This window comes from Paraburkholderia sp. UYCP14C (assembly GCF_004197395.1).
Lineage (GTDB): Bacteria > Pseudomonadota > Gammaproteobacteria > Burkholderiales > Burkholderiaceae > Paraburkholderia.
Genome location: NZ_SELS01000004.1, coordinates 227,301 through 284,205, shown reverse-complemented (window position 1 = coordinate 284,205; position 56,905 = coordinate 227,301). Strand labels below are relative to the sequence as shown.

Annotated in this window: 51 protein-coding genes (2 of these 51 only partly in view); 29 read left to right on the top strand and 22 right to left on the bottom strand. The window is 65.0% G+C overall.

Annotated features, from left to right (window positions below; translation table 11 throughout):
• The 14 genes from EVC45_RS05705 to EVC45_RS05640 form a co-directional block, all read left to right on the top strand.
• Window positions 1-204: the 3' portion of a Tim44 domain-containing protein gene (locus EVC45_RS05705; RefSeq protein ID WP_129957056.1), read on the top strand. The gene continues 795 nt to the left of window position 1, outside the view; only the last 204 of its 999 coding nucleotides appear in the window; the start codon falls outside the window, past its left edge; its stop codon occupies window positions 202-204.
• A gap of 173 nt (window positions 205-377) precedes the next feature.
• A complete protein-coding gene (locus tag EVC45_RS05700; RefSeq protein WP_129957055.1) occupies window positions 378-1,022 on the top strand; it encodes an SCP2 domain-containing protein in 645 nt (214 codons plus the stop codon).
• 15 nt (window positions 1,023-1,037) lie between these two features.
• Window positions 1,038-2,615, top strand: coding sequence for a ubiquinone biosynthesis regulatory protein kinase UbiB (ubiB, locus tag EVC45_RS05695; RefSeq protein WP_129957054.1), 1,578 nt, complete (start codon window positions 1,038-1,040; stop codon window positions 2,613-2,615).
• A 93-nt stretch (window positions 2,616-2,708) separates the two neighbouring features.
• On the top strand, window positions 2,709-3,332 hold the full coding sequence (locus EVC45_RS05690) for a methyltransferase domain-containing protein (protein ID WP_129957053.1): 624 nt from the start codon (window positions 2,709-2,711) through the stop codon (window positions 3,330-3,332).
• A 172-nt stretch (window positions 3,333-3,504) separates the two neighbouring features.
• Window positions 3,505-3,834: an FmdB family zinc ribbon protein gene (locus EVC45_RS05685; RefSeq protein WP_129957052.1), complete on the top strand. Its 330-nt coding sequence runs from the start codon at window positions 3,505-3,507 to the stop codon at window positions 3,832-3,834.
• A gap of 75 nt (window positions 3,835-3,909) precedes the next feature.
• Entirely contained in the window at window positions 3,910-4,566 is a 657-nt protein-coding gene (locus EVC45_RS05680; protein WP_129957051.1) for a DUF502 domain-containing protein, read from the top strand.
• A 75-nt stretch (window positions 4,567-4,641) separates the two neighbouring features.
• Complete coding sequence (aspS, locus tag EVC45_RS05675; protein ID WP_129957050.1) at window positions 4,642-6,441, top strand: aspartate--tRNA ligase; 1,800 nt, start codon at window positions 4,642-4,644, stop codon at window positions 6,439-6,441.
• 198 nt (window positions 6,442-6,639) lie between these two features.
• The gene (gene nudB, locus EVC45_RS05670) at window positions 6,640-7,167 is read left to right on the top strand and encodes a dihydroneopterin triphosphate diphosphatase (RefSeq protein ID WP_129957049.1); all 528 of its coding nucleotides are present in this window, start codon (window positions 6,640-6,642) and stop codon (window positions 7,165-7,167) included.
• Window positions 7,164-8,423 carry a cardiolipin synthase ClsB gene (gene clsB / locus EVC45_RS05665; RefSeq protein WP_129957048.1) on the top strand — a complete coding sequence of 420 codons (1,260 nt, stop codon included), beginning with the start codon at window positions 7,164-7,166 and terminating at the stop codon, window positions 8,421-8,423. Before nudB ends, clsB begins: the two co-directional genes overlap by 4 nt.
• 282 nt (window positions 8,424-8,705) lie before the next feature.
• Window positions 8,706-9,305 carry a TetR/AcrR family transcriptional regulator gene (locus tag EVC45_RS05660; RefSeq protein WP_129957047.1) on the top strand — a complete coding sequence of 200 codons (600 nt, stop codon included), beginning with the start codon at window positions 8,706-8,708 and terminating at the stop codon, window positions 9,303-9,305.
• Between the two features lie 97 nt (window positions 9,306-9,402).
• A complete protein-coding gene (locus EVC45_RS05655) occupies window positions 9,403-11,190 on the top strand; it encodes an acyl-CoA dehydrogenase C-terminal domain-containing protein (RefSeq protein ID WP_129957046.1) in 1,788 nt (595 codons plus the stop codon).
• 123 nt (window positions 11,191-11,313) lie between these two features.
• Window positions 11,314-13,749: a 3-hydroxyacyl-CoA dehydrogenase/enoyl-CoA hydratase family protein gene (locus tag EVC45_RS05650; RefSeq protein WP_129957045.1), complete on the top strand. Its 2,436-nt coding sequence runs from the start codon at window positions 11,314-11,316 to the stop codon at window positions 13,747-13,749.
• Window positions 13,750-13,976: 227 nt separating this feature from the next.
• Entirely contained in the window at window positions 13,977-15,176 is a 1,200-nt protein-coding gene (locus EVC45_RS05645) for an acetyl-CoA C-acyltransferase (RefSeq protein ID WP_129957044.1), read from the top strand.
• A gap of 117 nt (window positions 15,177-15,293) precedes the next feature.
• Window positions 15,294-16,064 carry an enoyl-CoA hydratase gene (locus tag EVC45_RS05640; RefSeq protein ID WP_129957043.1) on the top strand — a complete coding sequence of 257 codons (771 nt, stop codon included), beginning with the start codon at window positions 15,294-15,296 and terminating at the stop codon, window positions 16,062-16,064.
• 67 nt (window positions 16,065-16,131) lie between these two features.
• On the opposite strand, the gene fdhD is transcribed toward EVC45_RS05640, so the two are convergent.
• The gene (gene fdhD / locus EVC45_RS05635) at window positions 16,132-17,016 is read right to left on the bottom strand and encodes a formate dehydrogenase accessory sulfurtransferase FdhD (protein WP_129957042.1); all 885 of its coding nucleotides are present in this window, start codon (window positions 17,014-17,016) and stop codon (window positions 16,132-16,134) included.
• A 159-nt stretch (window positions 17,017-17,175) separates the two neighbouring features.
• On the opposite strand from fdhD, the gene EVC45_RS05630 reads away from it, so the two are divergent.
• Both EVC45_RS05630 and EVC45_RS05625 read left to right on the top strand, forming a co-directional pair.
• Window positions 17,176-17,652, top strand: a complete 477-nt coding sequence (locus tag EVC45_RS05630; RefSeq protein WP_129957041.1) for a nitrate reductase associated protein — start codon at window positions 17,176-17,178, stop codon at window positions 17,650-17,652.
• 363 nt (window positions 17,653-18,015) lie between these two features.
• A complete protein-coding gene (locus EVC45_RS05625) occupies window positions 18,016-21,204 on the top strand; it encodes an EAL domain-containing protein (protein ID WP_129957040.1) in 3,189 nt (1,062 codons plus the stop codon).
• A 72-nt stretch (window positions 21,205-21,276) separates the two neighbouring features.
• On the opposite strand, the gene EVC45_RS05620 is transcribed toward EVC45_RS05625, so the two are convergent.
• Both EVC45_RS05620 and EVC45_RS05615 read right to left on the bottom strand, forming a co-directional pair.
• Window positions 21,277-21,888 (bottom strand): glutathione S-transferase family protein, encoded by a 612-nt coding sequence (locus EVC45_RS05620; protein ID WP_129957039.1) that lies wholly within the window; start codon window positions 21,886-21,888, stop codon window positions 21,277-21,279.
• 122 nt (window positions 21,889-22,010) lie between these two features.
• Entirely contained in the window at window positions 22,011-22,406 is a 396-nt protein-coding gene (locus EVC45_RS05615; RefSeq protein ID WP_062123956.1) for an acyl-CoA thioesterase, read from the bottom strand.
• Window positions 22,407-22,680: 274 nt separating this feature from the next.
• Here EVC45_RS05615 and EVC45_RS05610 point away from each other — a divergent pair, with 274 nt between their 5' ends.
• Window positions 22,681-24,579: an ABC transporter ATP-binding protein/permease gene (locus EVC45_RS05610; RefSeq protein WP_129957038.1), complete on the top strand. Its 1,899-nt coding sequence runs from the start codon at window positions 22,681-22,683 to the stop codon at window positions 24,577-24,579.
• Between the two features lie 79 nt (window positions 24,580-24,658).
• On the opposite strand, the gene murU is transcribed toward EVC45_RS05610, so the two are convergent.
• Both murU and EVC45_RS05600 read right to left on the bottom strand, forming a co-directional pair.
• A complete protein-coding gene (gene murU / locus EVC45_RS05605) occupies window positions 24,659-25,372 on the bottom strand; it encodes an N-acetylmuramate alpha-1-phosphate uridylyltransferase MurU (protein WP_129957037.1) in 714 nt (237 codons plus the stop codon).
• A gap of 3 nt (window positions 25,373-25,375) precedes the next feature.
• Window positions 25,376-26,443, bottom strand: coding sequence for an aminoglycoside phosphotransferase family protein (locus EVC45_RS05600; RefSeq protein WP_129957036.1), 1,068 nt, complete (start codon window positions 26,441-26,443; stop codon window positions 25,376-25,378).
• 224 nt (window positions 26,444-26,667) lie between these two features.
• Here EVC45_RS05600 and EVC45_RS05595 point away from each other — a divergent pair, with 224 nt between their 5' ends.
• From EVC45_RS05595 to rsmA, 4 genes are all read left to right on the top strand, one after another.
• Window positions 26,668-29,040, top strand: coding sequence for an LPS-assembly protein LptD (locus tag EVC45_RS05595; protein WP_129957035.1), 2,373 nt, complete (start codon window positions 26,668-26,670; stop codon window positions 29,038-29,040).
• A gap of 65 nt (window positions 29,041-29,105) precedes the next feature.
• A complete protein-coding gene (locus tag EVC45_RS05590) occupies window positions 29,106-30,470 on the top strand; it encodes a peptidylprolyl isomerase (protein WP_211193369.1) in 1,365 nt (454 codons plus the stop codon).
• A 13-nt stretch (window positions 30,471-30,483) separates the two neighbouring features.
• On the top strand, window positions 30,484-31,494 hold the full coding sequence (gene pdxA, locus EVC45_RS05585) for a 4-hydroxythreonine-4-phosphate dehydrogenase PdxA (protein ID WP_129957033.1): 1,011 nt from the start codon (window positions 30,484-30,486) through the stop codon (window positions 31,492-31,494).
• Window positions 31,495-31,602: 108 nt separating this feature from the next.
• On the top strand, window positions 31,603-32,445 hold the full coding sequence (gene rsmA / locus EVC45_RS05580) for a 16S rRNA (adenine(1518)-N(6)/adenine(1519)-N(6))-dimethyltransferase RsmA (RefSeq protein ID WP_129957032.1): 843 nt from the start codon (window positions 31,603-31,605) through the stop codon (window positions 32,443-32,445).
• A gap of 48 nt (window positions 32,446-32,493) precedes the next feature.
• Here the strand turns inward: rsmA and EVC45_RS05575 are convergent, their stop codons facing one another.
• Together EVC45_RS05575 and gloA are read right to left on the bottom strand one after the other, a co-directional pair.
• Complete coding sequence (locus EVC45_RS05575) at window positions 32,494-33,441, bottom strand: DMT family transporter (RefSeq protein WP_129957031.1); 948 nt, start codon at window positions 33,439-33,441, stop codon at window positions 32,494-32,496.
• Window positions 33,442-33,607: 166 nt separating this feature from the next.
• Window positions 33,608-33,991: a lactoylglutathione lyase gene (gene gloA, locus EVC45_RS05570; RefSeq protein WP_129957030.1), complete on the bottom strand. Its 384-nt coding sequence runs from the start codon at window positions 33,989-33,991 to the stop codon at window positions 33,608-33,610.
• Between the two features lie 427 nt (window positions 33,992-34,418).
• Here gloA and EVC45_RS05565 point away from each other — a divergent pair, with 427 nt between their 5' ends.
• The 5 genes from EVC45_RS05565 to EVC45_RS05545 all read left to right on the top strand — a co-directional run bounded on the left by EVC45_RS05565 (window position 34,419) and on the right by EVC45_RS05545 (window position 38,288).
• Entirely contained in the window at window positions 34,419-35,255 is an 837-nt protein-coding gene (locus EVC45_RS05565) for a transporter substrate-binding domain-containing protein (protein ID WP_129957029.1), read from the top strand.
• A 51-nt stretch (window positions 35,256-35,306) separates the two neighbouring features.
• Window positions 35,307-36,023, top strand: a complete 717-nt coding sequence (locus EVC45_RS05560) for an amino acid ABC transporter permease (protein WP_129957028.1) — start codon at window positions 35,307-35,309, stop codon at window positions 36,021-36,023.
• Between the two features lie 21 nt (window positions 36,024-36,044).
• Entirely contained in the window at window positions 36,045-36,689 is a 645-nt protein-coding gene (locus EVC45_RS05555; protein WP_129957027.1) for an amino acid ABC transporter permease, read from the top strand.
• The gene (locus EVC45_RS05550) at window positions 36,686-37,438 is read left to right on the top strand and encodes an amino acid ABC transporter ATP-binding protein (RefSeq protein WP_129957026.1); all 753 of its coding nucleotides are present in this window, start codon (window positions 36,686-36,688) and stop codon (window positions 37,436-37,438) included. The genes EVC45_RS05555 and EVC45_RS05550 overlap by 4 nt, the downstream gene beginning before the upstream one ends.
• Before the next feature lie 100 nt (window positions 37,439-37,538).
• Complete coding sequence (locus tag EVC45_RS05545; RefSeq protein ID WP_129957025.1) at window positions 37,539-38,288, top strand: IclR family transcriptional regulator; 750 nt, start codon at window positions 37,539-37,541, stop codon at window positions 38,286-38,288.
• 9 nt (window positions 38,289-38,297) lie between these two features.
• Here EVC45_RS05545 and EVC45_RS05540 read toward each other — a convergent pair whose 3' ends face one another.
• The 8 genes from EVC45_RS05540 to EVC45_RS05505 form a co-directional block, all read right to left on the bottom strand.
• Window positions 38,298-39,191: a M48 family metallopeptidase gene (locus tag EVC45_RS05540; RefSeq protein WP_129957024.1), complete on the bottom strand. Its 894-nt coding sequence runs from the start codon at window positions 39,189-39,191 to the stop codon at window positions 38,298-38,300.
• 48 nt (window positions 39,192-39,239) lie between these two features.
• A complete protein-coding gene (locus EVC45_RS05535) occupies window positions 39,240-39,998 on the bottom strand; it encodes a 1-acyl-sn-glycerol-3-phosphate acyltransferase (RefSeq protein ID WP_129957023.1) in 759 nt (252 codons plus the stop codon).
• A 39-nt stretch (window positions 39,999-40,037) separates the two neighbouring features.
• The gene (gene gmhB, locus EVC45_RS05530; protein ID WP_129957022.1) at window positions 40,038-40,592 is read right to left on the bottom strand and encodes a D-glycero-beta-D-manno-heptose 1,7-bisphosphate 7-phosphatase; all 555 of its coding nucleotides are present in this window, start codon (window positions 40,590-40,592) and stop codon (window positions 40,038-40,040) included.
• Between the two features lie 10 nt (window positions 40,593-40,602).
• Window positions 40,603-42,702 carry a glycine--tRNA ligase subunit beta gene (glyS, locus tag EVC45_RS05525; RefSeq protein ID WP_129957021.1) on the bottom strand — a complete coding sequence of 700 codons (2,100 nt, stop codon included), beginning with the start codon at window positions 42,700-42,702 and terminating at the stop codon, window positions 40,603-40,605.
• Window positions 42,703-42,717: 15 nt separating this feature from the next.
• Window positions 42,718-43,725, bottom strand: a complete 1,008-nt coding sequence (gene glyQ, locus EVC45_RS05520; RefSeq protein ID WP_075643646.1) for a glycine--tRNA ligase subunit alpha — start codon at window positions 43,723-43,725, stop codon at window positions 42,718-42,720.
• A 256-nt stretch (window positions 43,726-43,981) separates the two neighbouring features.
• Window positions 43,982-45,592: an FMN-binding glutamate synthase family protein gene (locus EVC45_RS05515; RefSeq protein ID WP_129957020.1), complete on the bottom strand. Its 1,611-nt coding sequence runs from the start codon at window positions 45,590-45,592 to the stop codon at window positions 43,982-43,984.
• 275 nt (window positions 45,593-45,867) lie between these two features.
• Window positions 45,868-47,130 carry a tRNA 2-thiouridine(34) synthase MnmA gene (gene mnmA / locus EVC45_RS05510; protein WP_129957019.1) on the bottom strand — a complete coding sequence of 421 codons (1,263 nt, stop codon included), beginning with the start codon at window positions 47,128-47,130 and terminating at the stop codon, window positions 45,868-45,870.
• Between the two features lie 60 nt (window positions 47,131-47,190).
• Entirely contained in the window at window positions 47,191-47,670 is a 480-nt protein-coding gene (locus EVC45_RS05505; RefSeq protein ID WP_129957018.1) for an NUDIX hydrolase, read from the bottom strand.
• Window positions 47,671-47,936: 266 nt separating this feature from the next.
• On the opposite strand from EVC45_RS05505, the gene EVC45_RS05500 reads away from it, so the two are divergent.
• From EVC45_RS05500 to EVC45_RS05490, 3 genes are read left to right on the top strand one after another with little or no spacing between them, the layout of a single operon-like run.
• Window positions 47,937-49,079 carry a Re/Si-specific NAD(P)(+) transhydrogenase subunit alpha gene (locus tag EVC45_RS05500; protein ID WP_129957017.1) on the top strand — a complete coding sequence of 381 codons (1,143 nt, stop codon included), beginning with the start codon at window positions 47,937-47,939 and terminating at the stop codon, window positions 49,077-49,079.
• A gap of 10 nt (window positions 49,080-49,089) precedes the next feature.
• Complete coding sequence (locus EVC45_RS05495; protein WP_129957016.1) at window positions 49,090-49,416, top strand: NAD(P) transhydrogenase subunit alpha; 327 nt, start codon at window positions 49,090-49,092, stop codon at window positions 49,414-49,416.
• Window positions 49,417-50,868: an NAD(P)(+) transhydrogenase (Re/Si-specific) subunit beta gene (locus EVC45_RS05490; protein WP_129957015.1), complete on the top strand. Its 1,452-nt coding sequence runs from the start codon at window positions 49,417-49,419 to the stop codon at window positions 50,866-50,868.
• Between the two features lie 52 nt (window positions 50,869-50,920).
• On the opposite strand, the gene EVC45_RS05485 is transcribed toward EVC45_RS05490, so the two are convergent.
• The 7 genes from EVC45_RS05485 to EVC45_RS05455 all read right to left on the bottom strand — a co-directional run.
• Entirely contained in the window at window positions 50,921-51,664 is a 744-nt protein-coding gene (locus tag EVC45_RS05485) for a YafY family protein (protein ID WP_129957014.1), read from the bottom strand.
• 38 nt (window positions 51,665-51,702) lie between these two features.
• Window positions 51,703-52,086, bottom strand: a complete 384-nt coding sequence (locus tag EVC45_RS05480; RefSeq protein WP_129957013.1) for a VOC family protein — start codon at window positions 52,084-52,086, stop codon at window positions 51,703-51,705.
• Between the two features lie 121 nt (window positions 52,087-52,207).
• Window positions 52,208-53,512 carry an MFS transporter gene (locus EVC45_RS05475; RefSeq protein WP_129957012.1) on the bottom strand — a complete coding sequence of 435 codons (1,305 nt, stop codon included), beginning with the start codon at window positions 53,510-53,512 and terminating at the stop codon, window positions 52,208-52,210.
• 4 nt (window positions 53,513-53,516) lie between these two features.
• On the bottom strand, window positions 53,517-54,395 hold the full coding sequence (locus EVC45_RS05470) for an amidohydrolase (protein ID WP_129957011.1): 879 nt from the start codon (window positions 54,393-54,395) through the stop codon (window positions 53,517-53,519).
• A gap of 11 nt (window positions 54,396-54,406) precedes the next feature.
• Window positions 54,407-55,207 carry an SDR family NAD(P)-dependent oxidoreductase gene (locus tag EVC45_RS05465; RefSeq protein ID WP_129957010.1) on the bottom strand — a complete coding sequence of 267 codons (801 nt, stop codon included), beginning with the start codon at window positions 55,205-55,207 and terminating at the stop codon, window positions 54,407-54,409.
• A gap of 206 nt (window positions 55,208-55,413) precedes the next feature.
• Window positions 55,414-56,295, bottom strand: coding sequence for an alpha/beta fold hydrolase (locus tag EVC45_RS05460; protein ID WP_129957009.1), 882 nt, complete (start codon window positions 56,293-56,295; stop codon window positions 55,414-55,416).
• Between the two features lie 110 nt (window positions 56,296-56,405).
• Window positions 56,406-56,905 carry the 3' portion of a carboxymuconolactone decarboxylase family protein gene (locus tag EVC45_RS05455; protein WP_129957008.1) on the bottom strand. The gene runs 52 nt beyond the window's last position, so 500 of the gene's 552 nt are visible here — the last part of the coding sequence; the start codon falls outside the window, past its right edge; it ends in the stop codon at window positions 56,406-56,408.

The following is a 56,905-nucleotide window of genomic DNA, read 5'->3' as shown; positions in this document are numbered from 1 at the left end:
GACGTCGTGCAGTTGAACGCCGAGCTGCTCGGTGTCGAGGAGCGTGCGAACGAACACTTCGCGAGCGTGCGTTTCTCCGGATTGATCCGCGAGGAGCCGGGCGCGGCGGCCGAGCCATTCGTCGAGGTGTGGAACCTGTCGAAGGCGAACCGCGCCGGCGAAGGCTGGCTGCTTGCCGGCATCCAGCAGGTCGAACAACACTGACATGCACAAGCATCGAGTCGCGTCTGCCCCGAAAAAAACGGTGGCGGCGCAGCGATTCCTTGCCTCGCGCATGGCTTAGACCGTTCGGCATAGCAGGCTGCGAAGCGAACGGACGTTACAATGGGAACCCGCGCAAGCACCTCGCTCGCGCGGGTTTTTTCTTGCCACTTTCGATGACCCTTGCCGCCAAGCCCTTCGCTGCTGCTGTCAATCATCTGCTCGCCCGCGAATCGTGGGCCCGCGAGCGCCTCGCCCCGTACGCGGGCAAGACCGCAAGCCTGTCATGTCCGCCGGTTGTGCTCGCGCTGCTCGTGCAGCCCGACGGTTACCTCGGCACGCTCGACGAAGCCGATGCGCAGCAGTTCGACGTGACGATCTCGGTGCCGTCCGACGCACTGCCGGCGTTCCTGCAAGGCGGCCAGGCCGCGGTGATGAAGCACGTGAAGATCGAGGGCGACGCCGAATTCGCGACCGTGATCGCGAAGCTCGCCGAGCATCTGCGCTGGGAGCCTGAGGAAGATCTCGCGAAGCTGATCGGCGATGGGCCCGCGTGGCGCATCACGTCGCTCGTGCGCTCGGTCGGCGAGCATGTGCAGCGCACCGGTCGCAACCTGCTCGACACCGCCGCCGAGTATCTGCTCGACGAGAATCCGCAGCTGGTGCGCCGCACCGCGCTCGCTGACTTCAACGTCGAGCTGGCGCGTGCGCGTGATTCGCTCGCTCGCGTCGAAAAGCGCATCGAGCGTCTCGAACAGAAGGTCGAAGCCCGCGGCGCGCAAGCGCCGGGCGGCGCCGCCACGTCGCGCGGCACGCGCTAGTCACCGGGCCCAGCCATGCGTTTTCTGCGTTTTCTCAAGATATTTTTCACGGTTATCCGCTTCGGCCTCGACGAAATGATGTTGAGCCGCATCAACGACCGGCGCGTGCGTCTGCTGCTGCGGATCACGACGCTCGGCCGTAAGTTCGATCTGCCGCCGGGCGTGCGTCTGCGACTCGCGCTCGAAAGCCTCGGGCCGATCTTCGTCAAGTTCGGCCAGGTGCTGTCCACGCGTCGCGATCTGCTGCCGGTCGATATCGCCAACGAACTCGCGAAGCTGCAGGACCAGGTGCCGCCGTTCGATTCGGCGGTTGCGATCGGGCTCGTCGAGAATGCGCTCGGCGCGCCGGTCGACGTCCTGTTCGACGATTTCGAGCGGGTGCCGGTCGCGAGCGCGTCGATCGCGCAGGTGCACTTCGCGAAGGTGAAGGCTGGCCAGCATGCGGGCAAGGCGGTCGCGGTGAAGGTGCTGCGACCCAACATGCTGCCGGTGATCGATTCCGACCTCGCGCTGTTGCGTGACATCGCCGTGTGGGCCGAGCGGCTGTGGGCGGACGGCAAACGCCTGAAGCCGCGCGAGGTGGTCGCCGAATTCGACAAATATCTGCACGACGAGCTCGACCTGATGCGCGAGGCCGCTAACGGCAGCCAGTTGCGGCGCAACTTCCAGGGGCTCGACCTGCTGCTCGTGCCCGAGATGTACTGGGAGTTCTGCACCCCCACGGTGCTCGTGATGGAGCGGATGGTCGGCGTGCCGATCAGCCAGGTCGAGACGTTGCGCGCGGCGGGCGTCGACATTCCGAAGCTCGCGCGCGAGGGCGTCGAGATTTTCTTCACGCAGGTGTTCCGCGACGGCTTTTTCCACGCCGACATGCACCCCGGCAACATCCAGGTGAGCCTCGATCCCGCGCACTTCGGCCGCTATATCGCGCTCGACTTCGGCATCATCGGCGCACTGTCGGACTTCGACAAAAACTACCTCGCGCAAAACTTCCTCGCGTTCTTCAAGCGCGACTACCATCGCGTCGCGACGCTGCATCTGGAGTCGGGCTGGGTGCCGCCGACCACGCGTGTCGAGGAGCTCGAAAGCGCGATTCGCGCAGTCTGCGAACCGTACTTCGATCGCGCGTTGAAGGACATTTCTCTCGGCCAGGTGCTGATGCGGCTGTTCTCGACGTCGCGGCGCTTCAACGTCGAGATCCAGCCGCAGCTCGTATTGCTGCAAAAGACGATGCTGAACGTGGAAGGCCTCGGCCGTTCGCTCGATCCCGAACTGGATCTGTGGAAGACCGCGAAGCCTTACCTCGAGCGCTGGATGAACGAGCAGATCGGCTTGCGCGGCTGGTACGAGCGTCTGAAGATCGAGGCGCCGCAGTGGAGCAAGACGTTGCCGCAACTGCCGCGGCTCGTTCATAACATGCTGGCCGAACGTCACCATCCGGTGGGCGGCGCGAACGACGACGTGATCCGCCAGATCCTGCTCGAACAGAAGCGCACCAACCGTCTGCTGCAAGGGCTGCTGCTGTTCGGCGTGGCGGTCGGCGTTGGTGCGATGCTGGCGCGGGCGTTCCTGGTGCTAGCTTACGGCGGTTGAGCGCGGCGAATGCCGTTTGGCCGCGCCGTTTCGGCGCCGGTGTCGGCCGCTACCGGCGGTGACGACCGGGCGCAAACCTGAACGAGGCATCCGATGAGCGATCCGACCCAACCGTCCGCGCCCGATTTCGAGACCCGCGATCCCAACTCGCCCGAGTTCTGGGACGAACGCTTCGAGCGTCGTTTCACGCCGTGGGATCAGGCGGGCGTGCCGTCTGCATTTCGTGCGTTCGCCGAACGGCACCGCGACGCTGCCGTGCTGATTCCGGGCTGCGGCAGCGCCTACGAAGCGGTGTGGCTCGCGCGCCAGGGCAACCCGGTGCGCGCGATCGACTTCTCGCCGGCCGCCGTCGCGGCGGCGCGCGACCAACTCGGCGCGCAGTACGCATCGTTGGTCGAGCAGGCGGATTTTTTCACCTATGCGCCGCCGTTCGTGCCGGCGTGGATCTATGAGCGCGCGTTCTTCTGCGCGCTGCCGCCGGCGCGCCGCGCCGACTACGCGCAACGTATGGCCCAGCTGCTGCCGCCCGGCGGCTTGCTCGCGGGCTTCTTTTTTATCGGCGCGACGCCGAAGGGGCCGCCGTTCGGCGTCGAACGCGGCGAGCTCGACGCGTTGCTCGCGCCACACTTCGAGCTGATCGAAGACGACCCGGTCGACGACTCGATCGCCGTATTCGCCGGACGCGAGCGCTGGCTCAGCTGGCGGCGGCGCGGCTAACGCCACGCGCGCGCTCTTGAGAGGTCCGCGGGTCGTCCCCATCTGGCGCGCTGGCGGGCGCGTCGCGCGTCCGCTTCCCGAAATCCGGGGAACGGACATCGTTTGCGGCTATAATTCAAGGCTTTGCAAGCGTTTACAAGATTTCAGTAGGGATTTGGAGTAGGAAAGGATCATGCCGATCTACGCTTATCGTTGCGGGTCATGCGGCTTCGGGAAGGACGTGCTCCAGAAGATGAACGACCCCCAGTTGACGCAGTGTCCCGAGTGCGAAAAAGACACCTTTAGCAAACAGCTCACCGCCGCCGGCTTCCAGTTGAAGGGCTCCGGCTGGTACGTGACCGATTTCCGCGGCGGCACGAGCGCGTCGGCCACGTCGGAAACGAAGTCCGAACCGGCCGCAGCAGCTGCCTCGCCTGGCGAGTCCGCCCCGGCTGGACCGGCTGCCCCGGCCGCCCCCGCAGCGCCCGCCGCCACGAGCCCGAGCGGTTCCGGCAGCGCCTAGTGGGACTGCCGCCCCGCGCGGGCGGCGTATCTACCGCGCATGGGCTTCGGCCCGCGCAGCTTTCTGGCGGTACACATGACGACGAAGAAATTCACGCTCAAATCGGTGTTTCTGACTGGCCTGCTGGTGCTGGTGCCTCTGGCCATCACATTGTGGGTGCTCGGTCTGGTCATCGGTACGATGGACCAGACGCTGTTGCTGCTGCCTACCTCGTGGCAGCCGGAACGCGCGATCGGCTATCGCCTGCCGGGTCTCGGCGCGGTGCTCACGCTCGCGTTCATCTTCGTCGTCGGGCTGTTGACGCAGAACTTCGTTGGGCAGAAGCTCGTGACGTGGTGGGAACTGCTGGTCGCGCACATTCCGGTGGTCGGCCCGCTCTACACCAGCGTCAAGCAGGTGTCCGACACGCTGCTGTCGAGCAGCGGCAATGCTTTCCGCAAGGCGCTGCTGATCGAGTACCCACGCCGCGGTTCCTATACGATCGCGTTTCTGACCGGCATCCCGGGCGGCGACGTGGCCAACCATCTGAAGGAAGAGTACGTCAGCGTGTACGTGCCGACCACGCCGAACCCGACGTCCGGCTTCTTCCTGATGGTGCCGAAAAGCGAAGTGGTCGAGCTCGACATGACGGTCGACGCTGCGCTCAAGTACATCGTCTCGATGGGCGTCGTGGCGCCGTCCGCGCCGCCGCCGGCACCGGTACGCCGCACGACTGTCGAGCCTCCGCTGTAATGCCGGCGCGCAACGCTTCATGCAGCATCGTCTGCAGCGCGCCGTTCAACCAATGCAAAACGAAAGACAAACATCATGTCGATGAGATCTGAATACTGCGGTCTGGTGACCGAAGAACTGCTGGGCCAATCCGTCTCGCTGTGCGGCTGGGTAAGCCGCCGCCGCGACCATGGCGGCGTCATCTTCATCGACCTGCGCGATCGCGAAGGGCTCGTTCAGGTCGTCTGCGATCCGGATCGTGCGGAAATGTTCAAGATCGCCGAAGGCGTGCGCAACGAGTTCTGCGTGCAGATCAAGGGCGTCGTGCGCAGCCGTCCGGAAGGCACGACCAACGCGTCGCTGAAGAGCGGCAAGATCGAAGTGCTGTGCCACGAGCTGATCGTGCTGAACGCATCGGTCACGCCGCCGTTCCAGCTCGACGACGACAACCTGTCGGAAACCACCCGCCTCACGCACCGCGTGCTCGACCTGCGCCGTCCGCAGATGCAGCACAACCTGCGTCTGCGCTACCGCGTCGCGATCGAAGTGCGCAAGTACCTCGACGAGCAGGGCTTCATCGACATCGAAACGCCGATGCTCACGAAGAGCACGCCGGAAGGCGCGCGCGACTACCTGGTGCCGTCGCGTACGAACCCGGGTCAGTTCTTCGCGCTGCCGCAGTCGCCGCAGCTGTTCAAGCAGCTGCTGATGGTCGCGAACTTCGACCGTTACTACCAGATCACCAAGTGCTTCCGCGACGAAGACCTGCGCGCCGACCGTCAGCCGGAATTCACGCAGATCGACTGCGAAACCTCGTTCCTGTCGGAACAGGAAATCCGCGATCTGTTCGAGGCGATGATCCGTCACGTGTTCAAGACCACCATCGGCGTCCAGCTCGCCGACAAATTCCCGGTCATGGAATACGCGGAAGCGATGCGCCGCTTCGGTTCGGACAAGCCGGACCTGCGCGTGAAGCTCGAATTCACCGAGCTCACCGACGCGATGCGCGACGTCGATTTCAAGGTGTTCAGCACGCCGGCCAACACGAAGGACGGCCGCGTCGCGGCGCTGCGCGTGCCGAAGGGTGGCGAGCTGTCGCGTGGCGACATCGACAGCTACACGGAATTCGTGCGCATCTACGGCGCGAAGGGTCTCGCGTGGATCAAGGTCAACGAAGCGGCGAAGGGCCGTGACGGTCTGCAAAGCCCGATCGTCAAGAACCTGCACGACGAGGCGCTGAAGGCGATCATCGAGCGCACCGGCGCGCAAGACGGCGACATCATCTTCTTCGCGGCGGATCGCGCGAAGGTCGTGAACGACAGCCTCGGCGCGCTGCGCCTGAAGATCGGTCATTCGGAATTCGGCAAGGCCAACGGTCTGGTCGAGTCCGGCTGGAAGCCGCTGTGGGTCGTCGACTTCCCGATGTTCGAATACGACGAGGAAGACAACCGCTACGTCGCCGCGCATCACCCGTTCACGAGCCCGAAGGACGAGCACCTCGAGTACCTCGAAACGGACCCGGCGCGCTGCCTCGCGAAGGCCTACGACATGGTGCTGAACGGCTGGGAAATCGGCGGCGGCTCGGTGCGTATCTACCGTGAGGAAGTGCAGAGCAAGGTGTTCCGCGCGCTGAAGATCAACGCGGAAGAAGCGCAGGCCAAGTTCGGCTTCCTGCTCGACGCGCTGCAATACGGCGCGCCGCCGCACGGCGGTATCGCATTCGGCCTGGACCGCATCGTCACGATGATGGCCGGCGCCGACTCGATCCGCGACGTGATCGCGTTCCCGAAGACGCAACGCGCGCAGGATCTGCTCACGCAGGCGCCGAGCGAAGTCGACGAGCGTCAGCTGCGCGAGCTGCACATCCGTCTGCGTTCGCCGGAACCGAAGGTGTAAAGCCGCGGCTGCCTTGCCGGTCGCATGCGCGGCCGGCGGCAGCGAAAAAGCCACACAAGCCAGACGAAAAGGCGCTGAGGTGATCTTCACCTCAGCGCCTTTTTCATTTTTTGCGTTACAGTGAAGCCACCGCTTTCCAGACCCTTTCGACCGTCATCCGACATGTACCGCGCGCATCGTCGCGCCCAGTTTTGAGCCATGCCGAAACCGCCGAAAATTCCGCAGTCCGTCCTCGTCATCATTCATACCCCCGCGCTCGACGTGCTGTTGCTCGAGCGTGCCGATCACGCGGCGTTCTGGCAGTCGGTGACGGGTTCGAAAGACCGGTTCGACGAACCGCTCGCTGACACGGCGGTGCGCGAAGTCGGCGAGGAAACCGGCATCATGATCGGCGGCGCGCTGGTGCCGCGCAGCGCGTTGTTCGACTGGCAGTACTCGATCGACTACGAGATCTACCCGGAATTTCGTTACCGCTACGAAGCGGGCGTGCTCCACAACACCGAGCACTGGTTCAGCCTGCAGGTGCCCGAGCGCATCGACGTGACCCTCGCGCCGCGCGAACACACCGCGTATATGTGGCTGCCATATGAAGAGGCCGCTTCGCGGTGTTTTTCGTCGTCGAATGCCGATGCGATCCTGCAGTTGCCGCGCCGGCTCGCCGCGCGCCCGCTCGATCCTCAGGTCGACCCGCGATCCGGCCCGCTGGCCGGGGAGCGTGGCCAGTGAGTTCAGGCGGCCCGGGCCGTTTCGCGCGTCTGCGGCACACGTTGCTCGGCCGTCGCTACTGGCAGCGCTACCGCTTCACCAGTAACAACGAGGTCGGGCTGCTGCGCTCCGGCGACGCTTTCTTCGCCGCGCTGATCCAGCGCATCGACGCCGCCGAGCACAACGTCGCGCTCGAAACCTACATCTTCTGCGACGACGACGCCGGCCAGGCGGTCAGCGAAGCGTTGCTGCGTGCGGCCGCGCGCGGCGTCAGAGTGCGCGTGATCACCGACGGCATCGGCACCGCGCGCCTGAAAATGTTCGAGCAATGGCCGGCCGGCGGCATCGAGCATCGCATCTACAACCCGCATCTATTTGGCCGCTTCGGCTTCTCGCGCACACACCGCAAGCTCGCGGTGATCGACGATCAGTACGCGTATTGCGGCGGTATCAACATCGTCGACGATTACGAGAACAACGGCGAGAAGCTGCCGTACCGGCGCTGGGACTTCGCAGTCGAGCTGCGCGGGCCGGTGGTTTCCGACGTGCGCGAGGCCATCGAGGTGCAGTGGCGGCGGATTCGTCTCGGCCATCGGCCGCTCGATTCGATCAAGCCCGACCTGGCGTCGCAGGACGCCAACTCGCTCGGCAGTCTGCGCAGGCGCCGGCGGCGCCGCAACGAGGAACTGTGGGCCAACGGCGAGCCGTGCGTCGCATTCGTCGCGCGCGATAACCTGATCAACCGCCGGGCGATCGAAAAGGCCTATCTGGCCGCGATCGGTCAGGCACGCCACGAGATCCTGCTTGCCAATCCGTACTTCATGCCGGGGCGCAAGCTGCGTCGCGCGCTGGTGTTCGCGGCGCGGCGCGGCGTGGTCGTGAAGCTGATCATCGGGCGCAAGGAGTTCAAGGCGCTCGATTACGCGGTGCCGTTCCTCTACAACGCGTTGCTGCGCGCGGGCGTGCAGATCGCCGAATATGAGAAGACGCTGCTGCACGGCAAGGTCGCGGTGGTCGATTCGAACTGGGGCACGGTGGGTTCGTCGAATCTCGACGCGCTCAGCCTGATGCTCAACAACGAAGCGAACGTCGTGCTCGTCAACGATCCGTCGATCGCCAAACTGCGCGACGCGATTCTCGACGCGTTCACCGACGCGCGCCCGATCGATGAAGCGCACTACGAATCGCGACCGGCGCGCGTGCGCGCGCTGAGCTGGATCGCGTACACGAGCTACCGCGTCGCGATGAAACTGCTGACGGTGGGCGGCTACGACTAATGCCACTCGCACGAGAGCCCGCGCATGCTGCATCATGTCGGCCATCACTCGGCGCCGGCGAACCCGGGCAAAGAAATAGAACACGCGCGCGCTGATCGGCAACCATCGATTCAAGGCAAACGCCTCTAAAAATCTGATTGATCTGATGGTCGAAAGCCGCAAAATTAGGAACCGGTTAGAAACCGGTTTCTAATAAAGTCCTTGTTTCGCGGACGGCAAGCACTCAATAATAGTACGGCCGTTCGATTTTAAATTTGGTCACATTAGAACGGTAAAACAGCTATGCGAAAAGGCGAACAAACCCGAGCCGCGATTCTCGACGCAGCACTCGATCTGGCAAGCCGAGACGGACTGGAAGGTCTGACGATTGGCCTGCTGGCCGAGCGCATGCAGATGAGCAAGAGCGGTGTGTTCGCGCATTTCGGGTCGCGCGAGGATCTGCAGGTCGAGGTCGTGCGCGAATATCACCGCCGTTTCGAAGACGAGGTGTTTTTCCCGAGCCTGCGCGAGCCGCGTGGTTTGCCGCGCTTGCGCGCGATGATTTCCCGCTGGATCGAGAAGCGCATTCAGGAAGTCACGACCGGATGCATCTACATCAGCGGCGCCGTCGAATACGACGATCGCGCGGACAGCCAGGTGCGCGAGCAACTGGTGTCGAGCGTGACGACGTGGCGTGCGGCGCTCACGCGCGCGATTTCGCAGGCGATGGAAGAAGGGCATCTGCGCGCCGATACCGATCCGGAGCTGATGCTGTTCGAACTGTATAGCGTCACGCTCGGCCTGCATCACGATGCGCGCTTCCTGCATCTGCCGGATGCGGTGCGTCTCACGTGGGCCGCGCTGGAAAAACTGATCAATTCGTATCAAAGCGAAAGCCGTTAGCGGCGTCGCCGGAACTTACCGGAAACGCGCGGCGCAGAAGGTCCGACCACGGACCCGGCCAACGGTCTGGCTTTTGTCAATCTAGGGAGAGAGAGTCATGGGACAGTACGCCGCGCCGCTGCGCGACATGCAATTCGTGTTGCACGAACTGCTGAACGTCGAGGCTGAACTTCGGCACATGCCGAAGCACGCCGATCTCGACACCGACACGATCAACGCGGTGCTCGAGGAAGCCGGCAAGTTCTGCTCCGAAGTGCTGTTCCCGCTCAACCACAGCGGCGACCAGGAAGGTTGCACGTATGCCGGCGACGGCGTCGTGACCACGCCGAAGGGCTTCAGGGAAGCCTACCGGCAATACGTCGAAGCCGGCTGGCCGGCGCTCGGCTGCGACCCGGAATACGGCGGCCAGGGACTGCCCGCGTTCGTCAACAACGCGCTCTATGAAATGCTGAACTCGGCGAATCAGGCGTGGACGATGTATCCGGGCCTGTCGCACGGCGCGTATGAATGCCTGCACGCGCACGGCACGCCGGAGCTGCAGCAGCGCTATCTGCCGAAGCTCGTCGCGGGGGTCTGGACCGGCACGATGTGTCTGACCGAGCCGCACTGCGGCACCGACCTCGGCATTCTGCGCACCAAGGCCGAGCCGAACGGCGACGGCTCGTACTCGATCAGCGGCACGAAGATCTTCATCTCGAGCGGCGAACACGACATGGCGGAGAACATCGTTCACCTCGTGCTCGCGCGTTTGCCGGATGCGCCTAAGGGCACCAAGGGCATTTCGCTGTTCATCGTGCCGAAGTTCGTGCCGAACGAAGCGGGCGAGCCCGGCGAGCGCAATGGCGTCAAGTGCGGCTCGATCGAGCACAAGATGGGCATTCACGGCAACGCGACCTGCGTGATCAATCTCGACAACGCGAAGGGCTGGATGGTCGGCGAGCCGAACAAAGGCCTGAACGCGATGTTCGTGATGATGAACGCCGCGCGTCTCGGCGTCGGCATGCAGAGTCTCGGCCTCACCGAAGTCGCTTATCAGAACTCGCTCACGTACGCGAAAGAGCGTCTGCAGATGCGTTCGCTGACCGGACCGAAGGCGCCCGAGAAGGCCGCCGATCCGATCATCGTGCATCCGGACGTGCGCCGCATGCTGCTCACGCAGAAGGCCTATGCCGAAGCCGGCCGCGCGTTCTCGTACTGGTCCGCGCTGCAGATCGACAAGGAGCTGTCGCATGCCGACGAAGCCGAGCGCAAGGAAGCCGCCGACCTCGTCGCGCTGCTCACGCCGATCCTGAAGGCGTTCCTGTCGGACAACGCGTTCGAAGGTACCAATCACGCGATGCAGATCTACGGCGGCCACGGCTTCATCGCCGAGTGGGGCATGGAGCAGTACGTGCGCGACGCGCGCATCAACATGATCTACGAAGGCACCAACGGCATCCAGTCGCTCGACCTGCTCGGCCGCAAGGTGCTCGGCGACATGGGCGCGAAGATGAAGAAGTTCGGCAAGCTGGTCGCCGAATTCGTCGAAGCCGAAGGCATCAAGCCGGAAATGCAGGAGTTCGTGAACCCGCTCGCCGACATCGGCGAAAAGGTGCAGAAGCTGACGATGGAAATCGGCATGAAGGCGATGCAGAACCCGGACGAAGTCGGCGCCGCGGCCGTGCCGTATCTGCGCACGGTCGGCCACCTGGTGTTCTCGTACTTCTGGGCGCGCATGGCGCGCATCGCGCTCGACAAGGAAGCATCAGGCGATCCGCTCTACAAGGCGAAGCTTGCCACCGCGCGTTTCTACTTCGCCAAGCTGCTGCCCGAAACGGCGATGACGATCCGCCAGGCTCGCGCCGGTTCGAAACCGATGATGGACGTCGAAGAAGCGTTGTTCTGACGCTCACCGATCGGGCGAGGCACCTGCGCGTATTGAACCCGCGGTGCCTCGCGCGAGACCACACACCTCGCGCGAAGCATGACTGACGCTTCGCGCCACCGCACAACTCTCCGGAGAAACGACGTGAGCAATCTGATCATTCGCAAGGTAGCCGTGCTCGGCGCCGGCGTGATGGGCGCGCAGATCGCCGCGCACCTGATCAACGCCAAGGTGCCCGTGCTGCTGTTCGATCTGCCAGCCAAGGAAGGCCCGAAGAACGGCATCGCGCTGAAGGCGATCGAGAATCTGAAGAAACTGTCGCCCGCGCCGTTCGGCGTAAAGGACGACGCGCAATACCTGCAGCCCGCGAACTACGACGACGACATCGAGAAGCTCGCCGAGTGCGACGTCGTGATCGAGGCGATCGCCGAACGCATGGACTGGAAGCACGACCTGTACAAGAAGGTCGCGCCGCACATCGGGCCGAATGCGATCTTCGCGACCAATACGTCGGGGCTGTCGATCACCGCATTGTCCGAGGGTTTCGCGGACGAACTGAAGGCGCGCTTTTGCGGCGTGCACTTCTTCAATCCGCCGCGCTACATGCATCTGGTTGAACTGATCCCCACCGCGACCACGCGTCCGGAAATTCTCGATCAGCTCGAAACCTTCCTGACCAGCGTGGTCGGCAAGGGCGTCGTGCGCGCGAAAGATACGCCGAACTTCATCGCGAACCGCGTCGGCGTGTTCTCGATCCTCGCGGTTGTCGCCGAAGCCGCGAAGTTCGGCCTGCGTTTCGACGAAGTGGACGACCTGACCGGTGCGCGCCTCGGCCGCGCGAAGTCGGCGACGTTCCGCACCGCCGACGTGGTCGGTCTCGACACGATGGCGCACGTGATTAAGACGATGCAGGACACGCTGCCCGACGACCCGTTTCACCCGGTCTACGAAACGCCGGCCGTGCTCGCTGAACTGGTGAAGAAGGGCGCGCTCGGCCAGAAGACCGGCGGCGGCTTCTACCGCAAGGAAGGCAAGGCGATCAAGGTGCTCGATCCGAACACGGGTGCGTACGTCGACGGCGGCGGCAAGGCGGACGAAATCGTCGGCCGCATCCTGAAGCGTTCGGCTGCCGAGCGTCTGAAGCTGTTGCGCGAAACGCAGCATCCGCAGGCACAGTTCCTGTGGTCGATCTTCCGCGATGTCTATCACTACATCGCCGTGCATCTGGAGTCGATCGCCGACAACGCGCGCGACGTCGACCTCGCGATTCGCTGGGGCTTCGGCTGGAACGAAGGCCCGTTCGAAGGCTGGCAGACGGCCGGCTGGAAGCAGGTCGCCGAGTGGGTGCAGGAAGACATCGCGGCGGGCAAGGCGCTCGCCAACGTGCCGCTGCCGTCGTGGGTGCTCGAAGGGGCGGTCGCCGAGAAGGGCGGCGTGCACACCGCTGAAGGTTCGTGGTCGCCGGCCACGCAGAGCTTCGTGCCGCGCTCGTCGCTCGACGTGTATCGCAAGCAGGTGTTCCGCGCGCCGCTCGCCGGCGAAACCGGCGCCGATCCGAAGACCTACGGCAAGACGCTGTTCGAGACCGATGCGGTACGCGCATGGGTCGACGATCGTGCCGGCGAACACGACGTGTTGATCGTGTCGTTCAAGAGCAAGATGAACACGATCGGACCGGCGGTGATCGAGGGTCTCACGAAGGCGATCGAACTGGCCGAGAAGGACTACAAGGGCCTCGTCGTGTGGCAGCCGACCTCGCTGAAGCTCGGCACGCCGGGCGGTCCGTTCTCGGCGGGCGCGAACCTCGAAGAAGCGATGCCCGCGTTCATGATGGGCGGCGCGAAGGGCATCGAGCCGTTCGTGAAGAATTTCCAGCAGGGCATGCTGCGCGTCAAGTACGCGAACGTGCCGGTGATCTCGGCGATCTCGGGCATCGCGCTCGGCGGCGGCTGCGAGCTCGCGCTGCATAGCGCGAAGCGCGTCGCGCACATCGAGAGCTATCTGGGTCTCGTCGAAGTCGGCGTGGGTCTCGTGCCGGCGGGCGGCGGCCTGAAGGAAGCGGCGCTGCGCGCGGCCGAAGCGGCGAACCAGGTCGGCGCGACGAACGATCTGCTGAAGTTCGTGCAGAAGTCGTTCGAGAACGCGGCGATGGCGAAGGTCTCGGCCTCCGCGCTCGATGCCCGCGCGATGGGCTACCTGAAGCCGTCCGACACGATCGTCTTCAACGTGTTCGAACTGCTCGACGTCGCGAAGAAAGAAGCGCGCGCGCTCGCCGCGGCGGGCTACCGGGCGCCGCTGCGCGCGACCCAGGTGCCGGTCGCGGGCCGCTCGGCAATCTCGACGATCAAGGCATCGCTCGTCAACATGCGCGACGGCCGCTTCATCAGCGAGCACGACTTCCTGATCGCGAGCCGCATCGCGGAAGCGGTGTGCGGCGGCGACGTCGAAGCGGGCAGCCTCGTCGACGAAGAATGGCTGCTGCAACTCGAGCGTCGTGCGTTCGTCGAGCTGCTCGGCACGCAGAAGACGCAGGAACGGATCATGGGCATGCTGCAGACCGGCAAGCCGGTACGCAACTAAACGGCGACCCGCACAATGTGCATGGGACCGGAGTAAGAGCTTTGCATGGGACCGGAGTAAGAGCTTTGCATGGGACCGGAGTAAGAGCTTTGCATGGGACCGGAGTAAGCGCTAAAGCGCCAACTCCGGATCGACAGCTAAAGCGCCAACTCCGGATCGACAGCTAAAGCGCCAACTCCGGATCGACAACTAAAGCGCTAACTCTGGTCGACACAGGAGATTCACAAATGGCAAAGCAATTGCAAGACGCATACATCGTCGCCGCGAGCCGTACGCCGATCGGCAAGGCGCCGCGCGGCATGTTCAGGAACACACGTCCGGACGAACTGCTGGTTCACGCGATCAAATCGGCCGTCGCTCAGGTGCCCGGCCTCGACACCGGTGTGATCGAAGACGCGATCGTCGGCTGTGCGATTCCGGAAGCGGAGCAGGGCCTGAACGTCGCGCGGATCGGCGCGCTGCTCGCCGGTCTGCCGAACACGGTCGGTGGCGTCACGGTGAACCGCTTCTGCGCGTCCGGTCTGACCGCGCTCGCGATGGCCGCGGACCGCATCCGTGTGGGCGAAGCGGACGCGATGATCGCGGGCGGCTGCGAATCGATGAGCATGGTGCCGATGATGGGCAACAAGCCGTCGCTGTCGCCGCATATCTTCGATCGCAACGAAGACGTCGGCATCGCGTACGGCATGGGCCTGACCGCGGAGAAGGTCGCCGAGCGCTGGAAGATCAGCCGCGAAGCGCAGGACGCGTTCTCGGTCGAATCGCACCGCCGCGCGATCGCCGCGCAGCAAGCCGGCGAATTCAACGACGAAATCGCCGCGTACACGATCACCGAGCGGTTCCCCGATCTCGCAACCGGAGAGGTCAGCGTGAAGACGCGCGAGGTGAAGCTCGACGAAGGTCCACGCGCGGACACGTCGATGGAAGGCCTGGCGAAGCTGCGCGCGGTGTTCGCGAACAAAGGCTCGGTCACGGCCGGCAACAGCTCGCAGACCTCGGACGGCGCGGGCGCGCTGATCGTCGTGTCGGAAAAGATCCTCAAGCAGTTCAACCTGACGCCGCTCGCGCGCTTCGTCAGCTTCGCAGTGCGCGGCGTGCCGCCGGAAATCATGGGCATCGGCCCGAAGGAAGCGATTCCGGCCGCGCTGAAGGCCGCCGGCCTGAAGCAGGAAGATCTCGACTGGATCGAGCTGAACGAGGCGTTCGCCGCGCAGTCGCTGGCGGTGATCCAGGACCTCGGCCTCGATACGTCGAAGATCAACCCGCTCGGCGGTGCGATCGCACTGGGCCATCCGCTCGGCGCGACGGGCGCGATTCGTGCGGCGACCGTGGTGCACGGCCTGCGCCGCCGCAACTACAAGTACGGCACGGTGACGATGTGCGTCGGTACCGGCATGGGCGCGGCGGGCATTATCGAGCGTCTGTGAGCCGATGATCGAACGGGGGATCATTCGGTGATCCACTAAGGACCGCGCAACGGTTCGCAGGCCGCCCGGCTTGCGAACCGTTTTTACATTCAGCAGGAGCACAAGGAGATGAACGGGATGACGACGGATATTCTGGTCGAACGCGCCGACGCGGTGTTGACCATCAGCTTCAACCGGCCCGGCAGGAAAAACGCGATCACGGCCGCGATGTATCAGACGATGGCCGACACGCTCGTGGAAGCGCAGGGCGATGCGTCGGTGCGCGCGATCCTGATTCGCGGCAGCGCGGGCATTTTCAGCGCGGGCAACGACCTCGAAGACTTCATGAAGTCGCCGCAGGTCGGCGACAACCCGCCGGTGATCCAGTTCCTGCGCGCGATCAGCGCGGCGGAGAAGCCGCTCGTCGCGGCAGTGGCGGGGCCGGCGGTTGGCATCGGCACGACGCTCCTGCTGCATTGCGATCTGGTCTATGCGGCCGACACCGCGAGCTTTTCGCTGCCGTTCACGCAGCTCGGGCTGTGCCCGGAGGCGGCGTCGAGCCTGCTGCTGCCGCGCGTGGCCGGCTATCAGGCGGCGGCGGAAAAGCTGCTGCTCGGCGAGGCGTTCGATGCGGCGGAAGCGCACCGCATGGGCCTCGTGAATCGCGTGCTGCCGCCGGGCGAAGTCGACGCGTTCGCGGCGTCGCAGGCTGCGAAGCTGGCGACGCTGCCGGCTTCGTCGTTGCGCGTGACCAAGAGCCTGATGAAACGCGCGAGCCAACCGGAATTGCAGACGCAGATGACCGAGGAGTTCGTGCACTTCGGCAAGATGCTGCTCGCGCCCGAAGCGCGCGAGGCGTTCAAGGCGTTCTTCGAGAAGCGCAAGCCGGATTTCCGGCAGTTCGACTAAGGCACGTGCGGCGCCGGCGCGATTCGGGGCCGTTGGCCGTGAACCTTCGCTTCGCCGCTTCAGTCGCTCAGGGCTGCGATTGCCACGTGTCGTAGTCGACGTAGCCGCCTTCGCGACAGAAGCTCACGAGCCGCACGCCTGCCTCGCGCGCGATCGCAATCGCGAGCGACGACGGCGCCGAGATCGTCGCGACCATCGGCACGTCGACGCGCGCGGCCTTGCGAACCAGCTCATAGCTCGCGCGGCTCGACAGAAACACGAAGCCGTCGCGGGTATCCGCGCGATCGAGCACGAGCCGACCGATCAGTTTGTCCAGCGCGTTGTGGCGGCCGACGTCCTCGAACGCGTAGCGGATCGCGCCTTTTGCATCGCACCACGCGGCCGCGTGCAGGCCGCCCGTCAGACGCGTGAGCGCCTGGTGCTCGGGCAGCTCGCGCGCGGCGCGCGCGATCGCATCGGGTGCGAGCCGTTGCAGAAAGCCGGTGTCGGGTACACGCTGCGGTTTCAGATCGAGCAGATCGATGCTTTCGATGCCGCACACGCCGCAGCCGGTGCGTCCGGCGAGCGCGCGGCGCTTTTCCTTCAAACCGGCGAACGCCTGCTGCACGACCTGCAATTGCACCTCGGCATGCGGCAGCTCGCCGTGCTCGTGCAATTCGACCTCGATGTCCTGGATGTCGCTGCCGCGCTCGACGATGCCCTCCGAAATCGCAAAGCCGACCGCGAATGCTTCGAGATCGCGCGGCGTGCACATCATCACCGCGTGCGAGATGCCGTTGAACACCAGCGCGACCGGCCACTCCTGGCCGACGTGATCGATGGCGGTTTCTATCGCCGCGCCGCGATGGCGGCGCACTTCGAGTTGCACCGCGCCGGGCTGTTCGTCGCCGTCGAGGGCGTGGGGCTGGCCATTCGCCCGCTCGGTTGGGTGCCCGTTTTCCTGTCCGTTCAAGCTGCTTCACTCCTGTGCCATGCCGCGCGTTCAAGTGTCCGCAGGGCTTGCCGTATGCTTTGCGGCGGTCGCCCGCGCGGGGCGCCGCCGCGCGAATAAGGTTCTAAAATACCTCAAGCGACGCCCGCACGCTGTCCGCCACCGACAAGGAGCACTGACATGGGACTCAACGAAGCACCGCTTCTGTTCGACTTCGAAGTCGCGTCTTCGGAGAATTTCACTTATATCCCGATGTCGGTGCGCTTCAATCTCGACCGTTTCGGGCTGCGCATCTCGCTTGCGCAGTGGCAGCAACTGCCGCTCGAAGACCGCAAGCTGCTCGCGCGTTTCCCGGTCGAAGAAGACACGCAGATCGAACCGAATTTCGATCACGCGCTGTTCGAAATGCTGCGCACGCACGCGAACATCGAACCGGAGTGGTTCACGCCGGAGGAGTCGCCGGCCTGGCGTCAAACCGACAGCGTGCCCGACGATGTCGCCCACCAGGCGGGGTTGGCCGGTCTCGTCGCGCCGAGCGTTGCGCGCTGGGCCGAGCTCGATCCATTCAAGCGCTATGTGCTGGCGAAGCTGTCACGCAAGCCCGAGGCGAACCACGATTTCGTGCCGGCGATGAAGGAATTTGGTGCGGCCGGCTAGGTGCGGCCGGCTAGGTGCGGCCGGCTAGGTGCGGCCGGCTAGGTACGGCCGGCTAGGTACGGCCGGCCAAGCAAGTCCACCCAGACACCCTCGAGCAAGTCACCTTCAGGCAAGTCACCCCGCCAGGCGCCTGCACTCAGACGCCCCCACCCAGACGCCCCTACCCAGACGCCCCCACCCATACGTCCCACCAACCCGCAGCCTTCCCCCCAATCCTCAGATTTTTTTCACGCCGACCCTCAACCCGCTTCAGGTCGCTGCCGATATCCAAAGGTTGGCGCGTAAAAGTCTTGCATCGATGCGGCCGGAGCACCGACAGCGAGCGCGCTTTCCCGCCCTCGGAACGATTGACGTTCGGAACCCATGAATCCTTTTTTGTCGAAGCGACTGCTGATCAATATAGCGGTCGTGGTGGTCGCGGTCGGTGCAAACGCGTTCGTCGCGTACACGCAGATTTGCGGGCAGCGTGCCGTCGATGCGCGCCTGCTGCGCTCGACCAGCGTGCGCCAGAACCTCGATGCGTATCACGCCGCGCTCGATAACGGTCTCGCCGCGCTGCAGCGCCTGAAGGAATCGGGCAAGCCGGTGCCGCCCGACGCGGCCGCTTCGATGACGAACCCACTCGCGAGCCGCGAGCAAGCACTGCGCGACGAGCTCGCGAGCGAGCCGGACATGTTGGGGGCGCTCGCCAGCCTGAGCGCGGCGCGGCACGCGTTGCAGCACGATCTCGAGGACACGCTGCGCAATAGCGCGACCCACATGCCCGCCGTGGCCAGTGCGGCATCGAGTGTGGCCGGCGCGTCATCGACCGAAGCACCGGGCGCGGCTCCCCTCGACGCGCCAGTCGACGCCTCCCTCGACCCCGCCCGGTCAATCCCGCATCTCGCCCCCGCGCTAGAACGCGTCGAAGCCGCGCTCGCCAGCTTGCGCAGCGACGAAAGCCGCTCGTTGCAGACTTCGCTCGCGGCATCGTCGAGCGACAGCGAGCGCGCGATGTTCGTGCTGCTCGTGACGATACTCACCGGCAGCGCGCTGCTGATGCTCACGTTCGGCGTGCGCGAGAACAGCGCGCGCGAAAAGCTGCGCAGCGCCCGCGCGCTGGGGCGCAACGACGATCGTTTTCGCGGCCTGTTCGACGATCACACGGTGCCGATGTACATCTTCGATCGCGATACGCTGCGCTTTCTCGCCGTCAACGCGGCCGCGATCCAGCAATACGGCTACACGGAAGGCGAGTTTCTCGGCATGACGATCCGCGCGATCCGACCGAACTCCGAAGTCGAGCGCCTCGAGAGACATCTGCGGCGCAGCGCGGACCTGCGCCAGAGCCACACGATGGCGGGCATCTGGCGGCATCGGCGCAAGGACGGCTCGATCATCAGCGTCAATGTGTCGTATCACGCGCTGAGTTTCATGGGCCGCGACGCCGCGTTCGTGCTGGCGGACGACGTGACCGACCAGATCAACGCCGAAGCCGAAGCGCTGCGCTCGAATCAGATGCTCGAAGCAGTGATCGACAACATCCCGCAACGGATCTTCTGGAAGGATCTGAACTCGCGCTATCTGGGCTGCAACATGGCGTTCGCGCGCGACGCGGGGCTCGCGTATCCCGAACAGGTGGTCGGCAAGAGCGACGCCGATTTGCCGTGGCGCGCGTTCGCCGGTCTGCTGACCGACCACGATCGCGAAGTCGCGGGCACCGGCGTGCCGAAGATGAACTTCGAGGTCGACTTCGTGATCGACGGCGTGCATCGCACGACGGTCACGAGCAAGCTGCCGTTCACCGACGGCGACGGCCAGGTGATCGGCGTGCTCGGTTCGTACACCGACATCACCGAGCGCAAGCGCGCCGATCTCGCGCTGCGTCTGCAAAGCCGTGCGCTCGACGCGAGCGTCAACGCGATCCTGATCACCGCGCCGTCGCCGTCGGGCAATCTGATCGAATACGTGAATCCGGCGTTCATGCGCATCACAGGCTACGATCCGGCCGAGGTGATCGGCCACGACTGCCGCGTGCTGCAACGCGACGACCGTGACCAGGAGGGCGTCGCGTTGATCCGCGAGGCGCTCGCGGCGAATCGCGAGGTCAGCGCGGTGGTGCGCAACTATCGCAAGGACGGCGCGCTGTTCTGGAATCAGCTGTTCATCGCGCCGGTGCCGAACGCGGAAGGCGTGATCACCCATCATATCGGCGTCATCAACGACGTGACCGAGCTGATCCGCTATCAGGAGCAGCTCGAATACCAGGCCAACTACGACGGCCTCACGCGGCTGCCGAACCGCAATCTGCTGCGCGACCGGCTCGAACATGCGCTCGTCGTCGCGCAGCGGCATCACACGGGCGTCGCGGTCGTGTTCCTCGATCTCGACGGCTTCAAGAACGTCAACGACAGCCTCGGCCATAGCGTCGGCGACCGGCTGCTCGGCGTGGTCGCCGAACGGCTCGCGCGCTGCTCGCGCAACAGCGACACGGTCGCGCGTCACGGCGGCGACGAGTTCGTGATCGTGATGACCGACACCGTCGACGAGCAGTCGCTGATCACGTGGATGGAGCGCGTGCGCACGTCGATCGCCGAGCCGGTGTGGCTCGACGGCACCGAGCTGTACGTCGGCTGCAGCATGGGCGCGAGCCTGTTCCCGCAGGACGGCGACGATGCCGAAACGCTGATGAAGAAGGCCGACGTCGCGATGTACCGCGCCAAGGACATGGGCCGCAACACGTTCCAGTTCTATCAGCCGGAGATGAACGCGAGCGCGGGCGCGCGCCTGAATCTCGAACGACGCCTGCGCCGCGCGCTGCGCGACAACGAGTTCCTGCTGCACTATCAGCCGCAGGTCGATATCGGCAGCGGACAGATCGTCGGCATCGAGGCGCTGGTGCGCTGGCACGATCCCGAGGTCGGGCTGGTGCCGCCGTCGTCGTTCATTCCGCTCGCCGAGGAAAGCGGGCTGATCGGACCGCTGTCGGAGTGGGTGCTGCGCGAGGCGTGTCGCCAGAACAAGGCGTGGCAGGATCAGGGCTTGCCGCCCGCGCGCGTATCGGTGAATCTGTCGGCGCGCGTGTTCCAGCAGCGCAACATCGCGAAGCTCGTGATGCAGGTGCTCGACGAGACCGGGCTCGAACCGAAGTACCTCGAACTCGAGCTGACCGAAAGCACGATCATGCGCAACGCTGAAGAAGCGGTGTCGATGTTGAACGAGCTGCACTCGCTCGGCATCGGTCTCGCGATCGACGACTTCGGCACCGGCTATTCGAGCCTCAGCTATCTGAAGCGCTTCCCGGTGGACCGCCTGAAGATCGACCGCTCGTTCGTGTCGGATATCGGCGTGTCGGGCGACGACGAGACGATCACGTCGGCGATCATCGCACTCGCGCATTCGCTGAAGCTGCAGGTGATCGCCGAGGGAGTGGAAACGTCCGCGCAACTCGACTTCCTGAGGGAACGCGCTTGCGACGAAATGCAGGGCTTCTATTTCGCCAAGCCGCTATCGACGGAAGCGATTTCCGAGCTGCTGCACGGCGGCCTGGTGCGGGAGCTGGAGCCCGTGTGAGACCGCGATAGCGAAAAAAACAGGGCGCCGCGCGGCGCCCTGTTTCGTGTCAAGGATCGCAGAAAATGCCGCTCACTCCGCCGGCGTGTCCTTGAACACCGGCAGGCTTTCCGCGAATGCGGAAAATTTTTCGAGCCGCGGATGATCGGCCTTGCTGATCATCTCCGGCAGCATCATGTGCGTGAACTGCCACGCGACGGCGACGGCCACGTCCGCGGCGCTGAACTGCTGCTGCGTATCGGGCAACGGTCCTTCGCCCAGCTCGCGTTCGAGTTCGGCGTAGGCGGCGAGCAGTTGCGTACGTACGCGCTCGACCCACGGTTCGTGCTGCTTGTCCTGAGGCCGCAGATTGCGCTCATAGACGATCTGCACGCTCTTTTCGCACGCGGCGAGCGCGAGACCCGTCAGACGCGCGGCGCGCAACGCCGCGTCGGCTTGGGTTGGGAACAGCGGGGTGGGACCGGCGAGCGTCGCCAGATACTGCAGGATCACCGTCGAGTCCATCAGAACCGCGCCGTTGTCGGCGACGAGCGTCGGCGCCTTGACGACCGGATTGATCTTCGCGAACTGGTCGTAGGTGCGGAATACCGAAAGGGACTCGTGTTCGAACTCGAGCGCGAGCAGTTTCATGCAGATGGCGACGCGCCGCACGTAGGGCGAGTCGAGCATTCCGATCAGTTTCATCTCGTTTCCATTAGAAGAACGACTATCGGGCGCCCGGGCCTCGTGCGCTGATCGGCTGAATCGGCTAGCTGGCGGCGCGGCGCGTGACGCTTGGAACCGCTAGCTTAAGCATCCTCGCAGACTCAGTCCAGCACGGGCAGCGCGCGCGGACGGCGGTCGCTGTCGGTGGCGACGTAGGTGAGGATCGCTTCGGTGACTTTGACGACTTCCTGCGCGAGGCTCATCCGCTGCGCGTAGACCTCGACCGACACCGTCACCGACGTATTGCCGGTCTTCACGATATCCGCGTAAAAGCTCAGCAGATCGCCGACGAACACCGGCTGCTTGAACAGGAACGAATTGACCGCGATCGTCGCGACGCGGCCGTTCGCGCGACGGCTTGCCGGAATCGAGCCGGCGATGTCGACCTGCGCCATGATCCAGCCGCCGAACACGTCGCCGTGAATGTTCGCGTCCGAGGGCTGCGGCATCACGCGCAGCGCGCAAGGCTTGGACGGCAGTTGAAGAAGATCGGTCATCGGGACATCCTTGGGAAACGTGTTCGCGCACGCTGGCGCGCATTGACGTATTGGCTCGACCGGCTCGAGCGCGGGCGCGGGTGGGCGATAAAGGCACCGCGATGGTGCCGCGAACGCGTCACGCGGGCGGCGGTCCGCAAAGCCCATGCAAAGCGCCGCCAGCCGGCTTCTGCGACAATACAAAGATCAGGAATTGTACGGGAAAGCGCCCAGCGAAGCGCGCGAACCACGCGCCGCTGCGAACTCCGGCAGTTCCATACTCTCCCCACGATTTATGCGCCGCGCCCCTTCGTCCGAACCCTCGCCGATTTCCACCGCACCCCGCAACGACTGGCAGACGATCCTGTCGCTGCTGCCGTACCTTGCCACCTACAAATGGCGAGTCGGCTTCGCGCTCAGTTGCCTGATCGGCGCGAAGGTCGCCAACCTCGGCGTGCCGATCGTGATGAAGCGCATCGTCGACAGTCTCGCGTCGGTCCAGCATCTGACCGCGCTCGGCCGCGCCCATGACGCGCCCGGCATCGTGCTGCTCGGCGGCGTCGGCTTGCTGGTGGTCGCGTATGCGGTGGTGAGGCTGTCCACGTCGTTCTTCACCGAGCTGCGCGAGATCCTGTTCTCGAAGGTGACCGAAAGCGCGGTGCGTCAGCTCGCGCTGAAGGTGTTCCGCCATCTGCACGGGCTGTCGCTGCGCTTTCATCTGGAGCGGCAGACGGGCGGCATGTCGCGCGATATCGAACGCGGCACGCGCGGCATCACGCAGCTGATTTCCTATTCGCTGTACAGCATCCTGCCGACACTCGTCGAAGTCGGTCTCGTGCTCGGCTTTTTCGTCGTCAAGTACGAGGCCTATTACGCGATCGTCACGTTCATCGCGCTCGCGGTGTACATCGCGTTCACGGTGAAGGTCACCGAGTGGCGCACGCACTTTCGCCGCACGATGAACGAGCTCGATTCGAAGGCGAATTCGCGCGCGATCGACTCGCTGCTCAACTACGAGACCGTCAAGTACTTCGGCAACGAGGAGTGGGAAGCGAGCCGTTACGACGAGAACCTGAAGCGCTATCGCGCGGCGGCGATCAAGTCGCAGCGCTCGCTGTCGGCGCTGAACTTCGGGCAGCAGGCGATCATCGGCACGGGGCTCGTGTTCATCCTGTGGCGCGCGACCCAGGGCGTGATGGCGGGGCGCCTGACGCTCGGCGACCTGGTGCTGATCAACACGTTCATGCTGCAGCTGTATATCCCGCTGAATTTTCTCGGGGTGGTGTATCGCGAGCTGAAGCAGAGCCTGACCGACATGGACCGCATGTTCTCGCTGCTCGGCGCGCCGCAGGAAGTGCCCGACGCGCCGAATGCGACCGCCTTGCAGGTCACCGGCGCACAGGTGCGCTTCGACGACGTGAGCTTTGCTTACGAGGCTTCACGCCAGATTCTGCACGACGTGAGCTTCACGATCGCGGCCGGCACCACGACGGCGGTGGTCGGCCACAGCGGCTCGGGCAAGTCGACGCTCGCGCGGCTGCTGTTCCGCTTCTACGATCTCGACCGCGCGACGGGCGGCGCGATCCGTATCGACGGACAGGATATTCGCGACGTCACGCAGGATTCGCTGCGCGCGTCGATCGGCATCGTGCCGCAGGACACCGTGCTGTTCAACGACTCGATCTATTACAACATCGCGTACGGCCGGCCGTCGGCGACGCGCGACGAAGTGATCGCGGCGGCGCGCGCCGCGCATATCCACGAGTTCATCGAGAGTCTGCCGAAGGGCTACGACACGCCGGTCGGCGAGCGCGGGCTCAAGCTCTCGGGCGGCGAAAAGCAGCGCGTCGCGATCGCGCGGACCATCCTGAAGAATCCGCCGATCCTGCTGTTCGACGAAGCGACGTCCGCGCTCGATTCCCGCTCCGAGCGCGCGATCCAGCACGAGCTCGATCAGATCGCGCGCGAACGCACGACGCTGATCATCGCGCACCGGCTATCGACGGTCGTGCACGCACAGCAGATCATCGTGATGGACAAGGGGCGCATCGTCGAACGCGGTACGCACGCCGAGCTGTTGCGCGCGAACGGCCTGTTCGCGCAGATGTGGGCGTTGCAGCAGCGCGCCGCGCAGACCACCGATGCGGTGGAAAGGGCGGAAGCAGTGGGTGCCGGCGAGAGCGCGGCGAAGTAGCGGGCCAGCCGCCGGGTGAAGCTGCGCGCGGCGCAAGACGGCTCCCGCCGCTTCAGTCCCGCCGCGGCGCGCGATCGACTCAGCGCGCCCGCAACAGCCGATCGAGCGCTTCCAGCTGCGCCCGCGTGCCGACGTTCTCCCACAAGCCTTCATACACCTCGCCGCTCGCGAGCCCGCGCGCGATCGTCTCGCGGTAGTACGGGCTCAGCGCGCGCCGCGTGCCGCGCGGCAGATCGCGGAACATCCTCGTGTCGTACAGCCCGAAACTGCCGAACGTGAGGCGCGGCTGCGTGTCGAGCGACAGCACGCCGTCGACGAGGCCAAAGTCGCCGTTCGGGTGAAACGGCGGGTTCGGCACCATCACCAGATGCATGCCGGGCTCGGGCAGCGCTTGCAGCGTGCCGGCATGCGCGTGCAGCGCGGCGTAGTCGTAGTCGGTGTAGACGTCGCCGGCCACCGCGACGAACACGTGATCCGCGCCGTCGTCGCTCAGTAGCGGCAGCGCCTGCGCGATCCCGCCCGCAGTCTCCAGCGCCTCGTGCTCGGGCGAGTAGCGCAGCTCGACCTGCCAGCGCGAACCGTCGCCGAGCGCGGCTTCGAGCTGCGCGCCGAGCCACGCATGATTGATCACGATGCTACGGATGCCGGCCCGCGCGAGCCGTTCGATCTGCCACACGATCAGCGGCTTGCCGCCCACTTCGAGCAAGGGCTTCGGGCAGGCGTCGGTCAACGGACGCATGCGCTCGCCGCGGCCCGCGGCGAAAATCATCGCTTTCTTCACGGACATCGTCATCGGTCAGAAGGTGTAGCCGATTTCCTGCGCGCGGCCTTCGAGGTCGTCGAGCAGTTTCGCGAATGCGCGCAGCGGCGCGTAACGCTCGGCCACCTTGCGTGCATAGCCGATGAAGCGCGGCAGGTCGTTCATGTAGTGGGTCTTGCCGTCGCGGTAGTTGATGCGGCAGAACAGGCCGAGCACCTTGATGTGCCGCTGCAGCCCCATCCATTCGAGCTGGCGGTAGAACTCGCCGAAATCGGCATCGACCGGCAGGCCGGCTTTTTTCGCGCGCTCCCAGTAGTACACGAAGCAGTCGAGCTCGAACTCCTCGTCCCAGCTGAGGAACGCGTCGCGCAGCAGCGACACCACGTCGTACGTGATCGGCCCGTACACCGCGTCCTGGAAGTCGAGCACGCCGGGGTTCGGCTCGGCGATCATCAGATTGCGCGGCATGAAATCGCGCAGCATGAAGCTTTGCGGCTGCGCTCGCGCGCTCGCGATCAGCAGCGCGAACGTGCGATCGAGCAGGGCGCGCGTAGCGGCATCGACCTCGCGGCCCAGATGGCGGCCGATGAACCACTCGGGCATCAGCTCCATTTCGCGATGCAGGAAGGCTTCGTCGAACGGCGGCAGCACGTCTTCGCGCGAGCTGAGTTGCCAGCGGATCAGCGCGTCGAGCGCGTCGCGCATCAGCGTGCGAGCCGCGCGGGTGTCGCCCGCGGCCTGCGCGTCGGTCAGCGCGCCGAGGTACGACGCGGTGCCGAGATCGGTGACGAGCATGAAGCCCGCGTCGAAGTCGACCTCGAGCACGCGCGGCACGTGCACGCCGGCGGCTTCGAGCAATTGCGCGATCTGCGCGAATTCGCGGCATTTTTCGGGCGGCGGCGCGTCGACGGCGATCAGCGTGGCCGCGCCGTCGCCTTGCGGCGCCTTACCGGCGAGCCGGAAATAGCGGCGGAAACTGGCGTCGGACGAGGCCGCAACGAGGGTGTCGGGCTCAAGCGCATGGCGCGCCGCGTGGCCTTGTAGCCAAGCTTTGAGCAGGGAGAGACGGGTGTCGGTGAAATCTTGGGTGGAAGGCAGCGTCATGAAAAGCGGCGGCAAATTCTTGGGGGCAACGTCTTGCCATATAATACCCCACGACTTTTTTGACGCGACTCACACGCCAGCTTTCGCGTGCTCCGTTTTACCGCCCGCCTTATCATTCGGCAAATTGGGAATCCAGACGTGCAGCCGACTCTCACGGTCGCGGTGTGCAGGCGGTGGATCGTGACGACGAAAGCGTGCGCACGGGTCGACTCGCCAAACGATACATGCCGCCCAGACAGCTTTCCGATACCACTCCTTCCTGTGCTGTAGTGCCGCGCAAAAGGCGGCTCGTCGCGGCGTTGATCGCCGCTCCGGGCCTGATGCCCGCGCTTGCGCACGCCCAGTTGGTGGGGGAAGCTGCGCAACCGCAACCGATCGATCCGCCGTGGGGCATGCAGCTTGCGCCGCAGCTCCAGGATCATCCGTTGCAAACGGGCCAGCGGCCGGCCACCTTCGTGCTCGGCGACCACGCGAGCGGCACGATCGACCAGGATCTCGCCGCCAAGGGCTCCGCGGAAGTGCGCCACAACACGGCCGTGATCAAGGCCGATGCGCTGCACTACGACCAGGACACGGACATGGCCGATGCGTACGGCAATGTCCACGTGATCAATACCGGCAATACCTTCATCGGACCCGAAGCGCACCTGCGTGTCGATTCGACCGAAGGCTTCATGACCGCGCCGAAGTACCACTTCACGCTCACGGGCGGCTCGGGCAGCGCGCAGCGCGTCGACCTGCTCGACGCCGAGCGCTCGGTGTTCACGAAGGGCACCTACACGGCGTGCGCATGCACGGACAACCCGGCCTGGTACATCAAGGGTAGCGAGTTCGATTTCGACACCGGCGCCGACGAAGGCGTCGCCTACAACAGCGTGCTGTTCTTCCAGGGCGTGCCGGTGTTCGCGTCGCCATGGCTGTCGTTCCCGCTGTCGGGCGACCGGCGCAGCGGCCTGTTGCCGCCCACGTTCTCGCTGAGCTCGACGAACGGTCTCGAGCTGTCGGTGCCGTATTACTTCAACATCGCGCCGAATCGCGATCTGACGCTCACGCCGCGTCTGATCTCGAAGCGCGGTGTGCAGCTGCAGAGCACGTTCCGCTATCTGTCGCCGACGTATTCCGGTTCGATCACCGGCGAATTCCTGCCGGACGATCATCTGACGCATACGAATCGCTACGCGATTTATATGCAGCACAACCAGAACTTCGGCGACGGCTTCGGCGGCTACATTTATTACAACCGGGTGTCGGACAACACGTACCCGGAAGACCTGTCGTCGTCGGTCAACCAGTTCATGAACGGCACCCAGCTCCTGTATCAGCAGGAAGCCGGGTTGACCTACAACAACGGACCGTGGTCCGTGCTCGCGCGCGAGCAGCACTGGCAGACGCTGCAGCCGTCGGTCGCGCCGTACGGCCGCGAGCCGCAGTTGAACGTGAAGTACGCGAAGTACAACATCGGCGGCTTCGACTTCGGCGCCGAAGCCGACTATACGGATTTCCGCATCACCACCGCGGACCTGACCGAAGGCCAGCGGGTGCTGTTCAACCCGTACCTGTCGTATTCGGTGGTGGGGCCGGGCTACTTCGTCACGCCGAAGGTGCAGTGGCACTTCGCGTCGTACAACCTGAACAACATCGGCACCGACCTGAACGGCGTGCCGAACCCGCAGAAGAATTTCACCGAGTCGATCCCGACCTTCACGTTCGACACGGGGCTGATATTCGAGCGCTCGGTGCGCGTGTTCGGCGAGGATTACATCCAGACGCTGGAGCCGAGGCTGTACTACGTGTACACGCCGTACCGCAACCAGAACAACGCGCCGCTGTTCGATACCGCGGATTCCGACTTCGGGCTCGCGGAAATCTACACGCCGAACACGTTCGTCGGCAACGACCGGATCGCCGACGCGAACCGCATAACCGCGGGCCTCACCACGCGCTTCATCAACCCGGCCACCGGCGACGAACGCGCGCGCTTCGTGATCGCGCAGCAGTACTTTTTCCAGGATCAGCGTGTCACGCTGCAGCCCACGCAAACGAGCGCGCAGGCCACGCACTCGGACCTGATCGTGGGGGCGGCGGTCAAGCTGGGCGCTGGTTTCGCCTCGGAAACCGCGTTCCAATATAATGCGGACAATAACCAGCTCACGAAGACGAGTGTCGGCTTCGGGTTCAGTCCGGAGAGCGGCAAGGTCGTCAACGTCGCGTACCGCTATACGCGCGCCAACACCACGCTCGACAACCAGCCGATCAATCAGGTAGTGATTTCGGGCCAATGGCCGCTGTCGCACCGGATGTTCGGTGTCGGCCGGTTCAACTACGACCTGGATGGCCACCGCATCGTCGACGGCCTGGTCGGCCTGCAATACGACGCGGATTGCTGGACGCTCGGCGCCGGCATCCAGCGCTATGCGAACGGCGTGAACTCGTCGGGGCAGAATCAGTCGAGCACGCGGTTTCTGGCGCAGTTGACGTTCAAGGGGCTGTCGAGCGTCGACAACGGACTGATGGCCGCGTTCCGCAGCAGTGTGCCCGGCTACACGCCGTTGCCGCCGCCGCCGCCGCCGGAGTCGCGGTTCACCAACTACGAATGACGGTCGCCCGGTCATTCATGGCTTGCGAAAAGACGGGCGAAGCGCCCGACATCATTGGAGTATCTGTGGCAATCATGAAACAGCTTCGCTTGGCAATACTCGCGGCGGGTCTCGTCGCCGCGGCGTCCTTTGTTCCAGTCGCTTCGGTGCAGGCGCAGGCATTGGGCGGCAATAACGGCCAGACGGTCGACACGATCGCCGCGGTGGTCAACAACGGTGTCATCACGCAGCGCGAACTCGACCAGCGGGCCGCCCTGATCGCGCACCGCCTGAACCAGCAGAACGCCCCGGTGCCGCCGATGGAGCAGCTGCGCCAGCAGGTGCTCACGCAGATGGTGCTCGAACGCATCCAGCTGCAGAAGGCCAAGGAAGACGGCATCACCATCGACGACGCAGCCGTGCAGCGCACGCTCGAGCGTCTCGCGCAGGCGAACAACATGTCGCTCGAAATGTATCGCGCGCGCATCGAGGCACAAGGCGTGCCCTGGACCACCTTCATGAACGACGCGCGCACGGAGCTGACGCTGTCGCGTCTGCGCGAGAAGGAAGTGGACAGCAAGATCACGGTGACGGACGCCGAGGTCGCAAACTACATCGCCAGCCAGCGCGGGCCGGGCGTCGGCCAGACGAACGATCTGCACCTTCAGCACATTTTCGTGAAGGCGCCGCTGAACGCGCCGGAGACCGACATCGAGGCGGCGCAGAAGAAGGCCGAGGGGCTGCTTGCCGAAGCGAAGGGCGGCGCGAATTTCGAAAAGCTCGCGAAAGCCAATTCGCAGGCGCCGGACGCGTCGAAGAACGGCGGCGATCTCGGCTTCCTCCCACCGTCGAAGCTGCCGCCCGAGTTCGTGAAGGCCGCGTCGACACTGCGTCCGGGTGAAGTCAGTCCGGATCTGATCCGCACCAACGACGGCTTCGAAATCGTGCTTCTGGTCGAGCGCCGCGCCGGTCAGGGCACCAGCGCGGACGCGCCGAAGCTCGTGCAGACGCACGTGCGCCATATTCTGCTGCGTGTCGGCGACGGTCTGTCCGAACCGCAGGCACGCCAGAAGCTGCTCGACATTCGCAGCCAGATCGCCGCGGGCGGCGACTTCGCGAAGTTCGCTCGCACCTACTCGCAGGACGGCTCGTCGTCGCAAGGCGGCGACCTCGGCTGGATCAGCCCGGGCGAGACGGTTCCCGAGTTCGAGCGCGCGATGAACTCGCTGCAGGACGGCCAGATCAGCGATCCGGTGCGCAGCGAATACGGCTACCACCTGATCCAGGTGCTCGGCCGCCGCGACGCGGAGGGCTCGATTGCCCAGCAGATGGATCTCGCGCGTCAGGCCATCGGCCAGCGCAAGGCGGAACAGGCTTACGCCGACTGGCTGCGCGAGCTGCGCGACACCGCGTACGTCGACGTGAAGCCGACCACGGCGAGCCTGCAGTAACGGAGCCCATGCCATGACGAGCGCTGCCCAGCCCACTCACCGCCCGCTGCAGATCGCGATCACGACCGGCGAGCCCGCCGGCGTCGGTCCCGAGCTGACCGCGCAGGCGCTGGCTGGCGCCGCGGCGCACTGGCCCCACGCGCAGTTCAGCGTGCTCGGCGATGGGCAGCTGCTCGCTGAGCGGGCCCGCGCGGTCGGCGTCGATTGGGCCGCGTTGCTCGCGCAGGGTCCGCGCGTGCGGCTCGAGCATCACTCGCTTGGCGCACCCGTGCGGGCAGGCAAGCTCGACGCCGCGAACGGCCGCTATGTGCTCGATCTGCTCGATGCGGCGATCGACGGTGCGGTGGCCGGCAGGTTCGACGCGATCGTCACCGCGCCGCTGCAAAAAAGCACGATCAACGACGCCGGTGTGCCGTTCACCGGCCACACCGAATATCTGGCCGAGCGCACCCATACGCCGCGGGTCGTGATGATGCTCGCGGGCACCGGCAAGCGGCCGCTGCGCGTGGCGCTGGCGACCACGCATCTGCCGTTGAAGGACGTGCCGGCGGCCTTGACGATCGAAAGCCTCGTCGCGACGCTGCGCATCATCGATCACGACCTGCGCCATCACTTCGGTTTGCCCGCGCCGCGCATCCTCGTGACGGGGCTCAATCCGCACGCGGGCGAAAACGGCTATCTGGGCCACGAGGAAATCGACGTGATCACGCCGGCGTTGCAGCGGGTGAACGGCGAGGGCATCGACGCGCGCGGTCCGTATCCGGCCGACACGCTGTTCCAGCCGCGTTATCTCGACGAAGCCGACTGCGTGCTCGCGATGTTCCACGACCAGGGCCTGCCGGTGCTGAAATTCGCGACGTTCGGCGAAGGGATCAACGTCACGCTCGGCCTGCCGATCATCCGCACCTCGGTCGATCACGGCACCGCGCTCGATCTGGCCGGTACCGGCCGCGCCGACGCGGGCAGCCTGATGGCCGCGATCGACACGGCGGTGTCGATGGCGCAACATCGTCACGCGGGCTGAAGCGCGGGCGACGTGAGCGGTTGCGGTGCGCGTGACGCACCGTGTGGCGTCGTATTTCCATCGTGACGTCTTTCATTCTCAAGCAGTTTTCTTTCTAGCGTTTCTCCGATGTCCACCAGCAGACAGCAAGGCCGGCACCAGGGCCATCTCGCGCGCAAGCGTTTCGGTCAGAACTTTCTGGTCGACATGGGCGTGATCGATTCGATCGTCGACGTGATCCGGCCGCAGCGCGGCGAGCGCATGGTCGAGATCGGTCCGGGCCTCGGCGCGCTGACCGAACCGCTGATCGAGCGGCTCGCGACGCCCGAGGTGCCGCTGCACGCGGTCGAACTCGACCGCGATCTGATCGGCCGTCTGAAGACGAAGTTCGGCGACCTGCTCGAACTGCACGCGGGCGACGCCCTCGAGTTCGACTTCGGCTCGCTCGCGGCACCTGGCGAGAAGGCGTCGCTGCGCATCGTCGGCAATCTGCCGTACAACATTTCGAGCCCGCTGCTGTTTCATCTGGCGACCTTCGCGGATCGCGTGATCGATCAGCACTTCATGCTGCAGAACGAGGTGGTCGAGCGGATGGTCGCGGAACCGGGCACGAAGGCGTTCAGTCGCCTGTCGGTGATGCTGCAATACCGCTACGTGATCGACAAGCAGCTCGACGTGCCGCCCGAGTCATTCCAGCCGCCGCCGAAGGTCGATTCGGCGATCGTGCGGATGATCCCGTACGAGCTGCACGAACTGCCGGTGGTCGACGAAAAGGTGCTTGGCGAGGTGGTGACGGCCGCGTTTTCGCAGCGTCGCAAGATGTTGCGCAATACGCTTTCGGCGTTTCGCGATACGGTCGATTTCGACGCGCTCGGCTTCGATCTGCAACGCCGCGCGGAAGACGTGCCGGTTGCCGAATACGTGAGCGTGGCGCAGGCGGTCGCGGCACGCTCGTCCGCCGCGCCGGAATAATCGCGACGCTCGATGCTCGACTTCGGCCGGGCGCCGCCGTCTAGCCGCTTATCGTTTCGCCGGCGCGTTGACGAGCGCGATGCCGGTCAGCACCAGCAGCGCGGCGATCAGAAAGCGCGCGCTGAACGACTCGCCGAGCAGCAACACGCCGAAGGTGACGCCGAATAGCGGCGTCAGAAACGAAAACACCGACAGCCGCGAAGCGACGTAACGCGTCAACAGCCAGAACCACAACAGATAGCTGACAAACGCGACGATCACGGCCTGATAGGCGAGGCTCGCGAGCGCGAGCGGCGTCACGCTTTCCACCCGCACCTCGCCGAGCCCGAGCGCCAGCGCGAGCAGCACCACCGCCGACACCGTCAGCTGATAGAACAGCGTCTTGCTCGCGCTCGTCTGCGCGAGCCGCGACCCGCGCACGACCACCGTGGTCGCAGCCCATGCAATGCCGGCGAGCACGCCGAGCGCATCGCCGGCGGCGCCCGCGAGCGTCGAGCCGTGGGCTGCGCCGGCAGCCGCGACGACGCCCGTGTGCAGGAAGCCGTCAGCAAACGCGAGCGCCATCCCCGCGAACGCGACGCCGATGCCGAGCCACTGGATGCGCCGCATGCGTTCGCCATCGACGAACCAGTGCAGACCGAGCGCCGTGAAACACGGCGCCGTGTACAGAAACACCGCCATGCGCGATGCGCTCGTCAACGTCAGGCCGAAAAAGATGCAGACGAACTCGGCCGCGAACAGCACGCCGGCGAGCAGGCCCGCGCCGAGCGTGCCGTCGTCGCGAAAGAGCGGCGTGCCGCGCGAGCGCGCCCATGCCCATACGAGCACCGCCGCGATCGTCGAGCGCAGCCCCGCCTGAAAGACCGGCGGCACCGTCGCATTGGTGGTCTTGATCGCGACCTGCTGCAGTCCCCAGATTGCGCACAGGCCGATCATCAACAGAATCGCGAAGCTATCGGGGGCGCGGCGCGCGTGCAGGGCGGTGGTCGTGCTCATGGGTGATGTTGTGGGGAGGTGGAGCGCACGGCGAGTAGCCGGCGCTGATTGATAGCGTCGGCGCAAGGCAGACACGAGTCAGGTGCACATGCAATCGACCGCAATCCCGGCGGTCACGATCGATAACGGCGTGACTCGTGCCCGTCACCGGACGTCAGTCGACGCGTCACTTCTTCTGTATCAGCTCGATCTTGTACCCGTCAGGATCGGCGACGAAGGCGATGACAGTCGTGCCGTGTTTCATGGGTCCCGCTTCGCGCGTGACGATACCGCCGCGTTTCTTCACTTCTTCGCACGCCGCATAGGCGTCGTCGACCTCGAGGGCAATGTGGCCGTATCCGGTTCCGAGGTCGTACTTGATCGTGTCCCAGTTGTAAGTCAGTTCGATCGCCGCGCCTTCGGATTCGTCCTCGTAACCGACGAATGCGAGAGTGAACTTCCCGTCCGGGAAGTCGCTCTTTCGAAGCAGGCGCATGCCGAGAACCTCGGTATAGAAACGGATCGAGGCGTCCAGGTCACCGACTCGAAGCATGGTATGCAAGATTCGCATGAGTAATCCTTTGATAGTTGTCGATCAATGCATCGACCTGCGGCAATTGTAAATGATTGCCTTATAGCTTGAGCGCCAAGCCGCGCGGGCCAGCGGGCCCGCCACGGACGCGATGCGCCTCGTGGAGATGGCGCGTTCGCGCGACATCGCGGAAAGCCGACACGCACGAGATGCCGGCGCCACGCCGGCATCAGCACTGTCATTCGAGCGCATCTATTTGAACAAAAAAGCGTGGGCAATCAGGGTTTGTGTCCAGTTGCCGGTTTGATATTAGTGCCCAACACTCAGCATCAATCCGGTTTGCCAGATAGCAGTCTGATATACCGGACATTCGATGCGTGACCCGGCGAATTTTCGAGCGTGCCGAAAGGCGCTGAAGCCGATTCGTCCGCTCCGGAACACACTTCTCCGCTTAGGACTCTGCCCCATGAAGCTTGCCAAACGAGGCGCCAAAGCCGCCCTTCTGTTCGCTGTCGCTGGATTGCTCGCCATCACTGGCTGCACCAAGGTTCCCACGCCGGGGCAGGGCGCAGCGGCATCGCCGTCGACGCTTCAGGCCGTGATGCAGCGAGGCACGCTGCGCGTCGGCGACTGCCTCACGTTCGCGCCGTTCGGGTTCTATAACAAGGACGGCCAACCGGACGGCTACGACGTGGACCTCGCGAAGGAGCTCGCGAAGCAGATGGGCGTGAAGCTCGAGGTCGTGAATACGACGAGCGCGAACCGGATTCCGAATCTGCAGACCAGCAAAGTGGACGTCGTGTTCTGCAACTTCACGCGCAATCTGGAGCGCGCGAAGGTGATCGAATTCACGAGCCCCTACGTGGTTGCCAGCGAAGCACTGCTGGTCAGAAAAAACAGCGGCATTCAGTCGATCAAGGACATGGGCGGTCGCACGATTGCTACGGTGAAGGGCTCGACCAATGGCGACGAGGTTCGCTCGCTGAATATCCCGATCAAGATCCAGGAATACGACAGCTCGCAGGCCGCGATTCTTGCCGTCAAGCAGGGACAGGCCGACGCGATGATCGAGGACAACAACTTTCTCGCGTATCAGGCCAAGCTCGATCCTGAACTTGCGGTCACGAACGAAGCACTGGTCCCGCTCGAATACAACGCGTTCGGCGTCAAGGCCGGTGATCAGGAATGGCTCAACTATCTGAATCTGTTCCTCTTCAACATCAACGCGTCGAAGCTCAACGCGCAGCTCTACAACAAGTGGTTCGGCACCGATCCGCACTTCCCGCTCAATCCGCAGTTTTGAGGGGCAGGATATGCCGATCTCTGACGAAACCCGAACGGTGGGGAGTATGCGATGAGTTACGAGTGGCTGACTTTGTGGGGCTATGTGCCCGAGTTTTTAAGCGCGAGCTGGCTGACGTTGCAGGTGACCGTGCTGGCGTTCGTGTTGGCGGTGCTCCTTGGTCTGTTGACCGCGCTCGCCAGCGCTTCTCCGCTCGCGCCGCTTCGGTGGATCGCCCGTGGCTACGTTGAAATCGTCCGCAACACGCCGGTTCTCTTGCAGATTTTCATCGTGTTCTTCGGCCTGCCGTCGGCGGGTATCTCGCTCGACGCCTACTGGGCGGGCGTCATCGCGCTCGGCCTCAACGTCGGTGCTTATCTGTCGGAGGTGTTCCGCGCCGGCATCCAGTCGGTGCCGCGCGGTCAACTCGAGGCGGCCGGCATTCTCGGTCTCGAACGCGCGCAGGTCTTCGTCGAGGTCGTGCTGCCGCAGGCGACGCGCGCGGTCTATCCGGCCATCGTCAACTATCTGATCCAGTTGCTGCTCGGTACGTCGTTGCTGTCCGCGATTGCATTGCCGGAGTTGACCGGCACGGCAACCGTGATCAACTCGCGGACGCTTCTCTACTTGCAGACTTTCAGCGTGACGCTCGTCGCTTATCTCGTGCTCAGTAACGTACTGTCCTGGCTCGCGGGCCAGCTTGGAGCGCGACTCTTTCATCCTCCCCTCGTCATGCCGGCGCGCAACGGTCTCGGCAGAGGCTTTATGCGCCGGACGAAGCGGGCCTGAGTCCCGGATTGGAGTTGGATCATGTCAGTCGAATTGCTGAAAACCAGTCTCTCGATCCTGCTGCAGGGTCTGGTGACGACGCTGTTGCTGTCCGTTGCGGCCATCGTGGGCAGCACGCTGATCGGCCTTTTCGCCGCGGTGCTGCGCTCGTTCGGACCATGGGGCACGCCCCGTGTTGCCAAGCTCTATACGGAGCTGTTTCGCGGCACACCCGTGCTGATCACGCTGATGTTCATCTATTTCGGGGTCTCGTACTTCGGTTATGCGATCGATGTATTCGCAGCCGGCGTCATCGGCTTGAGCGTGTACCAGGGCGCCTACATCGCCGAAATCTTCCGCTCGGGGATCGAGTCGGTACCCAAGGGTCAGTGGGAGGTATCGCAGATCCTCGGCCTCACGCGGGCTCAGGCGTTCTCGTTCGTCGTGCTGCCTCAGACGGGAAAGATCGTGCTGCCGCCTCTCGTCGGTCAGTATCTGTCGCTCATCAAGGACACGTCGATCGTCAGCATGATAGGGATGTCCGAGTTGATGCACGGTGGCCAGGCCATCGTCGACCGGATCGGAAAGCCCGTGGAAATCTACGGACTCGTCGCACTCATTTACTTCGCCGTGTGCTTCCCGCTCTCGCAATGGGTACGCCACCATGACCGCAGGAGATTGTCGTGAGTAATCACAGCCAACCCAGACCCATCATTTCACTGGCGGGCGTCAGTAAGGCATTCGGTACGACCCGGGTGTTGAACGAAATCAATCTCGAGGTCCGCTCGGGTGAAGTGCTCGTGCTCATCGGGGCGTCCGGCTCGGGCAAGAGCACCGTGTTGCGAATTATGGCGGGACTGGAGACGACGGATTCCGGCGAGGTGTGGGTCAACGAGGTGCCCTTGCATGACCCGCGTCGAGCGCGAGAGATTCGCGGCCACGTCGGCATGGTTTTCCAGCAGTTCAATCTGTTTCCGCACAAGACCGCGCTTGGCAATGTCACGCTCGCGCTGATCAAGGCGCGGCGCATGAGTCCTGCCGACGCGCGCAAGCGCGCCATGGAAACGCTCGATCGCGTCGGGCTCGCGGACCGCGCTGAACATTATCCAAGCCAGCTGTCGGGTGGTCAGCAGCAGCGTGTGGCGATTGCGCGAGCGCTCGCGGTCGAGCCCGGCATCATGTTCTTCGACGAGGCGACCTCCGCACTGGATCCGGAACTGGTCGGCGAGGTCACCGAGGTGATGCGCGGACTCGCGCGCGACGGCATGACGATGGTCGTCGTCACGCATGAAATGGGCTTTGCCCGGAAGACCGCCGACCGCGTCGTGTTCATGGACAAGGGTGTCATCGCCGAGCAGGGCGATCCTGAACAGATCTTCGTCAATCCCGCGAACGAACGTACCCGGCAGTTTCTGCATCGAGTTCTCGACCATTGACGCATCGCGGCCTGAAAGTCGCTTGCGCCGGTCTGCCGCGCGATAAACTCAGGCCGCTTGAAAACCAACCGATCGGATCAACGCTTTACGGAGTGAACGCATGGCTGTTACAGAATCGTCACGGGCGAGAGGCGTGGACCGCGTCGTCGCAATTTTGCGGCAATTGCATGTCGCCCAACGCCCGCTGACGATGCGCGAGTTGATCGAGGCAACCGGCGCACCGCGTTCGAGCATTTACGAGCTGGTCGCGATTCTCGCGGAGGTGGGCTGGCTCGAGATGGCCGCGGATGGGAGCGTGTTCTTCGGGCGCGAGATGCACTACTACGGGTCGGACTATGCAACGCACAACGATCTGATTAGCCGCGCGCATCAGTCCATTCTGGCATTGGTGAGGAAGTACGACGAGACCACGCAGCTGTGTATGCTGGAAGGCAACAAGTACACGGTTGTGTTGTCGGAGAACAGCGCGCGGCCATTCAACATCAGTTCGGACATCGGCGTGAGAGTGCCGATTCCGTGGACCGCCACGGGACGTCTGCTGTTGGGTCACCTGAACGCCGACGAGATTCGCGCGCTCATTCCGGCCGAAGATTTCATCCTCGACAACGGGGTGAGCATCGAATTCGATGAATTCCTGAAGGACGTGCAGGCCGCAAAAGAACGGGGCTACTGCTGCACCGAGGGCCTCTCGAATGCGTTCAGACTTTGCATGGCGGCGCCGATTCGCGATCGTGCGGGTCTGCCGATTGCAGCGCTGTGTTTCATGACCGGCCGCGATACGAGCCCGGACAGGCGCGGCGTGATGCTCGACGATCTGTTGCAGTCCGCGAAGGCGCTTTCGCATAGATAGCGCCCGGCCTCAAAGCGTCGGCAACAACTCCGGCGGATGCGACTTCAGTGTCTGCCGCGCCTCGCGGAACTCCGGAAAAATCGATTCGACCGTTTGCCAGAAGCGCGGACTGTGATTCATCTCGCGCAGATGCGACAGCTCGTGCGCGACGACGTAATCGATGATCGACAGCGGAAAATGAATCAGCCGCCAGTTCAGGCGGATCTTGCCGTCGCTCGAACAACTGCCCCAACGCGTCGCCGCCGACGACAACGCATACGCGCGATAGTTGACGCCCAGCTTTTCTGCGTAAATCGCCAGACGCTCGCCGAACAGCCGCTTCGCCTCGCCTTGCAGCCAGCCCTGCACGCGATCCTTGATCTGCTGCGGATCGGCCTGCGCCGGTAGCGGCAATTGCAGCACCGCATGCTCGGCGCTGAACGCGAGCATGCCGCGCGGCGCGCCGAGCGTCACCCGCACCGGCTGACCGAGGTAGGGCACTTCGGCGCCGTCTTTCCAGTCGATCTTCGGCAATGCGCGCTGCTCGACGCGCGTTTGCCATTCGATCAGCTTCGTAAAAATCCAGCGTTGTTTTTCGGTGATCGCGGTCTCAATATCGGCAAGCGTGACCCAGCGCGGCGCGGTGATCGTGAGACCGGTGCTGTCGATCGCAAAGCCGATCGAGCGGCGCGCGGAACGCTTGAGCGCGTAGTGCAGCGTACGCGATCCGATCGCGAGGCTGCGCAGCTTGCTGCCGTCCGGCGCGAGCGGCACGGCCGGCGACATGACTGGCGCCGAGTCGGACGCGCCGGGCGCGGAAGGTGAAGGAGACGACGACGTCGACCCCGGCTCGGCGAAGAGCGGGAGATCGAGCTGCCGGTTTTCGAGCGCCGCGGCGGGTTGCGGCGTGGGAGACTTCTGCATCGGCTTCGCTTCGCGCAATACGCCTTCGGACTTCGAGGGCGTGGCGCGTCAGATGGGAGCGGCGGCGGAACCGTTAGCCGCCGCGCTATAGGCAGTCGGATCGATGCGGCGCATTTCGGCTTCGATCCACTGTTCGACGCGCGTGTTCACTTCGTCGGGCGTGAGCCCCGTCGTTTCGATCGGCTTGCCGATCGACACCGTGACTATACCCGGATATTTCGTAAACGAGTTGCGCGGCCACACGCGGCCCGCGTTGTGCGCGATCGGCACGACGGGCGCGCCGGTCGCGATCGCGAAGCGCGCGCCGCCGGTCTTGTACTTGCCCTGCTTGCCGGTCGGCGTGCGCGTGCCTTCCGGAAACATGATGACCCATGCGCCTTCGGCCATGCGCGCCTTGCCCTGATTGATGACCGACTCGAACGCGTATTTGCCTTCCTTGCGGTTGATGTGAACCATCTTCAGCATGCCGAGCGCCCAGCCGAAGAACGGCACGTACAAAAGCTCACGCTTGAACACGTAGCACAGCGGGCGCGGCATGAGCGCCGGAAACGCGAGCGTCTCCCACGCCGACTGATGCTTCGACAGCAGCACGGCCGGCCCGTTGGGCAGATTCTCGAAACCTTCGATGCGATAGCGGATGCCGTTCAGGTAGCGCACCGTCCACAGCGTCAGACGACACCAGCCGGCCGCCATCCAGTAGCGGTTTTCCGCCCGCATGAACGGAAACGCGATGAAGCACGCGGTTGCGTACGGCACCGTGACCACAACGAAATAAATCAGCAGCAGCAGGGAACGGATAAAGCGCATCGGTGTGGTCGGTGAGGGTTGGGAGCGCGCGGTGTGCGCTTACTCCTGAGCGTCGGCGAGAAAGTCGAGCGCGAACGCGCGCAGGTCGTCGTGCACGATCGTGCCTTCGGGCAGGCCGCCCGCGGCGAGGGTCTTGCGGCCCTTGCCGGTCAGCACGAGGTGGGTCGGATGCCCGAGCGCCGCGCCCGCTTGCAGATCGCGCAGCGAATCGCCGACCGTCGGCGTATGCGCCGGATCGATCTCGAACCGCTCGGCGATCATTTTCAGCATGCCGGGCTTCGGCTTGCGGCATTCGCAGTGATCTTCCGCCGTGTGCGGGCAGAAAAACACCGCTTCGATGCGCGCGCCGACCGCTGCCGCCATCCGGTGCATCTTCAGATGCATCGCGTTCAACGCGTCCATGTCGAACAGACCGCGGCCGATGCCCGACTGGTTCGTCGCGATCGCGACGCGATAGCCCGCCTGGTTCAGGCGCGCGATCGCTTCCAGCGCGCCGGGCAGCGCAACCCATTCGTCCGGCGACTTGATGAACGCGTCGGAGTCGACGTTGATCACGCCGTCGCGGTCGAGGATCACCACTTTCTTCATCGGCATGGCGGGGTGCTCAGGCGGCGAGTCGGGAAATATCGGCGACGCAGTTCATCTGCTGATGCAGCGCGCCGAGCAGAGCCAGACGATTGGCGCGCAACGCCGGGTCTTCCGCGTTGACCATCACGTCGTTGAAGAACATGTCGACCGGCTCGCGCAGCGCGGCCAGTGCAGTGAGCGCACCGGTGTAGTCGCGCACGGCCAGTTGCGATTGCACGCGCGGGGTCACCTGTTCGAGCTGCGCGTTGAGCGCCTTCTCCGCTGCTTCGGTGAGCAGCGCGGGCTGCACGCCGCCGTTCGTCACCCCTTCCGACTTCTTCAGGATGTTCGAAATACGCTTGTTGGCCGCCGCGAGCGACGCCGCTTCGGCGAGCGACGCGAATTCGCGCACCGCGTCGAGGCGCGCGACGATGTCGTCGAGCCGCGTCGGGTTCAGCGCGAGCACCGCATCGATTTCGCCGGCCGCATAGCCACGTTCGCGCAGCAGGCCGCGCAGGCGGTCCATGCTGAACTCGTAGATCGCGGCGGTCGAATCGGCGACGTTCGGCATGCCGGCGAATTGCGCATAAGCGACGCGCAGCAGCTCGACGAAGTCGACGTTCAGCTGCTTCTCGATCAGGATGCGCAGCACCCCGAGCGCATGACGGCGCAACGCGAACGGGTCTTTCTCGCCGGTGGGTTGCAGGCCAATGCCCCAGATGCCGACCAGCGTTTCGAGCTTGTCCGCGAGCGCGACGACGGTGCCGGTCGCGGTGGTGGGCAACGCGTCGCCCGAGAAGCGCGGCTGGTAGTGCTCGGAGCACGCGAGCGCGACTTCTTCCTGCTCGCCGTCGTGGCGCGCGTAGTACGTGCCCATCGTGCCTTGCAGCTCGGGGAATTCGCCGACCATGTCGGTGATCAGGTCGGCCTTCGCGAGACGCGCGGCGCGCGTCGCGCGCGCGACGTCGGCGCCGGTCAGTGCGGCGATCGCGCCGGCCAGTCCTTCGAGCCGCTCGACGCGTTGCAGCGCCGAGCCGAGCTTGTTGTGATAGACGACGTTCGCGAGCAGCGGCACGCGATCCGCGAGCGGCTTCTTCTTGTCCTGCGTGAAGAAGAACTTCGCGTCGGCGAGACGCGGACGCACCACGCGCTCATTGCCTTCGACGATCTCGACCGGCGTTGCCGTCTCGATGTTCGACACGATCAGGAAGCGCGAGCGCAGCTTGCCGTTCGCATCGGTCAGCGCGAAGTACTTCTGGTTGGTCTGCATCGTCAGGATCAGACATTCCTGCGGCACCTGCAGGAACTCGTCCTCGAAGCGGCACTCATAGACGACCGGCCATTCGACCAGCGACGTCACTTCGTCGAGCAGCGCTTCGGGCATCACGACCTTGTCTTCACCGGCGTGCGCAAGCAGTTGCGAGCGGATCGCTTCCTTGCGTTTCGCGAAGCTCGCGATCACGCGGCCCCGGTGTTCGAGCGTTTCGGCGTACGACTGCGCGTGCTGGATCTGCACGAAGCCTTCGGACAGGAAGCGGTGGCCGAGCGTGGTGTCGTCGGCGTCGATGCCGAGCGTGCTGACCGGCACGATCTCTTCGCCGTGCAGCGCGGTCAGACGATGCACCGGGCGCACGAACTGCACGGTCGAGCCGTCGGGGCGCTGATAGGTCATCGGCTTCGCGACCGGCAGCTTGGCGAGCGTTTCGTCGAGCGCGCCCTGCAGGCCGTCGGCGAGCGTCGCGCCCGGCGCCGCGTAGCGCAGGAAGAACGCTTCGGCTTTACCGTCCTGCGCGCGTTCGAGGTCGTTCACCGTGAAGTCGGGGAAGCCGAGCGCGGCGAGCTTTTTCGCGAGCGGTGCGGTGGGCTGGCCGTCTTTATCGAGCGCGACGGAAACCGGCAGCACTTTTTCGCGCACGTGTTTTTCCGGCGCGACCGCGCGCACGTTGTGAATCGTCACCGCGAGGCGGCGCGGCGTGGCGAAGCGTTCGAACGACGGCTCGCCATCGATCAGGTCGCGCGCGGCGAGGCGCTGCGCAATGCCTTCGGCGAAGGCGTCGCCGAGACGGGCGAGCGTCTTGGGCGGCAGTTCTTCGGTCAGCAGCTCGACGAGCAGGGTAGCGTGTTGAGATTGAGTCATTGGTTGAAGTTCTCGTCAGTCCTGGTCGATCTTGCGTTCGACTTTCAGCGGCGGCGCCCACGCGGGCATCGCGGCTTCCTGCTCGTCGGTGGTGAGGCCGGGCACACCGTGCACCGGATTGCCGAGCATCGGGAAGCCGAGCTTTTCGCGCGATTCGTAGTAGGCCTGCGCGACCAGACGCGACAGCGCGCGAATCCGGCCGATATACGCCGCGCGTTCCGTGACCGAGATCGCGCCGCGCGCGTCGAGCAGGTTGAACGTGTGGCCGGCCTTCAGCACGAGTTCATAGGCGGGCAGCGCGATCTGCGCGTCGATCATGCGCTTCGCTTCCGCTTCGTAGCTGTTGAAGAACGTGAACAGCAGATCGACGTTCGCGTGCTCGAAGTTGTAGGTGGACTGCTCAACCTCGTTCTGGTGATACACGTCGCCGTAAGTCAGGCGGCGCAGTTCGGGGCCGTTCGGGCCTTGCTCTTCCCACTCGGTCCAGACGAGGTCGTAGACATTCTCGACCTTCTGCAGATACATCGCGAGGCGCTCGAGACCGTAGGTGATTTCGCCGAGCACCGGCTTGCAGTCCAGACCGCCGACCTGCTGGAAGTACGTGAACTGCGTCACTTCCATGCCGTTCAGCCACACTTCCCAGCCCAGACCCCACGCGCCGAGCGTCGGATTTTCCCAGTCGTCCTCGACGAAACGCACGTCGTTCTGCTTCAGGTCGAAGCCGAGGGCTTCGAGCGAGCCGAGGTACAGGTCGAGGATGTTTTCCGGCGCGGGCTTGAGCACCACCTGGTACTGGTAGTAATGCTGCAGACGGTTCGGGTTCTCGCCGTAGCGGCCGTCTTTCGGGCGGCGCGACGGTTGCACGTAGGCGGCGCGCCACGGCTCGGGGCCGATCGCGCGCAGAAACGTATGGACGTGAGACGTGCCCGCGCCGACTTCCATGTCGATCGGCTGGAGCAACGCGCAGCCCTGCTTGTCCCAGTAGGACTGCAAGGTCAGGATGATTTGCTGAAACGTGAGCATGAAGTGCCTTTCGGGCATGAGGCCGTGCCGCTTGCGCCGAAGCGCGCGAGGGGGCCGTGGAGCGAAGTGCTAAACCGGAGATTTTAACGGAAAGGAAAGGGGGGCGGCCCGTTTTGCGGGGTCGGGCGGGCCGCGATGCGGTTTTTGGGCGATGGGCGGCGCGAGAAGGCCCACGAAGGGCCCGTCGAGGCCGGCGCGACGCCAGCGCGGCATCGGCGCAACGCCGGCGATGCCACGCTGGTTCGCACGCGGCGACTCAGCTCGCCGCCAGCTCCGCCTTCGGCGAGAACGAATCGCTTTGCGCGATCGGCCAGTACTTCTCGAACAGCGTATAGCGATATCTGCCGTCGAGCAGATCGTTCGGTTCGAGATACTTGAGCAGGTCCGACATCAGCCGCACCTCATGCGACGACACGCGCCGCACGATGTGATGCGCGCGCAGCTCCGCCGGATGCCGCAGCCCGGCGGCCTGGATGATTTCCTGCAACGCGTGCAGCGTGTTGTGGTGGAAATTGAACACGCGATCGGCCTTGTCCGGCACGACGAGCGCGCGCTGGCGCACCGGGTCCTGGGTCGCGACGCCGGTCGGACAGCGGCCGGTGTGGCAAGTTTGGGCCTGGATGCAGCCGACCGCGAACATGAAGCCGCGCGCCGCGTTGACCCAGTCCGCGCCGATCGCAAGCGTCTTCGCGATATCGAACGCGGTGATCATCTTGCCGCTCGCGCCGATGCGGATGCGCTGCCGCAGACCGATGCCGACCAGCGTGTTGTGCACGAACAGCAGCCCTTCCTGCAACGGCACGCCGACGTGATCGGTGAATTCGAGCGGCGCCGCGCCGGTGCCGCCTTCGGCGCCGTCGACGACGATGAAGTCCGGCAGGATGCCCGTTTCCAGCATCGCTTTCGCGATCCCGAAGAATTCCCACGGATGCCCGATGCACAGCTTGAAGCCGGTCGGCTTGCCGCCCGACAGCGTGCGCAGCCGCTCGACGAATTCGAGCAGCTCGCGCGGCGTCGAGAACTCGGAGTGCGTGGCGGGCGAGATGCAGTCGCGGCCCATCGGCACGCCGCGCGTCTCGGCGATTTCGGGCGTGATCTTCGCGGCCGGCAGCACGCCGCCGTGACCGGGCTTCGCGCCTTGCGACAGTTTCACCTCGATCATCTTCACCTGAGGTTCCGCGGCCTGTTTGGCGAACTTCTCGGCATTGAAGGTGCCGTCGTCGTTACGGCATCCAAAGTAACCGGAGGCGATTTCCCAGATGATGTCGCCGCCATGCTCGCGATGATATTTCGACATCGAGCCTTCGCCGGTGTCGTGCGCGAAGTTGCCTTTTTTCGCGCCGAGGTTCAGCGCCATGATCGCGTTGGCCGATAGCGAGCCGAAGCTCATCGCCGACACGTTGAAGATCGACATCGAATACGGCTGCGCGCGATCGGGTCCGACGACGATGCGAAAGTCGTGACCGTCGAGCGAGGTCGGCGCGAGCGAGTGGCTGATCCATTCGTGCGCGACCGCCTTCACGTCGATCCGTGTGCCGTATGGGCGGCTGTCGACATCGTTCTTCGCGCGCTGGTAGACGATGCTGCGTTGCGCGCGCGAGAACGGCTTTTCGTCGGTATCGTCCTCGACGAAATACTGACGGATCTCCGGGCGGATGAATTCGAAAATGAAACGCAGGTGGCCCCACAGCGGGTAATTGCGCAGGATCGCGTGGCGCTGTTGCGTCAGGTCGAACACGCCGAGCGCGACGAGCGCGGCCGGCACGAAGAGCCAGAACCACGACAGGCGATGCGTCGCGGCGAGCGCGGCACACACCACGGCGAGCGCGATTGCGCACCACATGGCCAGATAGCGTCGAGAAAACATGGGGACTCCAGGGCAGTGAAGATCGTTGCGGCGGGATCGTCCGCGCGAGGCGCGCGGACGGTATCCGTTGCGAAGGAAAACTGGCGGCTGCGGGTGACGGCGAGGCGAGGACCGGAGAAGTCCGGAGATGAGGCGTGCGAATGAAAGCCAAGCGTCGCACGCAAAGGTGAAGCGTGTGTGACTGCGCGGGGCGGGGGAGCGGGATGAACGGCGAGGCTGAACGGCGCGCGCGTGTCGGAGTGGTGCGACCCGTCGCGCGCGCCGTTATGCATCGCTCAACGCGCGCCGAGCAGCGTCGCTTTTTGGCGCGGAGTTTGCGGCTCGTCCTGCGGCTGGCCTTGCGGGTGCTTCGGCTTGTGCGACTGCTTGCGACGCTGCGCGCGCGTCTGTTTCGGCGCCTGGTCCTGCGGCAGCTCGGCCGGCTGCCCAGTCATCGCGCGTTCGATGATGCCGCCGCCGAGGCACACGTCGCCGTCGTACAGCACCGCCGATTGTCCCGGCGTGACGGCCCACTGCGCGGCGTCGAAGCTCAGCTCGAACAGGCCTTCGCCCGCACCGCCTGCCGCCGCGGCGTTGAACGTGCACGCCGCGTCGGCCTGCCGGTAGCGCGTCTTCGCGCCGCACGCGAAGCCGTCGGCCGGCGGCTCGCCCGCGACCCAGCTGGTGTTGCCCGCCGACAGCGTATGGCACAGCAGCCACGGATGGTCGTGTCCCTGCGCGACGTACAGCGTATTGCTCGGAATATCCTTGCCGGCGGCGAACCACGGCTCGCCGCTGCCGTCCTTGCTGCCGCCGAGGCCGATGCCCTTGCGCTGGCCGAACGTGTAGAACGCGAGGCCGATGTGCTCGCCGACGATCTTGCCGTCGGTGGTCTTCATCGGGCCGGGTTTGGTCGGCAGATAGCGGTTCAGGAAGTCGCGGAACGGCCGCTCGCCGATGAAGCAGATGCCGGTCGAATCCTTCTTCTTCGCGTTCGGCAGGCCGATCTGCGCGGCGATCTCGCGCACTTTGGTCTTGGGAATCTCGCCGAGCGGGAACAGCGTCTTCGACAACTGCGCCTGGTTCAGCCGATGCAGGAAGTACGACTGGTCTTTCGTATGATCGAGCGCCTTCAGCAGCTCGAAGCGGCCGTCGCGCTCGTGGTTCTGGCGCACGCGCGCATAGTGGCCGGTCGCGATGGTTTCGGCACCGAGCGACATCGCGTGATCGAGGAAGGCCTTGAACTTGATTTCGGCGTTGCACAGCACGTCCGGGTTCGGCGTGCGGCCGGCCGAATATTCGCGCAGGAACTCGGCGAACACGCGGTCCTTGTACTCGGCCGCGAAGTTGACCGCCTCGACGTCGATGCCGATCAGGTCCGCGACCGACACCACGTCGATCCAGTCCTGGCGCGTCGAGCAGTATTCGCTGTCGTCGTCGTCTTCCCAGTTCTTCATGAACAGGCCGACCACGTCGTAGCCCTGTTCCTTCAGCAGCCACGCGGTGACCGACGAATCGACGCCGCCCGACATGCCTACTACGACTTTCCGCTTGCTCATAAGGTACTCACTGGGTGCTGCATCACTGCATGGATCTTGTGGGGGCCGCTCGTGACGGCGTCATCGCTTCGGCGCGACCGAATGCGTATGGACGAAATCGAGCGGGAAACGCCGGCCGGCCAGGTAATCGTCGATGCACTGCATCACGAGCGGCGTGCGATGCCGCTCCGGGCATGCGCGCAACTCATCGGCGCTCATCCACAGCGTGCGGACGATGTCGGGATCGAGCGAACTTGCCGGGTCCGGCTCGCCGCCCGCGCCGCAATAGGCGAAGCGCAGGTACGTGGTGCCCGCGCGGTCCGGTCGCTCGAAGTGGGTCATGTACATGCCGACCAGCGCCTCGGGCGCGAACGGATGGGCGGTTTCCTCGAACGTTTCGCGGACCACCGCTTCCAGCAGCGTTTCGCCCGCCTCGAGATGACCGGCGGGCTGGTTCAGGCGCAGGCCGGCGGCCGTATGTTCCTCGACCAGCAGGAAGCACCCGTCACGCTCGACGATCGCCGCGACGGTCACGTGCGGCAGCCAGGTTTCCGGTTTCATGGCTGCGCATTTTACCGGTTATGCGCGCCGGCTGCCGGGCGGCGGGCCGGCGCCGGGCCGGACCATGGCCGGTGGCGGCTCTCGCGGGTTCGCGCCCGCCCGCTAACCGTTTGGCGGTCCGCCGCGCATTCGCATCGACCCCGATTTCGATGAGGCGGCGGTTTCGGTTAAAGTGGGGCCTGCGTTAGCCGTTGCATTTGCGTTTGCATGCCGGCGTGCCTCGTCGGCAGCTCTGTCGCCAAACAGGAAGTCGAGGAGGAACAGCGATGCACATCGGAGTGCCAGCCGAGACGCGCGCGCATGAAACCCGAGTTGCCGCGACGCCCGAGACGGTCAAGAAATACGTGGCGCAAGGCCACCGCGTCACGCTCCAGAGCGGCGCCGGCGCAGGCGCGAGCTTTCCCGATGACGCCTATACGGCCGTGGGCGCGGAAATCGTCGATGCCGCCACCGCGTTCGGCGCCGATCTCGTCCTCAAAGTCCAATCCCCTACCGATTCCGAATTGCCGCTGATGAAGCGCGGCGCGACGCTCGTCGGCATGCTCGATCCTTTCAATGCCGACAACGCGGGCAAACTCGCCGCGGCCGGCGTCACCGCGTTCGCGCTCGAAGCCGCGCCGCGCACGACGCGCGCGCAAAGCCTCGACGTGCTCTCATCGCAGGCGAATATCGCCGGCTACAAGGCGGTGCTGCTCGCGGCGACGCTCTATCCGCGCTTCATGCCGATGCTGATGACCGCGGCCGGCACCGTGAAGGCCGCGCGCGTGCTGATCCTCGGCGCGGGCGTGGCCGGCCTGCAGGCGATCGCCACCGCGAAGCGCCTCGGCGCGGTGCTGGAGGCGTCCGACGTGCGTCCGGCCGTGAAAGAGCAGATCGAATCGCTCGGCGCCAAGTTTCTCGACGTGCCCTACGAAACCGACGAAGAGCGCGAAGCCGCGCAGGGCGTCGGCGGCTATGCGCGGCCGATGCCGCCGTCGTGGCTCGCGCGCCAGTCGGCGTTGGTGCACGAGCGCGCCAAGCAGGCCGACATCGTGATCTCGACCGCGCTGATTCCGGGCCGCGCCGCGCCGACGCTGATCTCGGTCGACATGGTGCAGGCGATGAAACCGGGCTCGGTGATCGTCGATCTCGCGGCCGGCCGCGGCGCGGAGGTCGACGGCCGGCGCGGCGGCAACTGTCCGCTGACCGAGGCGGAGCAGGTGGTGGTGCGCTACGGCGTGCAGATCGTCGGCTATACGAATCTCGCCGCGATGGTGCCCGCCGACGCGTCGTCGCTGTACGCGCGCAACCTGCTCGACTTCCTGAAGCTGATCGTCACGAAGGAAGGCACGCTGAATATCGATCTCGCGGACGACATCGTCGCGGCCACGCTGCTGGCCCGCGACGGCCAGGTCGCGCGCAAAGCATAGGAGGCCGAAGATGGAAGTCATCAATCACACGGTGATCAACCTGATCATCTTCGTGCTGGCGATCTACGTCGGCTATCACGTGGTCTGGAACGTCACGCCCGCGCTGCATACGCCGCTGATGGCGGTGACCAATGCGATCTCGGCGATCGTGATCGTCGGTGCGATGCTCGCGGCGGGTCTCACGGTGGGCAGCGCCGGCAAGTTCTTCGGCACGATCGCGGTCGCGCTCGCGGCCGTCAACGTGTTCGGCGGATTCCTCGTCACTCGGCGAATGCTGGAGATGTTCAAGAAGAAGGAACCGAAGAAGCTCCCGGCGGCCGGCAAGGAGGGTGCGTAAATGAGCCTGAACGTCGTCACTCTGCTGTATCTGGTCGCGTCGGTCTGCTTCATCCAGGCGCTCAAGGGGCTGTCGAATCCGAAGACCGCCCGCGTTGGCAATACCTTCGGCATGGTCGGCATGGCGATCGCGATTCTGACCACCATCGCGCTGATCTCGCGGCAGGCCGAAGTGCTGGGCTCCAATCTCGGTCTCGGCCTCGGGTTGCTGCTGTTCGCGCTCGTGATCGGGGGCGCGGTCGGCGCGTTCGTCGCCGCGCGCGTCGAGATGACGAAGATGCCCGAACTGGTCGCGGCGATGCACTCGCTGATCGGTCTCGCGGCCGTGTGCATCGCGTATGCGGTGGTGTCGGAGCCGGCTGCGTTCGGGCTCGTCGATCCAGAGGTGCCGATCGAGGGCTTCCTGCCGTACGGCAACCGCATCGAGCTGTTCATCGGCACCTTCGTCGGCGCGATTACTTTCAGCGGTTCGGTGATCGCTTTCGGCAAGCTGTCGGGCAAGTACAAGTTCCGCTTGTTCCAGGGCGCGCCGGTCGTGTACGGCGGCCAGCATCTGATCAACCTGATGCTCGCGCTCGCGATGCTCGGCTTCGGCGTGCTGTTCTTCCTCACACAGTCGTGGCTGCCGTTCATCATCATGACGATCATCGCGTTCGTGCTCGGCGTGCTGATCATCATTCCGATCGGCGGCGCGGACATGCCGGTGGTCGTGTCGATGCTGAACTCGTACTCGGGCTGGGCGGCGGCGGGCATCGGCTTTTCGCTGAACAATCCGATGCTGATCATCGCGGGCTCGCTGGTGGGCTCGTCCGGTGCAATCCTGTCGTACATCATGTGTAAGGCGATGAACCGCTCGTTCTTCAACGTGATCCTCGGCGGCTTCGGCAACGAGCCGGGCGCGGCCGCGGGCGGCTCGGCGGAACAGCGTCCGGTGAAATCGGGTTCGGCCGACGACGCGTCGTTCATGATGGGCAACGCGGAAACGGTGGTGATCGTGCCGGGCTATGGGCTGGCGGTGGCGCGCGCGCAGCATGCGCTGAAGGAGCTAACCGACAAGCTCGTCGAGAAGGGCATCGAGGTGAAGTACGCGATTCACCCGGTGGCCGGCCGCATGCCGGGTCACATGAACGTGCTGCTGGCCGAGGCCGAAGTGCCGTACGACATGGTCTACGAGATGGAGGACATCAACGGCGAGTTCGGCCAGGTTGACGTGGTGCTCGTGCTCGGCGCGAACGACGTGGTGAATCCGGCGGCGAAGAACGATCCGAAGTCGCCGATCGCCGGCATGCCGATCATCGAGGCGTACAAGGCGCGCACCGTGATCGTCAACAAGCGCTCGATGGCGGCGGGCTACGCCGGGCTCGACAACGACCTGTTCTACATGGACAAGACGATGATGGTGTTCGGCGACGCGAAGAAGGTGATCGAGGACATGGTGAAGGCGGTCGACTAGATCGTCAGCGGTGAGCGGACCTCAGGATCGCGGTGCCTCATCGCGATCCTTTTCATCGATTCGGCCGCGCGTTCACATGCCGCAGCAAATCCGCGAGCCGTCTGCCTTCCTGGTCCGGATAAGTCTCCAGCACTGCGAGATCGCGGATCTTCTCCAGTCCGAAATTGCGGAAGTCCCCGCGCAGTTCACACCATGCGCCGAGGGTCCAGCGCGCGCCCCAGTACGCGAGCGCGAGCGGCCAGACGCGACGCTCGGTGTCGGCGCCGTTCGCGTCGGTGTACGCGAAGCGCACCACCTGGCGCGTATCGATCGCGCGATGCAGCGTGTCGAGCTGCGTCGAAAAATCCCCTTTGATGTGAAAAGACGGCGCGAAGATCGCGAGCCGTTCGAGCGCCGCGCGCTTGTCGGCGGGCATCGCCGACGCGATCTTCGCGAGCGCGCCCCGCGCGCCGCTAGCGAAGCCCGCGCCGCCCCACGATTCGAGCATGCGTGCGCCGGCGGCGAGCGCGGCGAGTTCGTCGGCGGTGAAGGTGAGCGGCGGCAGACTCGCCGAGCGCGACAGCCGATAGCCGATCCCTGCTTCGCCCTCGATCGGCACCCCTGACAACTGCAGATCGCGCACGTCGCGATAGACCGTGCGCAGCGAGATGTTCAGCCAGTCGGCCAGCTGCTGCGCGGTGGTCAGGCGCCGGCCGCGCAGCAGTTCGGCGATCTGGAACAGGCGGTCGGCGCGGCGCGTCATCGTGGGCGTCGGGTAGAGGAGCAGGGGGACGGTCCCGCGATGATAGCGCCGCATGACGGCCTTCGGTTGGGGCGCGGCGGCTTCAGACGCGCCTAGCCGTTGGTGCGCGAATGCAGACCGAGGCGATTGCCTTCGCTATCGGTGAAGAACGCGATATAGCCGATGTCCTGCGGCAGCTTGATCACCGGACCGTCGGTCTTGCCGCCCGCCCGTTCGATGCGCGCCAGCGCGGCGTCGACGGTGGGCTGCGCGTTCAGGTAGACGGTGACGCCGTCGGCGCCGGGTGTCATCGACGGACCATGGACGATCGCGCCGCCGGTCGCGGGCTCCTCGTAGCTGAACACGGCGATCGGCTGACCGCCGATCTCCTGGCGATTCAGTGTGGTGTCGAGCGCGGCTTCGTAAAAGCGCACCGCGCGATCGAAATCGACGGACGGGATTTCGAACCAGGCAACGACTTTGGGCAATGCGGACATGACACTCTCCTTCGGTTGGCAGTAGGCCGTTCAAGCGCCGGATGGCGTGAGAAGGAGTGTGCGGGAGTGCTACTGACAGCGTGGTGGCAGTAGGGTGGGGCGCCCGCTTTACGCCCCCGCTTCACGCCTCCTTCGTCACCGCGATCAGCACCCCGGTCAGCGCCGCCGCGACCACCAGCATTGCCGACATCGCGACCATGCCCGCAAAGAACGAATGCGTGGCGTCCTTCAGCACCCCGACCATCCACGGACCCACATAGCCGCCGAGGCTCCCGGTCGCGTTGATGAAGGCCATGCCGCCCGCGGCCGCGACGCCGCTCAGGTAACGCGACGGCAGGCTGTAGAACGCCGGCCGCGCGGAACTCAGGCCGATCACGGCAAGCACGATGCCGATCATCGCCGGCGCGAGCGCATCGAACATCACCGAGAAGGCCAGCCCGGCCGCGGCGACGAGACAGGCCGCGACGAGATGCACGCAGTGATGTCCGGAGCGATCCATCCAGCGTGCCCAGACGTTCATCACGATCGCCGCGACCAGATACGGCAAGCCCGACAGAAAGCCGACCATCGTATTCGTCAGACCGTGTCCTTTCAGGATCAGCGGCAGCCAGATCGCGATGCCGTTGATGCCGATCCAATAGCTGAACAGGATGCCGGTCATGATCCAGACCTTCGGATCGCGGATGGCCGCGCCGAAGTTCTTCTTCGGGATGCGCGCATTCTCCTGTTCCAGTGCGTCGAGCAGCGCGGTGCGCTCGTCGGACGTGAGCCATGTTGCGTCCTGCGGCCGGTCGCGCAGCAACAGCAGGGTCAGCACCCCGAGCACGCAGGCCGGCAGGCCTTCGAGCAGGAATAGCCACTGCCAGCCGTGCAGGCCCGCGATGCCGTCCATCGACATGATTGCCACCGACATCGGTCCACCGACCACCGACGAAAGCGGAATCGCGACGAGAAACCACGCGAGAATCCGCACGCGATTCTGCGCGGGAAACCAGCACGACAGATAAAACAGCACGCCCGGAAAGAAGCCCGCTTCGGCGGCACCGGTCAGGATGCGCAGGATGTAGAAGCTGGTCGGCCCGCCGACGAACGCGCAGGCGCTCGCGAGCAGTCCCCACGAGATCATGATTCGCGCGAGCCAGCGGCGCGCGCCGAAGCGGTACAGCGCGAGATTGCTCGGCACTTCGAGCAGGCAGTAGCCGATGAAGAACATCCCCGCCGCCGCGCCGAACTGCGTGTTGGTCAGGCCGAGATCGTGATTCATCGTCAGCGCGGCGAACCCGATGTTGGTGCGATCGATGTAGTTGAAGAAGTAACCGATCGCGAGCAGCGGCACCAACCGCAGCAGGTTTTTGCGCGACGCGCTGTGCAGCGCGCCGCTGGCGAAAGCGGCACCTTGCGCGGCGGACATCGGGGAAGAGGACATGGTTTTACTCGAAGCCAAAACACTCGACGGGGTTGTCGACCAGCAGCAAGCGACGTTGTTGCTCGTCCGGCACGATCTGCGCGATCAGGTCGGTGAGATCGCCGTCGTCGGGCATCGGGCCGTGCAGGTTGACGTGCGGCCAGTCGCTGCCCCATAGCACGCGCTGCGGCGCATGCGCGGCGAGACTGCGCGCGACCGGCAGCACGTCGTGAAACGGCGTGCCGGTCTTCGACAGACGGTCGGCGGCGCTGAGCTTTACCCACACGCGTCCGCTGTCCATCAGACGGCGCAGCGCGTTCACCGCCGCGCCGTCCGGACCGTCGCCGATGTCGACGCGCGCCATGTGGTCGATCACGACGGGCATGTCGAGCGACAGGATGAACGGCGCGTACTCGACGATATCGTTGCCGGCCACGTGGATCGCGACGTGCCAGCCGAATGGCCGGATCTTCGCCGCGATGTTGCGGATCACGTCGAGATCGGTGCGCCCGCCCAGATGCGCGAGAAAGTGAAAGCGCGCGCCGCACACGCCGGCGGCGGCGAATTCGGCGATCTGCGAGTCGGGGTCGGTCGGCCGCACCAGCGCGACGCCGCGATAACGGCCCGCGCCATCGCGCAGCGCGTCGAGCAGCGGCCGATGATCGAAGCCGTGCCCCTGGCTTTGCACGATCACCGCGCGGCTGAAGCCGAAGCGCTCGTGCCATGTGCGCAACGCGCTTTCGGGCGCGAGCGCGGGGTTGAAGCTGCGTTCGTCGGGCAGCGGATAGCGGTCGAACGGTCCGTAGATGTGGCAGTGCGAGTCGCAACTGCCTGGCGGCAATTGCAGCGACGGTGTGCGCGGATACGCGAGCGGCGCGTCGGAAGTCTTCAGAGGCTGGGTCATCGATGCACTCCTCAACCGCAGCGCACGGTCATGCCGCCGTCGACGATCACCTCGGTGCCTGTCACGAAGCGCGCTTCATCCGATGCGAGGTACAACGCCGCGTTCGCGGTGTCGCGGCCATCGCCCATGAAGCCGAGCGGAATGCGCGCGAGACGCTGCTTGAGCAGCGCGTCGACGTCGCCGCCCGCACGTTGCCCGGCGAGCCGCGCCTCGACCATCGGCGTGTGCAGTTGGCCCGGCACCACGGTGTTCACGCGAATCCCCTTGCTCGCATACTCGACCGCGACGACGCGCGACAACTGGATCACGCCGGCCTTCGACGCCGCATACGCGACCTGCGCGGCACCGGTCCAGCGAATCCCCGAGGTCGACGCGGTATTGACGATCGCGCCCGCGCCCTGGGCTTCCATCACGGGCAACACATGCTTGCAGGTCAGGTACACGCTTTTCAGATTCAGCGCGATCTGCGCGTCCCATTTGTCTTCGTCGAGCGCGACCGGGCCGCCGGCCGCCGAGCCGCCGACGTTGTTGACGAGGATGTCCACGCGCCCATAGGTCTTCATGCAGCCTTCGACCATGCGCGCCACGGCCTCGCTGTCGGTCACGTCGCATGCCGCGGCCGTGACTTCGCCGCCGACCGCGCGTACGCGTTCCAGCGTTTCCTGCATCGCGTCGAGATTGCGATCGACCGCGTAGATCTTCGCGCCTTCCTCGGCAAAGCGCACCGCCACCGCGCGCCCATTGCCCCAGCCCGGCCCGATGCAGCCCGCGCCCGTGACGATAGCTACCTTGTTGTCGAGTCGTTTGCTCATGTAATTCATTCTCCGAGTTCGTTCGGCACGCCCGCAGGCAGTGCCATCTGAAAGACGTTGATCGCGATCGAGATCAACGTGTAGTAGCCGGCCAGTTCGACGAGATCGATCACGCCCGCTGCGCCGAGTCGCTCGACGGCTTCGGCGTAGCGCGCATCCGAGACCTTGCCTGCGCTCAGGCATCGACTCAGGCATCGAGCCAGCGGTTATTGGCTTACCCGCTTCGCAAACGTCGAAATGGCGTCGGCCATCGCCTTGGGCTGTTCGGGTGCCATTGCGTGTCCCGCGTTCGGCACCACGATCACCGTCACGCGGTCACCAAGCATGTTCCTGAGCACTTGCGAGAACCGCCGAGGAGCCACCGCATCGTCCTCGCCCTGCAGGTCGAGAATCGGTGCTGTACCGGCGGCGAAGTAGTCGTCGACAGGTGTGGTGTTACGAGCATGTCCCTCTGCCTCGAGGGTTGCCGGATACCAGCCGCCCAGCCACACGCGAGGGTCGTTTCCGGGCGCGAAAAACGCCTTCTTCAGGTACTGAAGCCGTTGTGCTTCCGGAAGCTTGAGGTCTCCCGCACCGTCGATCGCTTCGCGCATCTCCGCGCTGATGGGCTTCTCGGTGATACCCGGAGGAACCTTGCCTGCTGACCCGGCCGCTACGACGACGCCCTTTACAAGGTCGGGACGATCCACTGCCAGTTGACGCGCGGCGAAGTTGCCCCAGGCATGTCCGATGACGACAACGGGGCCGACATGCTTTTGGTCGATCACCATCGCCACGTCAGCCGCAAAGTCGTGGACGCTCAGGTCTTCCATCGGGCCGTGGCTCTTGCCAACCCCGCGCGGTTCGGGGCGCAGCACACGAAAGCCATCGGCCACGAGGTACTGGGCGACCTGGTCATAGTCGCGCACCGAACGCCCCAGCGACGGGAGAATGACGATAGTCGGCCCCTTACCTTGGCTCAGCACTTCGATCTGGACGTTGCCGTGTTTGACAACTTCGTCGGTGACGTGAGCCGAGCCCGTCGCCGCGAAACAGTTCACAGACACTGTGAAGAGAACCGCAGCGAGACGACATCTTGCGAATTTCATGAACGTTTCCCGGGAAATTTATAAACGCGTTGAATCGGCAACAGCATTCGCCGTGACTGTCAGCGCATCTTGTGTGCGAAGCACGCTACGGCGTGCCTCATACCATGAGCTCATGCTCCGAGTTCGTTCGGCACGCCCGCGGGCTGTGCCACCTGAAAGACGTTGATCGTCATCGAAATCAACGTGTAGTAGCCGGCCAGTCCGACGAGATCGATCACGCCCGCTTCGCCGAGCCGCTCGACGGCTTCGGCGTAGCGCGCATCGGAGACCTTGCGGTCGCGATGCAGTTCGGTCAGGAATGCATGGATCACTGCTTCGTCGGGCTGCGTGAAAACCGGCTGCGCGTGCGTGCGGATCGCTTCGACGACGTCGGGGCTCACGCCAGCCTCCAGCGCGATCGGCTTGTGCGCATACCATTCGTATTCCGAACCCCAGACACGGGCCAGCGTCAGAATCGCCAGTTCCGACAGGCGCGGCGACAGCGTCGTTTCATAGCGGCAATAGCGGCCGAGAGCCTGCGCGTGCTGCGCCAGTTCCGGGCGATGCAGCCAGACGGCGAGCGGACCGCGTACGCCTTTGCGTGGACCGTTGGCGATCGCGTCGTAGACGC

What these genes read in the sequence shown, in the direction of transcription:
- EVC45_RS05565 (WP_129957029.1), top strand. Translation starts at nt 34,419, where the DNA reads ATGAAGCTTGCCAAACGAGGCGCCAAAGCCGCCCTTCTGTTCGCTGTC.
- glyQ (WP_075643646.1), bottom strand. Translation starts at nt 43,725, where the DNA reads ATGCTCACGTTTCAGCAAATCATCCTGACCTTGCAGTCCTACTGGGAC.
- EVC45_RS05655 (WP_129957046.1), top strand. Translation starts at nt 9,403, where the DNA reads ATGGGACAGTACGCCGCGCCGCTGCGCGACATGCAATTCGTGTTGCAC.
- EVC45_RS05535 (WP_129957023.1), bottom strand. Translation starts at nt 39,998, where the DNA reads ATGCGCTTTATCCGTTCCCTGCTGCTGCTGATTTATTTCGTTGTGGTC.
- gloA (WP_129957030.1), bottom strand. Translation starts at nt 33,991, where the DNA reads ATGCGAATCTTGCATACCATGCTTCGAGTCGGTGACCTGGACGCCTCG.
- EVC45_RS05480 (WP_129957013.1), bottom strand. Translation starts at nt 52,086, where the DNA reads ATGTCCGCATTGCCCAAAGTCGTTGCCTGGTTCGAAATCCCGTCCGTC.
- EVC45_RS05690 (WP_129957053.1), top strand. Translation starts at nt 2,709, where the DNA reads ATGAGCGATCCGACCCAACCGTCCGCGCCCGATTTCGAGACCCGCGAT.
- EVC45_RS05515 (WP_129957020.1), bottom strand. Translation starts at nt 45,592, where the DNA reads ATGTTTTCTCGACGCTATCTGGCCATGTGGTGCGCAATCGCGCTCGCC.
- EVC45_RS05685 (WP_129957052.1), top strand. Translation starts at nt 3,505, where the DNA reads ATGCCGATCTACGCTTATCGTTGCGGGTCATGCGGCTTCGGGAAGGAC.
- EVC45_RS05625 (WP_129957040.1), top strand. Translation starts at nt 18,016, where the DNA reads ATGAATCCTTTTTTGTCGAAGCGACTGCTGATCAATATAGCGGTCGTG.
- EVC45_RS05595 (WP_129957035.1), top strand. Translation starts at nt 26,668, where the DNA reads ATGCCGCCCAGACAGCTTTCCGATACCACTCCTTCCTGTGCTGTAGTG.
- rsmA (WP_129957032.1), top strand. Translation starts at nt 31,603, where the DNA reads ATGTCCACCAGCAGACAGCAAGGCCGGCACCAGGGCCATCTCGCGCGC.
- EVC45_RS05700 (WP_129957055.1), top strand. Translation starts at nt 378, where the DNA reads ATGACCCTTGCCGCCAAGCCCTTCGCTGCTGCTGTCAATCATCTGCTC.
- EVC45_RS05645 (WP_129957044.1), top strand. Translation starts at nt 13,977, where the DNA reads ATGGCAAAGCAATTGCAAGACGCATACATCGTCGCCGCGAGCCGTACG.
- EVC45_RS05485 (WP_129957014.1), bottom strand. Translation starts at nt 51,664, where the DNA reads ATGCGGCGCTATCATCGCGGGACCGTCCCCCTGCTCCTCTACCCGACG.
- EVC45_RS05475 (WP_129957012.1), bottom strand. Translation starts at nt 53,512, where the DNA reads ATGTCCTCTTCCCCGATGTCCGCCGCGCAAGGTGCCGCTTTCGCCAGC.
- EVC45_RS05640 (WP_129957043.1), top strand. Translation starts at nt 15,294, where the DNA reads ATGACGACGGATATTCTGGTCGAACGCGCCGACGCGGTGTTGACCATC.
- EVC45_RS05680 (WP_129957051.1), top strand. Translation starts at nt 3,910, where the DNA reads ATGACGACGAAGAAATTCACGCTCAAATCGGTGTTTCTGACTGGCCTG.
- EVC45_RS05495 (WP_129957016.1), top strand. Translation starts at nt 49,090, where the DNA reads ATGGAAGTCATCAATCACACGGTGATCAACCTGATCATCTTCGTGCTG.
- nudB (WP_129957049.1), top strand. Translation starts at nt 6,640, where the DNA reads ATGCCGAAACCGCCGAAAATTCCGCAGTCCGTCCTCGTCATCATTCAT.
- ubiB (WP_129957054.1), top strand. Translation starts at nt 1,038, where the DNA reads ATGCGTTTTCTGCGTTTTCTCAAGATATTTTTCACGGTTATCCGCTTC.
- glyS (WP_129957021.1), bottom strand. Translation starts at nt 42,702, where the DNA reads ATGACTCAATCTCAACACGCTACCCTGCTCGTCGAGCTGCTGACCGAA.
- EVC45_RS05615 (WP_062123956.1), bottom strand. Translation starts at nt 22,406, where the DNA reads ATGACCGATCTTCTTCAACTGCCGTCCAAGCCTTGCGCGCTGCGCGTG.
- EVC45_RS05465 (WP_129957010.1), bottom strand. Translation starts at nt 55,207, where the DNA reads ATGAGCAAACGACTCGACAACAAGGTAGCTATCGTCACGGGCGCGGGC.
- EVC45_RS05630 (WP_129957041.1), top strand. Translation starts at nt 17,176, where the DNA reads ATGGGACTCAACGAAGCACCGCTTCTGTTCGACTTCGAAGTCGCGTCT.
- pdxA (WP_129957033.1), top strand. Translation starts at nt 30,484, where the DNA reads ATGACGAGCGCTGCCCAGCCCACTCACCGCCCGCTGCAGATCGCGATC.
- EVC45_RS05545 (WP_129957025.1), top strand. Translation starts at nt 37,539, where the DNA reads ATGGCTGTTACAGAATCGTCACGGGCGAGAGGCGTGGACCGCGTCGTC.
- EVC45_RS05600 (WP_129957036.1), bottom strand. Translation starts at nt 26,443, where the DNA reads ATGACGCTGCCTTCCACCCAAGATTTCACCGACACCCGTCTCTCCCTG.
- EVC45_RS05620 (WP_129957039.1), bottom strand. Translation starts at nt 21,888, where the DNA reads ATGAAACTGATCGGAATGCTCGACTCGCCCTACGTGCGGCGCGTCGCC.
- EVC45_RS05460 (WP_129957009.1), bottom strand. Translation starts at nt 56,295, where the DNA reads ATGAAATTCGCAAGATGTCGTCTCGCTGCGGTTCTCTTCACAGTGTCT.
- EVC45_RS05555 (WP_129957027.1), top strand. Translation starts at nt 36,045, where the DNA reads ATGTCAGTCGAATTGCTGAAAACCAGTCTCTCGATCCTGCTGCAGGGT.
- EVC45_RS05500 (WP_129957017.1), top strand. Translation starts at nt 47,937, where the DNA reads ATGCACATCGGAGTGCCAGCCGAGACGCGCGCGCATGAAACCCGAGTT.
- EVC45_RS05540 (WP_129957024.1), bottom strand. Translation starts at nt 39,191, where the DNA reads ATGCAGAAGTCTCCCACGCCGCAACCCGCCGCGGCGCTCGAAAACCGG.
- EVC45_RS05505 (WP_129957018.1), bottom strand. Translation starts at nt 47,670, where the DNA reads ATGAAACCGGAAACCTGGCTGCCGCACGTGACCGTCGCGGCGATCGTC.
- aspS (WP_129957050.1), top strand. Translation starts at nt 4,642, where the DNA reads ATGTCGATGAGATCTGAATACTGCGGTCTGGTGACCGAAGAACTGCTG.
- EVC45_RS05575 (WP_129957031.1), bottom strand. Translation starts at nt 33,441, where the DNA reads ATGAGCACGACCACCGCCCTGCACGCGCGCCGCGCCCCCGATAGCTTC.
- EVC45_RS05470 (WP_129957011.1), bottom strand. Translation starts at nt 54,395, where the DNA reads ATGACCCAGCCTCTGAAGACTTCCGACGCGCCGCTCGCGTATCCGCGC.
- EVC45_RS05560 (WP_129957028.1), top strand. Translation starts at nt 35,307, where the DNA reads ATGAGTTACGAGTGGCTGACTTTGTGGGGCTATGTGCCCGAGTTTTTA.
- EVC45_RS05490 (WP_129957015.1), top strand. Translation starts at nt 49,417, where the DNA reads ATGAGCCTGAACGTCGTCACTCTGCTGTATCTGGTCGCGTCGGTCTGC.
- mnmA (WP_129957019.1), bottom strand. Translation starts at nt 47,130, where the DNA reads ATGAGCAAGCGGAAAGTCGTAGTAGGCATGTCGGGCGGCGTCGATTCG.
- murU (WP_129957037.1), bottom strand. Translation starts at nt 25,372, where the DNA reads ATGACGATGTCCGTGAAGAAAGCGATGATTTTCGCCGCGGGCCGCGGC.
- gmhB (WP_129957022.1), bottom strand. Translation starts at nt 40,592, where the DNA reads ATGCCGATGAAGAAAGTGGTGATCCTCGACCGCGACGGCGTGATCAAC.
- EVC45_RS05610 (WP_129957038.1), top strand. Translation starts at nt 22,681, where the DNA reads ATGCGCCGCGCCCCTTCGTCCGAACCCTCGCCGATTTCCACCGCACCC.
- EVC45_RS05660 (WP_129957047.1), top strand. Translation starts at nt 8,706, where the DNA reads ATGCGAAAAGGCGAACAAACCCGAGCCGCGATTCTCGACGCAGCACTC.